The sequence below is a fragment of the Ruegeria intermedia genome, assembly GCF_900129345.1.
Taxonomy (GTDB): domain Bacteria; phylum Pseudomonadota; class Alphaproteobacteria; order Rhodobacterales; family Rhodobacteraceae; genus Ruegeria; species Ruegeria intermedia.
Genome location: NZ_FQVK01000004.1, coordinates 56,116 through 110,432, shown reverse-complemented (window position 1 = coordinate 110,432; position 54,317 = coordinate 56,116). Strand labels below are relative to the sequence as shown.

Here is a 54,317-nt window from a genome sequence, read left to right as displayed (position 1 = left end):
ATGCGCGTGTTGCGGATGTTCAGGTTCAGGTCAAAGTTGCCGGGCTCGGCCACCGGGTCCAGCTGGACCTGGAGCGTGCCGCCCTGCGCCTGCGTCAGCAACCCGGCCGACCGCAGCACGGCCCCGGCATCCACCGATTGCAGCCGGACTGCGCTGCGGCCATCGCTGCCGGGAAAGACCTGCCCCTGAACGGTGGCACCACCGTTCACCCGGGCGCTGAACCCGCCCTGCAGGCCGCCCGTCGTCTGGAAATTCCCGGTCAGGCCGGTCAGGGCCACCGTGTCGGTGACCTGCAGCCGGTCCAGCGTCACGTCCAGTTTCGGGCCCGCACCGCCGCCTCCGCCACCGCTGGCGAAGGTCGCCCTGGCCAGGTTCAGAACCCCACCCAGAACCCGGATATCCGGGGCCGCCGCACCCCGCCCGATCAGTTCCGCCGGAACCGCCAGCCAATCGCCCAGTTCGAACGTGCTGAACCGGATCCGGTCCAGCGCGCCGTCCCTGACCGAGATCGCGCCCACGGCCCGCAGCCCGGCGGCTTCGATCCGCAGCGTGTCGATGCTCAGCGGCTCGGAGACGGTGGCCTCGACCGTCAGAGCGCCCGTGTCGGACGGAGGCTTGCGCCAACCCAATTCGGGGATCGCCAGGGTCACCCCGGCAAGATCCGAACTGGCGCGCAGACGCGTGGGCTGCCCGCCCCCGATCCCCAGTTCGATCTGCGCCACGCTCTGCCCCGCCAGCATCTGCGGCGGCAATCCCGCCTTCAGCTCGTCCATCAACCGCGGCGACAGCTCGATCTGCCCGGTCAGGGTGCTGCGCTGCGGCTCGGTGCCGCCGATGGGCTGTCGCCAGCGGACCTGCATCGGAACCGCCCCGAAAGACCCGTCGCCGGCGATGGTGACCTCGTCCTGGGTGCCGCTCAGGGCCAGTTTCGCCGCGCTGACGCGGAAACCGGGCACAAGACGCTCGGTCTGCAGGTTCAGGATGTCCCCGGCAAAATGGAACCGGGTGTCTTCCAGCTTGACCCCCTTGATCAGCGGCAGGGCCAACGTGCCGCTCAACCGCACCTGCCCGTCGGCCAGATCAACCGGCAGTTTGGCCTTGGTCAGCACGGACAATGGCGGCCGGTCCAGCAGCGACAGCGCCGCGGTCACGCTGCCCCTGGCCTGAATGCGCGCGATGCCCGGCGTCGATTTCTTGATCCCGGTATCGGGGATGATGAACGAGGTGCCCGCGGCATCGACGACTCCGCCCTGATCGGCCTGCACGAATCCCTGATGGGCGGTGACGGCAAAGCGCCGCTCGATCAGGCTGGCCTCGCCGCGTGCGTTCTGCAACGGCGGCAGGGTCTTGGCAAACCGGACGGTCGCCCGGTCGAATTCGAAATCCGCATAAATCTGCGGTTTGCTCCCCGGGCGCAGGCGCAGGGCGAAATCCACGTCCGACATCTGCCCGCCGAACACGTTTTCCGTGACCCATTTGCGCGGCTTCGGCGCCAGCCGCGGCGGCCAGTACCGCAGTACGCGCCTGTGCGAGATCTGATTGATCCCGGCATCCAGATCCACGCTCCAACCGTCGGGCAGGCCCTGCACCGCACCGGATGCGTGCAGCCGCACGTCATCGTCCTCGACAACCGCCTGCCCCAGTTGCAGGCGGAACGGGTTCAGACTGACCTGGAAATCCAGCTGAGCCCGGTTCAGGCGCAGATCCTCCACGAACAGATCGGCCGGGTTCACCCCGATTCCCGTCAGGCGGACCTGAACCGCCATGCTCTGCAGCGCACCCGTCTCCACACCCTCCAGATAGGCCTCACCTTCACCCTGGACCGTTCCCCAGGCCGAGGCGATGGATACTTCGTTGAAATCCAGAGCCTGCCGGCCGGGGTCATAGGTGAAATAGGTGCGAGCCGTTTCAAACGGCACCGGCCGGGTTTCGGGGTTGGGCTGCACGGCGCCCGGGCCGAGGTTGAGCGTGGCAAAAACCGGCCCCAACGCCCCCTGCCCGTCGATGCTGCCGCGCAGGGCGCCCGAGATCGGCGTGTCCAGCACCTGCAGCCACGCCAGCGCCGGCGCCTGCGCGGCCACGTCCACGGCGGGCAGGTCCGTGATCGAGATTCCGAACTGTGCCTGAGGCGAGCCGAAGGTGCTGGTATAGTTGGCCTCGACCATGCTGACAAAGTCGCGCCCCGCCAGAACCGAGAACCCGGTGGCCAGCCGCAAGGCCCGGTCGTCGCGGGTGACCAGGATGTGCCCGCCATCCAGAACCCAGGACCGGCCAAGCCGCTGATCGCTGTAGTCCAGCGTGATCGCCTCCATCTCGACCGACGCCAGCGCGGACAGGGCCGGAGACTGGAAAACGGCATCGGCCTGCTCGATCAGTTCGGCCAGATTCGGCGCCTGCCGCACGGGGGCGCTGCCCGAGCCCACGGTCAGGGTCAGCATCCCGTCCGGCCCGCGGACCAGCGTGATCTGGGCCCCGTTCAGCACGATCCGCTTGGGCCGGACATGACCGCGCAGCAACGGGCGCATCGACAGGCTGGCCCGCAGATCCGACACATGCGCGATCTGCCGCCCTTCGGCATCAGTGATCGACACGTCGCTCAGCCGCAGGCGCGGACGCCAGCCCTCGTGGATGATGAAACTGGCATCGCCGAACCGGATTTTCACCCCGTCCAGCGCCTGATCCAGCCGCGTCTCGACCCGGTCGCGCAGCCAGGCCGGCGCATGCACCCGTTGCCCCAAAACCATCAACCCCGCGAACACGGCCAGAAACACCAGCACGAAAACCCCGCGCAAGGCCCACAGAACGGCCGTCCGGCGGCGGGACCGGCGGCGCGGCGCCCGGCCCTGTTCGTCCGATTTTTCGTCCTGCCGCTCAGCCAATTCGCCTACCAGCCTTCCAACCCGCTGACGCCGTTCTATTATCCGCGGCAGTTCATCACAACCACAACCGGAGACCTCCATGCCCGACCTGTCAGACATCGCCCCCGATTTCACCCTGCCCCGTGACGGCGGCGGTTCGGTCACCCTGTCGGCCCTGCGCGGCCGCCCCGTCGTTCTGTTCTTCTATCCCCGCGATGATACGCCGGGCTGCACGAAGGAATCCATCGGATTTTCCGAGGCTCTGCCCGCTTTCGCCGAGGCCGGCGCGCAGGTCTTCGGCATCTCGCGCGACAGCGTCGCCAAGCATGACAAGTTCGTCGCCAAGCACGGTCTGACCACGCCGCTTCTGTCCGACGAAGACGGATCCGTCTGCGAGGCCTACGGTGTCTGGGTGGAAAAGAACATGTACGGAAAGAAATCAATGGGGATCGAGCGTTCGACCTTTCTGCTCGACGCCGACGGCAAGATCGCCCGCGTCTGGCGCAAGGTGAAGGTCCCCGGTCACGTCGATGAGGTGCTGGAGGCCGTGCGCGCGCTTTGACGCCGCGCGCCATCCGGTCTAAGAGGCGGCAGTTTCATTCGACCCGAGGATCACCGTGGCCAAGACCCTAACCCAGATGGCAACCGAGGTACTGACCACCGCGGACGGGCGGGCCAAGACCGCCCTGTCGCGGCGCCATGCCGCCGACTGGGTCGCGTCCCGCAAGGGCGAGGCCCCGGCGATCGAGATCGGCACCGCCGAACCGCCGCTGCATCCCGCGCGCCCGGCCCGCCCCGAGCTGCTGTCGCCGCGCGACGTGCCGCGCCGCCGCCCCGGGTCCGAGGCCGGGCGCATCGCGCTGCTGCATGCCGTGGCCCATATCGAGCTGAACGCGGTGGACCTGCATTGGGACATCATCGCCCGGTTCGGACACGTACCGATGCCGATCGGGTTCTACGACGACTGGGTCAAATGCGCCGAGGAGGAATCGCGCCATTTCGAGATGGTCTGCGACTGTCTGGAAGCGATGGGCAGCCATTACGGCGCGCTGCCCGCCCATGCCGGCATGTGGCGCGCGGCCGAGGACACCGCCGAGGACCTGATGGGGCGGCTTGCGGTGGTGCCGATGGTGCTCGAGGCACGCGGCCTGGACGTGACGCCGGGCATGATCGAGATTTTCCGCAAGGCCAAGGCCGATCAGGCGGTGGCCGCGCTGGAAGTGATCTATGCCGAAGAGGTCGGCCACGTCGCCTATGGGTCGAAATGGTTCCACTTTCTGTGCGGTCGGGAAAACGCCGACCCCAAGGACGTGTTTCACGAATTGGTCCGCCGGTATTTCCACGGCGCCCTGAAGCCGCCCTTCAACGAAGAGAAGCGGGCCGAGGCCGGGTTGCCGCCCGATTTCTACTGGCCCCTGGCCGAAGATCTTCCCCCGCCCGGAACGGCGCGGAAATAGACCGGGCACAGCGCGCTTCGGCAAATTCCCGCCGATCCAGCGCCCCAAACTGCGCGATTTTTGCACCAATCGGTTAACAAACTTGCCCAATCGCTGACCGGCCATTAATCAGTCGTCCCAAGGGTCGGCAAGCCGCCACGGCAACCACTCATGACCGACCCGGACAATGGGGATGAGGAGTAAGGCGCGTGCGAACACGTCTGGCGATCAAACTGCACTCACTGCTCGAACGGCACTTTCCCGAACGCAGGGTCTTTCTGAAATCCGACAGGGACACGCGCTTTGTCCGGCTCAGTTCGGAAACCCAGGTGCTGGCGGTTCTGGGCGTGGCGGTCATGGTCGGCTGGACGTCGGTGGCCACTGCGCTGTTGCTGATGGACAGCATCGGGTCGGGCAATTTCCGCGAGCAGGCCAAACGCGATCAGGCGGTATATCAGGAACGTCTGAACATCCTGTCCGCCGAACGGGACGCCCGCGCCCAAGAGGCGCTGGCCGCGCATGAACGCTTCAATTCCGCGCTCGAGCGGATCTCGGCGATGCAGTCGGAACTGCTGGAATCCGAGAACCGCCGGCACGAGCTGGAAACGGGAATCGAAGTGATACAGGCCACCCTGCGCGCCACCATGAAACAGCGCGAAGAGGCGCGCGCCGAACTGGCCGCGCTGAAGCGGAAGGCCGACGATCCGGCCGCGGCCATGTTCGCATCGGCCGCCCCCGCTCAGCTGGAATTCCTGTCCGAGGCCCTGGCCCGAACGGCCCAGCAGCGCGACCGGATCGCATCCGATGCCCAGAGCGCGCTGGACCAGCGCGACGAGCTGGAACTTGAGATCCAGTTGATGCAGGAACGCAATGACGAGATCTTCCGCCAGCTGGAAGAGGCGATGCTGATCTCGGTCGAGCCGCTGGACAAGATGTTCCGGCAGGCCGGCATGCCGACCGACCGGATCCTCGACGAGGTGCGGCGCGGCTACAGCGGCATCGGCGGGCCGTTGACTCCGATCTCGTTCAGCACCCGCGGCGAGGAGCTGTCGCCGGATGAAATCCGCGCCAACCGCCTGCTGGAACAGATGGACCAGTTGAACCTGTATCGCATCGCCGCTGAAAAGGCCCCGTTTGCCACGCCGGTGAAGTCGGCCTTTCGGTTCACCAGCGGCTTTGGCTATCGCCGCGACCCCAAGACCGGTGGCCGCCGGATGCACAAGGGCACCGATTTCGCCGCCCCCAAGGGCACGAACATCTATGCGACCGCCGACGGCGTCGTGACCCATGCCGGATGGCAATCGGGTTTCGGCAAGCTGGTCAAGATCAAGCACGCCTTCGGGATCGAAACCTATTACGCCCATAATTCGAACATCCGCGTGAAGGTCGGCCAAAGGGTCTCGCGCGGGGATCACATTGCTGATATGGGTAACACCGGACGGTCGACCGGAACGCATCTGCACTATGAGGTGCGCGTGAACGGAAAACCCGTAAACCCCATGACCTACATCAAGGCTGCGAACAATGTTTTCTAAGAGCAAGATCAACGAGCCCGCACCCAAGGCCTCCGAAACGGCAAAGCCCGCCGCTCCGGCAGCTCAGGCGACCCCTGCCCCGACCCAGCAGAAAGCGGCCGCAACCCCGCCGAAACCCAAGCCGCCGGCATCGGTTCTGTCGTCCGATCTGCACATCACCGGCAACATCAAGACCACCGGCGACATCCAGGTCGAAGGCACCGTCGAGGGCGACATCCGCGCGCATCTGCTGACCATCGGCGAGACCGCGACGATCAAGGGCGAAGTGACCGCCGATGACGTGGTCATCAACGGCCGCATCGTGGGCCGCGTGCGCGGGCTGAAGGTGCGCCTGACCTCGACCGCGCGTGTCGAGGGCGACATCATCCACAAGACCATCGCCATCGAAAGCGGCGCGCATTTCGAGGGGTCGGTCCAGCGTCAGGACGACCCGCTGAACCCGGGCCGCAGCGGCAAGACCGGCGCCAACCCGGCCGCCGAAGTCAGCCAGTAAATCCGAAGAACCCAACGGTTCCGACCCAAGCGCCGCGGCCCCGCCGCGGCGTTTTTTCGTGCGCGATGCCCCCGAGAACGTAGCCAATGAGTCCCAATGCGGCGCGGCTATCGGTGCGGGATTCGAAATTTTCCCGATTTCGGATACACTTGCCCCCGTTGTATTTGGGAGATTTCACGATGCGAGCAAAATTGATGGCCGAATTCTTCGGCACGTTCTGGCTGGTTCTTGGCGGGTGCGGCAGTGCGGTTCTGGCCGCAGGCGTGGCGGATGTCGGCATCGGCTGGCTGGGCGTTTCCTTCGCCTTCGGTTTGACGGTGCTGACGATGGCCTTTGCGGTGGGCCATATCTCGGGCGGACATTTCAACCCGGCCGTCAGCCTGGGCCTGATGATCGGCGGACGCTTTCCGGCCAGAGACCTGCTGCCTTATTGGGCCGCGCAAGTGATCGGCGCCATCCTGGCCGCTGCGGTTCTTTACCTGATCGTCAGCGGCGCGCCCGGGTTTTCCGGTGTGGGCAGTTTTGCCTCGAACGGGTACGGCGAAGCCTCGCCCGAGGGCTATTCGATGATGTCCGCCCTGGTGATCGAGATCGTCCTGACCGCCTTTTTTCTGATCATCATTCTGGGCGCAACGTCCCAAAAGGCTCCGGCCGGGTTTGCGCCCATCGCCATCGGTTTGGGGCTGACCCTGATCCACCTGATCTCGATCCCGGTCACCAACACGTCGGTGAACCCGGCCCGCTCGACCGGCGTTGCGCTCTTCGCCGACGGGCCTGCGCTGGCCCAGCTGTGGCTGTTCTGGATCGCCCCGCTGATCGGCGGCGCGGTGGGCGCGCTGATCTGGAAGGCGATGGCGTCCGAGGACTGACGCCCGGCCTAGCGACCCGTCATCCAGATGCCGTCGGGCCAGAAGGCGTGGAAGGCAAAGGCGAACATCACGTCATGCACCACGTCCTGCCCGGCGGCATCGGTGACGCGGATCGAGCCGACGTCACGCCCCTTGGCGATGCGCCCGGCGTCCAGCGCCGAGGCCTGGCCGCTGCGCCACGAGATCGTCACGCCGGCCTCGGCCACCTGCCCTTCGCGGCGCAGGCGGGTCAGTGGCCAGGCCCGGTCGCCCACCCGCACCACACGTTCCAGCGGGTGAAGACCATGTGGCGGCGGCGCTCCGTCATACAGAAACGGTTGGCGCGATGTGTCATAGCCGCGATAGGGGTTGCGGCCATAGTCGCGGCTGTAATCCGGTTCGGCCATCACCAGCCCATCGGGGTTGCGCTGACGAAACTGCGCCCAACTTTCCATCCACGCCGGCAGCGCCCGCAGCCGGGTTCCGGTCAGCCGCCCGACGATGGCCTCGCCCGTGGCCTGCTGCCACCAGCTTTCGGTTTCACGGTCGTACATGACCATGTCCGAATGGCGCAGCTTGCCCGTGACGCCAAAACCAAGCACGCCGTGCGCGGTGCGCCGGTCGAACACCAGCGCCGAGTTGCACAAGGGGCAATAGGTGATCGCGACGGGCTGGTTGCCGATCCGGTCATTGACGATCTCGTGCCAGATCAGATAGCGGATCGGATAGGCCCTTGGCCGCGCGCCGGGTAGTTCGACCGAGATGACCGGCTCGACAGCGGCCAGTCCGGTATTCACGGACACCCCGACAAAACGCGGATCGCTGAGCGCCGGGATGCCATCTCTGGGCGGTCCGCCCGAACGGATCTGGCTCCAGTCCTGCACCGAGGTCATCGTGAAATCGGTCCGCGGCCACTCGCCACGCCACAGATCGGGGTTGGCGGAGGCAGCCGCCGCGCAAACCAGCAGAAGGGCAGATATAAGGGATCGCATGAGGCACCTCTGGCTGTCTGCCATGATGCGCGATGCGCGGGCGGCGGGCCAAGCCCCCCGCACGGGGACGTGAACGCCCGTGCGGCAAACCCGGCGCGGAAACCGCGCCGGGGGTCGAGGTCATTCGGTAACGGTGACCTTGGTCATCACGTCGGGCTGGCCGATCACGGCGCCGTTCGGGCCGGTGCCGCGCTTGATGGCGTCCACCACGTCCATCCCACCGGTCACCTTGCCGACCACCGTGTACTGGCCGTTCAGCGACGGGGCCCGCTCGAACATGATGAAGAACTGCGAGTTGGCGCTGTTCGGATCACGCGCGCGGGCCATGCCGACGATGCCACGCTCGTACGGGATGGCCGAGAATTCGGCCGGCAGGTCAGGACGATCGGACCCACCGGTGCCCGCGCGGCGCATGTCACTGCCCAGCTTGCCGTATTCGACATCGCCGGTCTGCGCCATGAAGCCTTCGATCACGCGGTGGAACACCACCCCGTCATACTTGCCCTGGGCAGCCAGAGCGGTGATCTGCTCGACATGTTTGGGCGCAACGTCTTCGAACAGGTCGATGGTGATCGTGCCGTTGGCCTCGCCCTCGACTTCGATCTGCAGGCCCGTGGCCAGCGCCGGGCTGGCCAGCAAGGCAAAGGCGGCGGCCAGCTTATACATCGGCGGCCACCTTGACGCTGATCATGCGGTCGGGGTTCGCGGGCGGCTCGCCGCGGGTGATGGCGTCGACATGCTCCATCCCCTCGATCACGCGGCCATAGACGGTGTATTGGCCGTTCAGGAAATGGTTGTCCTTGAAGTTGATGAAGAACTGCGAATTGGCCGAGTTCGGGTTGGCCGACCGGGCCGCGCCCAGCGTGCCGCGGTCATGCGGCAGTTTCGAGAATTCCGCCGGAAGGTTCGGCAGCGACGACCCGCCGGTGCCCGCCATGCGGATGTTGAAGCCGTCTTCCATGTCGCCGTGCTGTACGTCGCCCGTCTGCGCCATGAAGCCGTCGATCACCCGGTGAAAGGCCACGTTGTCATACTCGCCCGCGCGCGCCAGTTCCTTCATGCGCTCGCAATGCTGGGGCGCCACGTCGGGCAGCAGCTCGATGACGACCTTGCCGTCCTTCAGCTCGATTATGATGGTGTTTTCGGGATCCTTGATCTCGGCCATGGGGCTCTCTCCTGTGGAAATGGTTTGCGCAAATACCTATGCGCCGGACGCGGGAAAGCCAAGTGAAGCATTGACCTGTCGGCAAAATGCAGGAAAAGAACCGCTGACGCGTGGTGACAACGGCGAGGATGACACGATGGGCTGGAAAACGCTGGACGACATGGACCTGCAGGGCAAACGCGTGCTGGTGCGCGTGGACATCAACGTGCCGGTCGTGGATGGCGCGGTGACCGACGACACGCGCATCCAACGCATCGTGCCCACCGTGCGCGACATTCTGGCCAAGGGCGGCAAACCGATCCTGCTGGCCCATTTCGGGCGCCCCGGCGGTGAACGTCGGCAGAACCTGTCGCTGAAACAGCTGGTGCCCGCGCTGGAGTCGGCCTTTGGCACCAAGGTCCGCTTTGGCGAGGATTGCGTCGGATACGAGGCCGAGCTGGCCGTGGCCAACCAAGGCGAAGGCGAGGTCGTCCTGCTGGAGAACACGCGGTTTCACGACGGAGAAACCAAGAACAGCGCCAAACTGGCCGAAGGGATGGCCAAGCTGGGCGACGTCTATTGCAACGATGCCTTTTCCGCCGCGCACCGTGCCCATGCCTCGACCGAGGGGCTGGCGCGGCTGCTGCCGGCCTGCGCGGGGCGCCTGATGCAGGCCGAACTGAGCGCGCTCGAGGCCGCGTTGGGCAACCCTCAGCGTCCGGTCACCGCGGTGGTCGGCGGGGCCAAGGTCTCGACCAAGCTGGACCTGCTGGGCAACCTGATCGAGAAGGTCGACAACCTGATCATCGGCGGCGGCATGGCCAACACCTTCCTGCTGGCCAAAGGGTATGACGTGGGCAAATCGCTGGCCGAACACGCCATGACCGACACCGCGGCGCAGATCATGGCCAAGGCCGAGGAAACCGGCTGTCGCATCATCCTGCCCAGCGACGTGGTCGTGGCCGAAAAGTTCGAGACCCACGCCCCGCACCAGGTGGTGTCGGCCGATCAGTGCCCGGCCGATGCGATGATCCTGGACGCCGGGCCGGAAACCGTGGCCACGATCTGCAAGACCTTTGAAGACAGCAAGACCCTGATCTGGAACGGCCCGCTGGGTGCTTTCGAGATCGAACCCTTCGACGCGGCCACCAACGCCGCCGCGCTGAAGGCGGCCGAGCTGACCCGAGCGGGCAAGCTGGTCTCGGTCGCAGGCGGCGGCGATACGGTCGCCGCGCTGAACGCGTCGGGCGCGGCCAAGGATTTCTCGTACATCTCGACGGCGGGTGGCGCATTCCTGGAATGGATGGAAGGCAAAACCCTGCCCGGCGTTGCCGCGCTGGAGCAATAACGCAATTCTGGCTGGCAATCGGCATTCGTGGTATTCTGCCACAAGCCGAGAGATGGGCCATGAAAGCCGTTGCCACCCTTGCCGTTATCCTTCTGCCCACAGTTTCCGGCGCGCAGTCCCATTGCGCCGGCCAAACCCAGATCGACGCCACGTTCTGCGCCAAAGAGAGATGGGAGATCGCTGACAAAGAGCTGAACCGCCTCTGGAACGAAATCAAACCGGCGGCGGATAGGCGCGGAAACGGCCAGGCATTGTTGAACGAACAGCGCGCCTGGCTGAAACGCAGGGATGCGACCTGCGCCCCCGAACTCCAAAGCGATGGCAGCGCTGCGCAGATGTTCTATTGGTCCTGCATGGAAGAACAGACCCTGAAGCGAAATCAGGAACTGACCGCTTGGCGTTGAGGCGCTCCCCGCGCGGTCACGGCCTGCAAACGACAACTTTTTCCGTCGAACTCCAAAAAGTGCGAATCGGGGATTCACAAGCCGAATCACCTGTGACATAGTGCCGACAGATGCCCGGGAAACGGGCACGATTTCGAGGCAGCATTCATACGGCGGTAAACAGAGTGTCCCGTTCCAGTCGTCCCGGTTTGGGCGCAGTCCTGTTCTTTTCAGTGGCGTTTTTGCTGGGTGTGTATTTCACCTTCGCCGCCGTACAGGGCGACTACGGCCTGCTCAGGCGGGTCGAGATTGCGGCGGAACGGGATGCTCTGTCGCGCGACCTCGCCGCATTGAACGCCGAGATCGCGCGGATGGAAAACCTGACGCGCAGGCTCTCGGACACCTATCTTGACCTTGATCTTCTGGACGAACAGGCACGCTCGGTTCTGGGCATGATCCGCGCCGACGAAATCGTCATCCGCTGAACGCCCGCCCCGGTTTTGGCACAGCGCGCGCCGGGACGCTGCGTCACATTTCCACTCGCCAGACCGCGCGAAATGCACTAAAAGATAGTTTAACGCTAAACTATCTTGCCGGAAGGGAGAGGTCGCCACGATGGCTGCGCGAAAAACCACAAAGAAACCAAACGTTTCTGCGGAAGAACTCAAGACCTACTACCGCGAGATGCTGTTGATCCGCCGATTCGAGGAAAAGGCAGGACAACTGTACGGAATGGGTCTGATCGGCGGCTTCTGCCACCTCTACATCGGGCAAGAGGCGGTCGTCGTCGGGCTCGAGGCCGCGGCCGAGGAAGGCGACAAGCGCATCACCTCCTACCGCGACCACGGCCACATGCTGGCCTGCGGCATGGACCCGGGCGGCGTAATGGCCGAGCTTACCGGGCGCATCGGCGGCCTGTCCAAGGGCAAGGGCGGCTCGATGCACATGTTCTCGAAGGAAAAGCATTTCTATGGCGGCCACGGCATCGTGGGCGCGCAGGTGCCGCTGGGCGCCGGTCTGGCCTTTGCCGACAAGTACAAGGGAAATGGCCGCGTGACCTTCACCTATTTCGGCGATGGCGCGGCGAACCAGGGCCAGGTCTATGAAACCTTCAACATGGCCGCCCTGTGGCAGCTGCCGGTGGTCTTCGTGATCGAGAACAACCAGTACGCCATGGGCACGGCGCAGTCGCGCTCGACCTCCACCAAGGACATCTATCACCGCGGCGAGGCGTTCGGCATCCCCGGCGAGATCGTCAACGGCATGGACGTGCTGGCGGTGAAAGAGGCCGGCGAAAAGGCCGTGGCGCACTGCCGCGCGGGCAAGGGCCCCTACATCCTCGAGGTCAAGACCTACCGCTATCGCGGCCATTCGATGTCGGACCCGGCCAAGTACCGCACCCGTGAAGAGGTGCAGAAGGTGCGCGAACAGAGCGACCCGATCGAACATGTGCGCGAGCTGCTTCTGTCCGGCAAGCACGCATCCGAGGATGACCTCAAGGCGATCGACAAGGAGATCAAGGAGGTCGTCAACAAGGCCGCCGAATTCGCCAAGGAAAGCCCCGAGCCGCCCGTCGAAGAGCTCTGGACCGACATCTACGCCTGAGAGGACGAACAAGACATGGCAACCGAAATTCTCATGCCCGCCCTTTCGCCGACCATGGAGGAAGGCACCCTGGCCAAGTGGCTGGTCAAGGAAGGCGACACCGTAAGCTCCGGCGACATTCTGGCCGAGATCGAAACCGACAAGGCGACGATGGAGTTCGAAGCCGTCGATGAGGGCATCATCGGCAAGATCCTGATCCCCGAGGGCACCGAAGGGGTCAAGGTCAACACCCCCATCGCCGTGCTGGTCGAAGAGGGCGAAGACGTCTCCGCCCTGCCCGAGGCTGCCCCGGCAGCCGAGGCGGGCAACGAGGCCGCCGCCCCTGCGGCGGTTGAGGCGCCCGCACCCGCCCCTGCCGCGGCTCCGGCCGCGCCCGTGGTGGATCTCTCGCCCGACTGGCCGGCCGATGCGCCGATGAAACAGCAGACCGTCCGCGAAGCCCTGCGCGACGCGATGGCCGAGGAAATGCGCTCGGACGAAGACGTCTACCTGATGGGCGAGGAAGTCGGTGAATACCAGGGCGCCTACAAGGTCAGCCAAGGTCTGCTGGACGAGTTCGGCGCAAAACGCGTGATCGACACGCCGATCACCGAGCATGGCTTTACCGGCATCGCTGTAGGCTCGGCCTTTGGCGGGCTCAAGCCGATCGTCGAGTTCATGACGTTCAACTTCGCCATGCAGGCAATTGACCAGATCATCAACTCGGCCGCCAAGACGCTGTACATGTCGGGTGGTCAGATGGGTTGCCCGATCGTGTTCCGCGGCCCCAACGGCGCGGCGGCGCGCGTGGCAGCCCAGCACTCTCAGGATTATGCCGCCTGGTACATGCAGATCCCCGGCCTGAAGGTGGTGATGCCCTATTCGGCGGCCGACGCCAAGGGGCTGCTGAAATCGGCGATCCGAGACCCCAACCCGGTCGTGTTCCTGGAAAACGAAATCCTCTATGGCCGCTCCTTCGACGTGCCGCAGGTCGATGACCTGACCGTACCGCTGGGCAAGGCCCGCATCTGGCGCGAAGGCACCGACGTGACCATCGTCAGCTTCGGCATCGGCATGCAATACGCGCTGGAAGCCGCCGACAAACTGGCCGAGGACGGCATCAGCGCCGAGGTGATCGACCTGCGCACCCTGCGTCCGATGGACACCGGCACCATCATCAACTCGGTGATGAAGACCAACCGTCTGGTCACGGTCGAGGAAGGCTGGCCGCAGGGCTCCGTCGGCAGCTACATCAGCTCGGTGGTGATGCAGCAGGCGTTCGACTATCTCGACGCGCCCGTCATCAACTGCACCGGCAAGGACGTGCCCATGCCCTATGCCGCCAACCTGGAAAAACTGGCGCTGGTGACCACTGACGAGGTGATCGAAGCCGTCAAACAAGTGACCTATCGGTAAGGAGCGACTGACAGATGCCCACCGAAATCCTGATGCCCGCCCTTTCGCCGACCATGGAGGAAGGCACGCTCGCCAAATGGCTGGTCAAGGAAGGCGACACCGTCTCCTCGGGCGACCTGCTGGCCGAGATCGAGACCGACAAGGCCACGATGGAATTCGAAGCCGTTGACGAAGGCGTCGTCGGCAAGATCCTGATCCCCGAGGGCACCGAAGGGGTCAAGGTCAACACCCCCATCGCCGTGCTGCTGGAAGAAGGCGAAAGCGCCGACGACATCGCAGCCGCGCCGACCGAGGCGGCGGAGGCTGCACCCGCAGCCGACGCGGGCAACGAGGCTGCCGCCCCCGCGGCATCCGAGGCGCCCGCCCCTGCCCCGGCACCGGCGGCCCCGGTCAAAGCCGATGGCGGTCGTATCTTCGCCTCGCCCCTGGCCCGCCGTATCGCCGCGCAAAAAGGGCTGGACCTGGCGCAGATCAAGGGCTCGGGCCCGCATGGCCGCATCGTCAAGGCGGATGTCGAAGGCGCAACCGCTCCGGCCGCCGCTCCGGCCCCGGCAGCCGCACCCAGCGCAGCGCCTGCACCCGCGGCGGCTCCCGCCGGCCCCTCGGCCGACATGGTGGCCCGCATGTACGAAGGCCGCGAATACGAGGAGGTCAAGCTGGACGGCATGCGCAAGACCATCGCCGCCCGTCTGGCCGAGGCCAAGCAGACCATCCCGCATTTCTACCTGCGCCGCGACATCAAGCTGGACGCGCTGCTGAAATTCCGCAGCCAGTTGAACAAGCAGCTGGAGTCCCGCGGCGTGAAGCTGAGCGTCAACGACTTCATCATCAAGGCCGTCGCCAACGCGCTGCAGCAGGTGCCCGAATGCAACGCCGTCTGGGCGGGCGACCGGGTGCTGCAGTTGAAACCTTCGGACGTGGCCGTGGCGGTAGCGATCGAAGGCGGGCTGTTCACCCCGGTCCTGCAGGATGCCGACAGCAAGTCGCTGTCCGCGCTCTCGACCGAGATGAAAGACCTCGCCGCCCGCGCCCGCGAGCGCAAGCTGGCTCCGCATGAATACCAGGGCGGCACCTTCGCGATCTCGAACCTCGGCATGTATGGCATCGACAATTTCGACGCCATCGTGAACCCGCCGCACGCGGGCATCCTGGCCGTCGGCACCGGCGCAAAGAAGCCGGTCGTGGGCGAAGACGGGGAACTGACCGTGGCGACCGTGATGTCGGTTACCATGTCGGTCGATCACCGGGTGATCGACGGCGCGCTGGGAGCACAGCTCCTGCAGGCCATCGTGGACAACCTGGAAAACCCGGTGGTCATGCTGGCCTGATCCACGCCGCAAGAATCAAAAAGCCGCCTCGGACCCCGAGGCGGCTTTTTTCGTACCTGAGAACAGGCTTACCGATCCTTGCCCAGCATGTGATCCATCGAGATCGAGGGCTGGTCGCATCCGGCCTCGCCCACGATCTTGGCGGGGATGCCGGCCACGGTCTTGCAGGGGGGCACATCCTGCAGCACCACAGAACCGGCAGCGATACGGCTGCAATGACCCACCCGGATATTGCCCAGAACCTTGGCGCCGGCGCCGATCAGAACGCCATCCTCGATCTTGGGATGGCGGTCCTCTTCCTCCTTGCCGGTCCCGCCAAGGGTCACCGAATGCAGCATCGAGACGTTGTCGCCCACGACCGCGGTTTCACCGATCACGATGGAATGCGCATGGTCGATCATGATGCCCTTGCCGATCTTCGCGGCAGGGTGGATGTCGATTCCAAAAATCTCGGAACAGCGCATCTGCAGGAAATAGGCCAGATCGTGGCGGCCCTTGCGCCACAACCAATGCGCCACGCGATAGGCCTGCATGGCCTGGTAGCCCTTGAAATACAGGATCGGCTGCAGCAGACGATGGCAGGCCGGGTCACGCTCGTACACGGCCATCAGGTCAGCCCGGGCGGCGGTCAGCAGGCTTTTGTCGTCGGCGTAGGCCTCCTCCACGATTTCCCGCAGCACCATCATCGACATCTCGTTCGAGCACAGCTTGGCCGAGATCCGGTACGACAGGGCACGTTCCAGCGATTTGTGGTGCAGGATGCAGGCATGCACGAGCCCACCCATCAAGGGCTCTTTCTCGACGGCGGCTTGTGCCTCGGATGTGATCCGGTCCCAGACGGGATCGACCGGAGTGACTTGGGTGCGCGTTTCAAACATGGCTTTTGTTCCTTTTCTGCGCCTAGAATAGCCATCTAGGCCCATAAAGGCCAAACGCAAACCCTTGATCTACGGCACAACAAAAAATGAACCAGGCGGAACTGAAGGAATTCGAAACACGGATCCGCGCCCGGTTGGCCGAACTGGAACAGAATTCCGAAGCCGGGAAACAGGCCCAGTCGGTCGTCGAGCTTGACCAGCAGACGGTTGGGCGACTCAGCCGGATGGACGCGCTGCAGAACCAGGCCATGGCCAAGGCCCAACAGACTCGGCGCGATCTTGAAGCCCGCCGGCTGAATGCCGCGTTGGCGCGGATTTCCGAGGGTGAGTTCGGGTATTGCGAAGACTGCGGCGAGGCCATCGCGCGTGGGCGGATGGAACTGGATCCAGCCGCCGGGAAATGCGTCAGCTGCGCGTCCGGCTGATCTGAAACCGGACCAGATGGCGCAGAACCGTCTCGAAGCACTGGCAGTAATCCGTGTCGTCGAAACCCGGTTCATCCGCCAGGGGTCGGCCACGCGCCGCCGCCATCAACGACCCGTTGCCGAACTGCGGATGCAGCCGCCCGGTGGCCGCGACATGCCGATCGGCCAGCTCGGCCTCGGCGATCATGCGGGCACACAGGCGGTCCCTTTGTGGTGGCGGCGCGGTCAACAGGACCCGCGCCGCCGCGCTGACGTCTCCGTGCAGAACGGGGCGCATGACCGGCCTAACCCACGGTCAGCCGCGCCGCCAGGCCGGGGCCATAGCTGGCCGAAAGCTGTGCGACCTCGACATCATAGGTGCCGGTGACGCCATCGGCGGATTTCATCGCGGCCGTATAGGTCCAGCTCGGAGCAGAGACCACCTCTTCGCGCCGCATCGCGCCACCGGCGCTGATGCGGATCAGATAGGCCTCGGATTCCTCGCCCAGGGGCACCTCGAGAAAGCTCCAGTCGTCTCCGTCGATCCGGGTCCGGCGCACCCAGGTCAGATGGTCGTCGCCTGCCGATTGCTGTGCGCGCAGATGCACCGGCGCATAGGGGCGCAGCCCGTTGCCGTCGAAGGTTTCGACCCTGTGCGTATAAGACACGTCGTCGTAACCTCGCGTTGCCGGCCCGATCCGGAAATGCCGCTCGACCCGGCGCTCGCTGCGCGCGAGGCTGGCTTGGTGGATGCGCTCGTCCAGCAGGACGAAGACCGAACCCACCGGCCAGTAGTCGGGCATCAGGCCATCGGTGCCCAACTGGCCCCGCAACCGCCCGGACAGGTCGTAGACCCCGGGTTCCCGCAACTGCGCGTCCGCGAACTGGAACAGCTCCCAATTGCCGGCGGAGCCATCGCCGATGGCCGCCAGGTTCGCCCCGTTCAGCAAGGCAGCTCGCGATTGCGACTGCAGCACCCCGTCAATGAGCCTGACCCGCAACGGGGCGCCTTCGTCCCAGACCCCGGCCGCAGCCCTGGGCAGTTGGGTTTCGGCAAATCCGATCACGGCCTGCCCCGGCAGAACGTCGCGCAATTCGTACCCCTCGTCCCGGTCCGAGGCATAGACGGCCACGCTGCCCGGCCAGGGGTCGGCCGTCGCCGCAACATACGGAGCGTGCGGATTTTCCGCACCGGTGATCAGCGGCAGATCCAGGAAATAGGACAGAACCGGCACCGGCGCGGCATAGGCCTTGGCGCTGCCGCCGTCATCTTCCATGTCCGACCGGTCATAGACCGCCGGCTCGATCCGGACCGCATCCACCAGCTGCAGGTCGGCCTGCTCGACCCGGTCGATGCGATACAGGGCCTTGGACGCCGCATTCGCCGAAGGCAGACGCACCACGTCCCCGGCACCCAGGTGCATCAGGGATGGCGGCAGCGCAAACCGAACCGTGTCGCGCGACACGCGTGCCTCGGACAGCCAGCGTTCGACGGTCTGCCGTCCTTCGGCCCGGGTCATCGACAAGGGCATTTCATTCACGGCCACCGAGTGGGTCCGGTCATCGGGCATCACCGCCTCTTCCGACACCAGGTCGTGGTCGGAATCGGACTGCACGAACCGCAGACGCACGCGGCCCGCCATTTCCGCTTCGGCCTCGCGCTGGTACTGCACGCGCCCTTCGATCTCGGGGCTTTCCGCGATCTGGTCCAGTTCAAGGTCGTGTGGATGTCGACCCTCGCGCATACGGAACACCAGCATCCCGTCGCGCTCGACCGCGTCGAACCCATAGCGCAGCATGAGCGGTTGCAAGGCCGAGCGCGCGTCCGACACGTCTTCGACCGCATAGCCCCGCACGACGCCGTACAGGCCCGACACATCGATATCGGTCACCCCTGCGCCATGGCAGATTTCGGTCACGACCGAGGCCAGAGTGCGCGAACCGGACCGCCCGTTCAGCCAGTGACCGCGCGCATAGTTGGCCCCATCGCTCCATTGCGAGCGCAGATTCGGAAAGGTCGGATAGGGCCGCGCATCCCAGGCCCAGACAAAGGCATTCGACACATCCACCATCGGCCCGCCATAGATCTCGGAAACCGGATTCACCTGCGGGTCCGCCCAATAGCCCAGGGTGGCCTTGAGGTACTGAACCTGGATGAAGTCATCGCGCAGCCCGTTCGAGTATCTGGGCAGGTCCGATTCCGAGGATTTCGGATCGACGAACTTGTTGGGCTGGTTGGTTCCCTTGTCGATGGCCGCGCAGCCCAGTTCGGTGAACCAGATGGGCTTCGACCCGGGCACCCATGCGGTGGGCGCGGGCTGCCGTACCCCGCCGATGCGTTCGTGATGCGGGTTCGACCACCAATTGCGGATGTCCTTGTACCGCCAGACCCATGGCTCGGCATGTTCGGCATCCTCGATCGGGGTCCGGATCTGGGCGTCGCGCTCTTCCGGCGAGGCATAGTACCAGTCATAGCCCTCGCCGCCTTCGATATTGGCGCGCAGATACCCAAGGTCATAGATCGACCGCGCGCCGGATTTGGCGTCAAGATGGCCGTCGCCGTCGCGCCAGTCCGAGATCGGCATGTAGTTGTCGATCCCGACGAAGTCGATGTTGTCGTCGGCCCACAGGGGATCCAGGTGGAAATACCGGTCTCCGCTGCCGTCGTTCGGCTGATAGCCGAAATACTCGGACCAGTCGGCGGCATAGCCGATCCGGGTCTCCGGCCCCAGGATCTGGCGCACTTCGGCCGCCAGGGTCCGCAGGCGGTCCACGGCCGGAAATCCCGAGGCGCCGCGGATCTGGGTCAGGCCCCGCATCTCGGACCCGATGCAGAACGAGTCGACCCCCCCGGCCGCCTTGCACAGGGCGGCATAGTGCAGGATGAAGCGCGCAAGCCCCCATTCCTGCGGCCCCGAATAGGTGACGGTGCCTGCGCCGATCGCGAAATCCGACGCCCTGGCCGCGCCAAAGAAGCTGGCCACCTGCGCGTCGGCCTGGGCTGTTCCGTCCACAGACCCGTCCCGCCCCGGCGCAACGTCCAGCGTGATCCGCCCGCGCCAAGGCAGATGCGGCTGATCGCCCGCATCGGACCACGGATCCGGCAGGCCGTTCCCCGGCAGTTGATCCATCAGGACGAACGGATAGAACATGACCCGTTTACCCGTGGCCTTCAGGTGCGTGATGGCTTCGATGACCGACTCGTCCGCCGGGGTCCCGCCATAGACCGGCCGGCCGTCAATCTCCTCGATCACCGCGGCCGCGCTGCGTTTTACCCCAGCCACGTTCCACGGCATGTTCACGCCATCGACATCCCGTCGCAGAACCTTGGGCCGAATGCTGCACTGGCCGCACCGCAGATCATCCCCGAACCACGACACGACCAACGAGGTCGCCTCGCAGGCGGGCAACTCCCGGCTCAGCGCCCGCAGCGAGTCGACAAGATCCGGCTGGCCGGACGGCGCGTTGACATTCGCGGCCCAAGTCCGCCCCTGCCCTTTGCCATAGTTCACCTGGCGGCTGGCAAGGGTGTATTCGCCCGTGCCCGGAATCAGGGCCACGCCCTTCACGATCCGTTGCAGCTCGCTCTCGTGGTTCGGCATATCCTCCTGATCGGGGCGGATCACCTCGAACGAAAACTGCGGCACGCGGTTGCCGAACCTGCCGAGTTGCAGGTCCTCGATCACCACATAGGCCGTGCCGCGATAGGCCGGCACATTGCCGGTGCCTTCGATCGATTCGATCAACGGGTCGGGCAGCTGCGTGTCCGTACCCCGATAGATCCGCATGTTCACGCTGGTGCGTTCGATCTCCTCGCCATCGGCCCAAATGCGCGAAACGTCGGCGATTTCGCCCGCACCGACCGCAATCGCCAGCGACACCGAGTAGCTGTAGCTGTGCGTGGTCACTTCGGCGGATTTGGGCGTCCCCTTGCCGCCTCCCGCAGACTGCGTCGTGGTCGAGCGCGTTTCCAGGAAATCCGAAGCCCAGATGACCTGCCCGCCCACGCGCATCCGGCCGAAAACGGTGGCCACGGGCGCACCTTCGCCGGTCTCGGTCAGGCGAAAGCGGTCCAGCCGCCCGGTCTCGACCACTTCGCTGCCGCTGCCCATCACCGATTGGCTCATCAGCCGCTGGTCGATCACCCGGCCCAGCGTGGCGCCGACGGCACGACCGACGATCGCCGTGGACAGACCGGCCACCGTTCCGCCGATGGACCCGCCCAGCGCGGCCCCGGCCGCCGATAACAGAATGGTCGCCATCAGATGTCCTCCAAAGGAAAATCAAAACAGGCGACCACCCGGCGGCGCCAGGGATCGCTCAGAGCGTTTTCAACCACCCCATGCCCCGAATAGGCATGGATGAAGCGCGGTACCGGGCCGGTCTCGCTGACGATGCCCAGATGTTTGGCAACGCCCCGATCGCGCATACGGAACAGCAGCACAGCCCCGATGGCCAGGCTCAGGTCGGGGCGTTCGATCAGGTGGCGTTGGGCCGCCGCCCACATCCGCTCCTCGCCCTGTGGCTCGGACCAGTCCTGACTGTAGGCCGGCACGGCTTCGGGTTCGTCCCCGATTGCGGCGCGCCACACACCACGCAGCAACCCCAGGCAGTCGGTGCCCGCCCCCCTGACCGAGGCCTGGTGGACATACGGTGTCCCCAACCAGCGGCGGGCTTCGTTCACGATGTCATGTCGGGTTGGCATCACCGTCGGCTCCCCCCATTGTACTGGTTTCCCTGCTTGGGCACGGCCATCACCCAATCTTCGCCGGGCAAGTCGGGAAATCCCTGAAATTTCAGAAGATTGTTGAATTTCAACCGGCAGGTATCCATGCGTTTGTCGCAACCCGCCGTCAGCCGGACGCGATCACCGGCCGAAAGGCCCCCGCCGATCCCGGACCACAGCATAACCTCACGCCCGCCCGAAACCGGCCGATCCGTCTTGATCGTCGCCCACAGCCCTTGCGATGCGCCGCTCAACACATCCAGCCGGCCCCGGTCGAACCAGCCCGCGTCAATCTCCTCGGCCCCTTCCAGACGCAAGACCGGGCCGTCGCCGACTGCGGCAATCGTGACCTCTGCCCAATAGCCGGGCGTGCTCGTGTCGAACTTGCAGGCCTTGTCGCCCAGAACCGCGGTACAGGGTTTTTGGTAGATCCGCCCCAAGGGCCTGTTCAACCGGTCGGTCAGGCCCCGCAATTCGGCATGAAACGCGCCACCGGCCCGCCGCAACTCGCCGATCGAGCCGCGAAACTGCAGCATCCGCTGATCCGGCGCCGCCCAATTGACCAGCCAGGCCCGCACCTCGGCGCCGTCGAACCGGCCGGCCTCGATATCCTCGTCGCGCACGGCCGCATCGGATATGGCGCCCATGGCCTCGGAATTGTCGATCGACAAACCCGTCGCCTGTTCGATCGCCGAGGCCGTCAGCCCGGTGCTTGCCTTGAACACCAGTCCGTCGAAGGCCAGTTCGCGGTCATGGTCGGTGAACCCGAAGGACACGCCATCGGTTCGAGTGATCGCCCAACAGCGGCAGACCGTGGTCATGCCCGACTGAAGATGGGTCAGCAATGCCTGCTTTTCGCCGCTCATCAGACCCGCACCTCCACCACCGGAACATTGGGCACGTCACCAGCCTGAAAGCTGGCCACGCTGACCTGGATCCTGTCGGTGTCAAACCGCACCGGCACGTCGAATTCGAACCCGGCGGTCACCTCGACTCCCTCGGCTGGCGGGACCGCGAATTGGATCAGACCGAGATTGAGGTCCACCTCGAAATCGACGCCTTCTCGGGCCTCGTCCTGATCGAGCCCCACCTTGACCGTACCCAGCACCGGCTTGACGATCGGACGCACATAGCCGACCCCGCCCGAGGCATAGGTCTTGACCAGTTGAAACTCGGTCGTGACCCCGTCGCCTTGCCCGATCACCTGGTCGCCCTTGTCGACCTCGGCGGATGCTGCGCAGGACTTGTAGTCCGACCAGTCCTTCCAGCGGAACCCGTACATCTGCCCCTGGCGCGCCTCGAAAAAGGCGATCAACGTCTGGATATCGTCCAGCGACCGCATTCCCAATCCGGCGTCATAGCGCCGCCGTGAATGCGCCCAAGGCGTGTTGCGCTCCTCGAACCCGTTGGCCAGCGTCACGATATCCGTGCGCCGCTCGGGTCCGCCGACCGAGCCGAAACTCAGGCTGGCGGGAAATCTGACTTCGTGGAAATTCATGTCCTGCTCCCCAATCTAGCGGTTGCGATTGCCGCGCCCCAGGGCGCGGCTCATCTGGGCCGCGATCTGGCCTTGGCTGCGGCGGAAACCCTGCACGTCGGGCGTGGTGATATTCATCACCACGTTCACCGCCCCTCCGCCGCCCGAATTGCGTACGCCCAGCTTGCCGTCGGGTCCGCGCGCCAGCGGCATGATCGCCTCGGGGCCGGCCTCGCCCATCAACCCGGTCGCACCGCGCATCGGAAACATGGTGGGCCCGGTGACCACGCCGCCATTGGCAAAGGGCATGACGCGCCCTTGAGCGAAACTGCCGCCATCCGCAAAGGGCAGCAGCCCCTGCACCAGGCCGCCGACCGTATTGGCCAGCATGCCGCCGAAGTGATCCGTCACCGGCTTGATCGCCGCCGAATAGGCCGTGCGGATCATCGAGTTCTTCAGCACGTCCAGCGCATCCGACAGGTTCATGCCGTCCAGAACCACGCCGTCGAAGGCCTTGCGCAGGCCACTCGACATGCCGCGCTCCAGGGTGGCGACATCCTTCCCGGTCTCTTCAAAGGCGGCGCTGATCCGCTTCATCTGGGCGTCGAAGGCCGCCGCCATCGTGGCGGCATCGCCCAGGGCATCGCCCAGCGCCTCGCCGCGCTCCTGCAGGTCGTCAAACCCGTCCCGATCCGTCATCACGCTCTCCTTGTATCTTGTCGGGCCAGGCGGCCAGCAGCTTGTCCAGCCGTGCCCGGTTCATCGCCGGAATCCCGCGGCCCTGCCCCAGCATCAGCCGCAGTTCCGCCGGGGTCAGACACCAGAACTGATCCGGCGTCAGCCGCAGCCCGTGCAGGCCGGCCCGCATCAGGCCGGGCCAGTCAAAGCCGCTCATGACTCACCCGGCACCATGAAGGCCCGCGCCAGCAACTCGGCCGCCGCCCGCGCGGCGGCCATCGGTCCGCCCTCGATCTCGGCCCGCAGCATGTCGGCGCGGGTCACATCCGTGCCGCCTCCGCGCAGCCCCGCAACGATCAAGCCCATCACGTCGCGACTGGAATAGGCGCCGCTCTCGAACCGCTGCACCAGTTCCACCAGCGACCCTGCGCCCAGCTCCTGCTCCAGTTCGGCCAAGGCACCCAGCGTCAGCTTGAGCACCCGGCGCTGGCCATCGATCACCAGCGCCACCTCACCCGTCCACGGATTGACCATCACAGCGCCGTAAAGGTCAGGGCGCCGGCGCTGGCCAGGCTCATCTCATAAGTCGCCTCGCCATTGTGCGAGCCGGCATACTCGATCCCGGTCACCTGGAACGGGCCTTCGACGATGCCGAAATCGGGGATGATCACCTGGAAGGCGGGCGTTTCGCCGTCAAAGAACAGCTGCCGCGCGCGTTCGTCGGTTCCGGCGTCCTTGAACACGCCCGATCCCGAAATCGAGGCCGACTTGACCCCCGCCCCCGACAGCAGCTCGCGCCAGCCGCCCTGGCTTTCCAGCGTCGTGACATCCACGCTTTCCGCGTTGAAGCTGATCCGCGTGGCCCGCAGCCCCGCGATGGTCTGGAACAGACCCGTGCCGTTCATGTCCACCTTGACCAGCAGGTCCTTACCGTTCTGGGCACCCATATGCTCTCTCCATTGATTGCTTAGTTGTCTTCCACGCGGGCGCGGAATTTCAGGTCGATCTGCCGGATCGCGCCGCCGGTCCCGGTGCGCCGGGCCGAGGCCCGCTCGAACCACAGCCCCACCAGCCGCCCCCGATCCAGCGTCAGCGCGGCCCCGTCCAGCGCGTCGCAAACGGCCCCGGCCAGGGTCTTGGCCGCGCCGAACCCGGCCGCCTCGGACACCACCGACACCGTGAAGCGATGCAACGTGCCTTGCCCCGTCTTGTCCGAAGCTTCGCGCACCTCCTCGGGGCCAAGCGTCACGTAGGTCTGCGGAACCGTCCCCGAAGGCACCGCGTCATAGATCGCGCCGCCGCTCAGCGTGCCCACCTGGGCATCCGCCACCAATTGCTGGAACACCGCCGCCTGCAGCGCCGCCGAAACGCCATAGCTCATGCCGCCACCTCCTCATCCGAGAAACAGGTCAGATAGCACCCGGCCGCGTCGTATTCGGCCACGGCGCGGATCACGAAGCGACGATTGCCCTCGCGAAACCTCTGATCGGGTGCCGGGCGCATCGACGATCCCTCGGGCGCGCCGCGCACCACGATGCGGTAGCTCACGCGCGACACCGGAACACTCGCGACCGCACGTTCCGCCCCCGTGCGGGCCGTCACCTCGGCCCACAGCGTGCCCAGCGGCGTCCATGTCTCGGCATAGCCGCCCGCGCCATCGGCCACCCGTACCGGGGCCTCCAGCACCAGTTGCCGGTTCAGGCGGGGGGCGCTCATTGCAGCACCCCCGCGCCAAAGCGCACCATGCGATAGCGCTGGATCAGGCTGGTCACGCCGAAGGGCATGCAGCCGTCGCCCAGGCTGGTCTCGTCGCGATACTCATAGTAATGCGCCGCCAGCAGCAGCACCGCCTGCCCCAGATCCGCCGGCAGCCCGCCCCAGTCCGCCGCCATCCCGGCCGTCAGGGCAATGGTCACCTCTCCACCGGCGGGAATGGAGGGCAGGCAAGCCCCCATCGGCCTCAGGCAAGGGCGCTGGCTGTCCCGCTCCAGACGGTAGGTCTCGGGCGCCACTACCTGCTGGGCGCCCTGCGCGTCGGTCAGCGTCACCGCGTCGATGCGCGTCACCGGCGCGACCGGCAGAACCTCGCCCGCGTCGTTGCGCCACCGGCTCAGGGTCCAGGTGAAACTGCGCGATATCAGCACCTTGCCCGTGCGCGCCTCGATCGCGGCCATCGCCGCCCTCAGGAACCCTTTCAACACGTCATCCTGCAGGCTGGTCTCGGCAAACCCCCTGCCCAGCCGCAGATGCGCCTTGAACTGATCCACCGGCAGCGCCGTATCCGCGATGGCGGTTTCTTCGATCAACATCATCCATTCACTCCGCAATCTCGGACCCCTCCGGGGGCCGCATCCTTGGAAAATGGCGGGCACGTGCCGCCCCACGTTGCTCGGACGGAGGGGAGCAGCTAGACAACGCGGGGGATCTCACCCCGGCCCGCGCCCGCCGACCGAGGGACCGGCCCACCGGCCCCCCGGATCCGTCACCGCTTATGCGATGCCGAATTTCACCAGCTTGATCGCGGCAAAGTCGCTGATGTCGCCGCCCACGCGCTTGGTGGCATAGAACAGGACATGCGGCTTGGCGCTGAACGGATCGCGCAGCACGCGCAGGTCGGGGCGCTCGGCAATGGTATAGCCGGCCGAGAAGTCACCGAACGCGATCGAGAAACTGTCGGTGCCCGGATCGGGCATGTCCTCGGCGATCAGCACCGGGTACCCCATCAGACGCGCGGGCTCGCCGGCCGCCAGGCCGTCCGACCACAGGAAGCGGCCGTCGGCATCCTTCAGCTTGCGGATCACGCCCGCGGTTTTCGAATTCACCACGAAGGTGCCGTTCACGCGGTACTGCGCGCCCAGCGCATAGACCACGTCCACGATCGCATCCGCATCGATGCCGCCCGCAACACCGGTGGGCACATAGCCCAGGTTGCCCCAGGTCCAGACATCATTGTCCACCGCCGGATGGCTCAGGATGCCCTTGGGCTTGTCGATGCCATCACCGTCGATGAAAGCCGCCGCCTCGGCGCGGGCGAACTTGTCGGCGATGCGACCGGCCAGCCAGCCCTCGACGTCAAACGCGCTGTCATCCAGCAGCCGCTGCGACGCCTTGGGCAGTGCGCTCAGCTCGTGCAGCGGGATCGAGATGCGGTCGATCGACGGGGTGCCGGTCTCGGTGGTGGCGGCGGTTTCATCGGCCCAGCCCGCGCCCACATCGGTATGATCGATCAGCACGTCGAACGAATTCGCCTCGACATTCACGACCGACGCGATCGAGCGGATCGAGGCGGTGGATTTCAGCACCGACTTGATCATCTCGGCGGTCTGCGGATCGACCAGGTAGCCGCCATCGCTGTTGACGGCGGTCGACAGCGACTTGGCCTCCATCTCCAGCCCGCGCAGGGCGTCATCGTCGCCCGAACGCACATAGGCGTCAAAGGCCTTCTGGTGCGGCGCTTCCTCCAGGGTCGAGGCCGCAAGATGCGGGCGCGCCGCGATGGTTGATTTACGATCCAGCATGGTCAGTCGCTCTTCTGTCTGTTGCATTTTCTGTTGAACTTCAGCCTTCAGGCCCTTGAATTCACTTACGAAGCCAGCCATCGCCTGCTTCACCTCCTGAACCAGGGGCACACCCTCTCCGGTCAAGGCCGCGGTCTCGGTCTTGCTCATCAGCACTTCCTTTCTGGGTGGGGGGTTGAGGCGCGCTAGGGTCGCGCCAGCTCCTGCCGGGCGCTTTGAAACACCTCGGCAATACTGCGCCAGGTGTCTTCGGCATCGGGGTCCGTCCCCTTTGCCGCCACCCGCGCACTGGGCAGCATCGGGAAGGTCACCAGCGACACCTCCCACAGCTCCAGTTCCGTCAAGAGCCGCCGGCCCTTGTCATCCTTCACGGCCCGCTTGGTGCGATAGCCGATCGACAGCCCGTCCAGCGCACCCGCGCGGATCAGCTCGGCCGCTTCGCGCCCCTTCTGGGTGCTTTCCAGCAGCCGCCCCTTGACCCACAGGCCGCGCTCGTCCTCGCGCACCTCGTCCCACACGCCGATGGGCTGGGCCGGGTCGTGCTGCCACAACATCTTGACGCGCTGACCGGCCGCCTTCAGCCCGGCCAGCGATGCGGCATAGGCACCTTTCTGCACCACGTCGCGGCCCTGATCGACCTGGCCGAACAGGCTGGCATAGCCTTCGATCACCGCATCCTCGGTCACCGACAGCCCATCGCCGAACCGCGCGAACTTGCGTTCCAAATCCATGAACAACTCCTCGTAAGCCACTGAATTCATGGCGCCACCGTCAGGAATGACTGGAACGCCTGCGCCAGGATCACCGCCGCCACGCCATAGACCGTCAGCCACAACCGCCGCTCCAGCCGTTCCATCATTTCCTCGATCTGATCCAGCCGCCTGCACAGATGCGCATGCTGGATCTCGGCCACCCTCTCATGCGCGGCCAGACGCAGGCCCGGCGCGCAGTCAAAGGGCGGGTATCCCGGCGTGTCAGCCATCCGCCGTCTCCGCCAGCGCCGGCAGGCCCAGCAGAGCACGCTTTTCGGCCTCGGTCAGAAAATCGGCATTGGCCACCCGCGCCCATTGCGCATCGCGCTCCGCCGCCAGCGCCGGCACCTGGTCCAGATCGGGCTTCAGCACCAGATCTTCGCCGGTAAAGCCCGACAGCCAGTCCGACAACGCCGCCGCCACCCGCGTCACCAGGGGCAGAACGGTCAGGCGATAGAACGCCCGGTTGGCCTCCTGATAGTTCGAATAGGTCGCGTCACCCTGGATCCCCAGCAGCATCGGCGGGACACCGAAGGCCAGCGCGATCTCGCGGGCGGCGGCTTCCTTGGTCTTCTGAAACTCCATGTCCGAGGGCGAAAAGCCCATCGGCTTCCAATCCAGCCCCCCTTCCAGAACCATCGGACGCCCGGCATTGCGCGCCCCGCGATAGTTCGCCTCGATCTCATCGCTCAGGCGGCGGAACTGCTCTTCGGCCATCACGCCCTGCCCGTCGCCGCCCTTCCACACCAGCGCCCCCGAGGGCCGCGCGGCATTGTCCAACAGCGACTTCGACCAGCGCGAGGCGCTGTTGTGCACGTCGATCGCCATCGCCGCCGCCTGCATGGGCGAGAACCCGTAATGGTCATCCTGCGGGTGGAACGACTTGATGTGGCAGATGGCTTCAGCCGGGAACCGGTGCGTCTTGCCCCCGGCGGTATAGTCATAAGCCCTGGGCCAGCCATCCGCCCCCGGCACCACGCTCATCCGGTCCGAGCGCAGCACGTGCAGCTCGACCGGCAGCCCGCCCTCGGCCTGCACCGCCTCGACATAGGCGTTGCCCGACAGCAGCAGCTGCCCGAACAGCGCTTCCAGCAGTTCGGCCTTGCCCTGCGCCGCGTTCGGACGGCGCATCAGGCGCAAAACCGGGTGCGTCTCGTACCGCTGCGCATCGTCCTGCAGCACCAGCGGCAGCGCCGCCGCTGCCTCCGCAATCAGCTTGACCGACCGGAACCCCACCGGGTTGCCCGAAAACCCCGTGCGCGTCAGCGAGGCTGTGTCCCGCGGGCTCCAGGCCACGCGCCCACCGGTCTGCCAGGCCACCACCGGCCCGGCTGCGCTTGCTTTTGCCTCGGGGGCTTTCTCAGCCGATCCACGACGCAAGAAATCGAATACCATGTCCAGATGCTCCTTTCTGCCGCCGCTCTGCCCGGCTTGTTGAAAGGAGTTATGACGGAAAGATCTTTAGGCCTCGGGAATGGGGCGTACGGCGGTTGTGCAACGGCTTGGGAACGTGTGCCCGCAGGATAAACCTCGGCATCCGACAGAAATGCGCTACCCTCTGCATCTGAGCATCACGAGGGACCAGCCATGTATGAAAGCGCAGTGAAAACCGGCGGGATCGCCGTCGTGACCGGTGCCGCCAGCGGAGTCGGGCGCGTCGCGGCACAACGTTTTGCCCAGGCCGGGCTGGACGTCATACTCGCCGACCTTCCGGGACAAGCGCTCGACGAAACGACGCAAGACCTGAAGGCAGGCTTTGACGCGGCAAACATCACCGCGGTGCCGACGGATGTCACCTCGCAAGCCGACATCGAAAACCTCGCCGAAACAGCTTTCGCCGCCGGGCAGGTTGCCGTCTTGATGAACAATGCAGGGATCAGCCTGCCGACGAAAACATGGGAGTCATTCGACAACTGGCGGAAAATTCTCGACGTGAACTTTCTGGGGGTGCTGCGCGGCGTCCACGCCTTCCTGCCCCGCATGATCGAGGCCGATCGCCCGGCCGTGGTCATCAACACCGGGTCAAAGCAGGGGATAACATCTCCGCCGGGCAACCCCGGCTACAACGTGTCCAAGGCCGCCGTCAAAACGCTGACCGAGCAGCTCGCGCACGAGCTGCGCCAGGCCGGCGCGCCGATCACCGCGCATCTCTTTGTTCCGGGCTTTACCTATACCGGCATGATCGCGTCATTCCTGCCCGAAAAACCAGCCGCCGCCTGGACCAGCGAGCAGACCGTCGACTATTTCCTGGACCGCATGGCCCTGGGCGATTTCTACATCCTCTGCCCCGACAACGTCGTCGATGCCGAACGCGACCGCCGTCGCGTTCAATGGGCCGTCGAGGACATCATCCACAACCGCCCCGCCCTCTCGCGCTGGCACCCCGACTACGCCGAGGCCTTCGCAAAGTTCGAAAAGCCCGAGGGCTGATCACAAAACCCGCACCCTCGGCCGCCGGTAGGCCGCTGCCGGCCCCACCACCAGCTCATGCAGCGCCCAGACCAGCGCATCGACCCGGTCGGGCGAGCCCTGCCCCTCATACCCCCGCGCGGTCATCTGGCACATCTGCTCCTCCAGCGCCTCCAGCCCGGCAACATGGAACACCCGTCCCTGTTCATACAGCGCCGCCACAGGTTCGGCCCGCGCCACCTTCCCGCGCGAGGCCCGCACCGCCCGGAACGGGACCAGAGGGTCCACCTGCCGCACCACCTCTTCCACCAACTGCCCGCCCTGGTTGACCTCGGCCACCATCCGCTCGGCCCCGAACTCGTCCATCGCGTCAATCGCCGCCCGCGCCCAGCCCGCCGGGCCAACGCCCTGCACCGTCCGGTCGGCCAGCACATAGGCGCGCCAGTCCTCGGGCGGCCCCTGCAGCTGCGCGCCGACCACCACGATCCCGCAGGCATCGGCGCCCGACCCGCCCGTCACCGCCGGGTCCAGCGCCACCACCACACGGTCCAGCTCGGGCACCGCCTTGACCCGCGCCGCATCCAACATCGAGCCGGTCCACAACGCCCCCTCGGCATCGGCCAGCAGCACCCCGTCCAGTTCCTGCCGCCCCAGCCGTGTGCCCGCATAACGCGCCCGCACCTCCTCCAGAAATGACTCCGCCAGGTTGGCCCGGTTCGCTTCGGTCGGCGCATGGGTCACCACCGTGGACGGCGCCGCCAGCAGATCCTTCAAAACCTTCACGTTGCGCGGCGTCGTGGTCACACAGACCCGCGGCCGCTCGCCCAACCGCAGCGCGAATTGCAGCATGTCCCAGGTCTCGCCCGCCTTTTTCCACTTGGCCAGCTCATCCACCCAGGCCGCATCGAACTGCGGCCCCCGCAGCCCCTCGGGATCATGCGCCGAAAAGGCCTGCGCCTCGGCCCCGTTGGGCCAGACCAGCTTGCGTTCCGACGCCTTCCACTGCGGCCGCCGGTCAGGCGGAGAGCACTGCATGATCCCGCTGTCGCCAAAGATCATCACGTCGCGCACCTGGTCAAAGGTCTCGCCCACCAGAGCCACACGCCGGGCCTCACCCTCGTCGAAAGGTTTGCCCCCTTCGACCATGGATCGCACCCACTCGGCTCCGGCCCGCGTCTTGCCCGCGCCGCGCCCGCCCATGATCACCCATGACCGCCAGTCGCCCTCGGGCGGCAGCTGATGCGGCAGCGCCCAGAACTCGAACAGGAAAGGGAGGGCACACAGCCCCCCCTCCCCGATCTCACTCAGAAATCTGTCCCGCACCGCAGCAGGCGCGGAGGCGAGCCAATCGGCACCCGATCTCAGATCGGGCCCGCTCAAGGTCGAGCGCATAGCCCCCTTGGGCAATTCCCGCTTGTCTGTGACATTGTTCGACAAAGCTTGTCTCCACTTTCTGGCAACTTCGGATCAGCCCCTCTAGCTGCCCGAGTTGTCTGGCTGAACTCGCCAGGTCTGCATCCTCCCCGGCCTCGATCCGCCTGCGCAGGTCTTCCGCCGCTTGCCGCAAACCGCGAATGGACACCTCCAGCGACTGCAACAGCTCGGCCGTCCGGGACATCCGCTCTTCCGGGGTAATCAAAGTCATGTTTGCCTGTGACCTCATGCGTGAGTGATTTCCGCACGAGAGAAATGAAAAACGGCCGCCGGGTCGCCCCGGGGCCGCTGCCCACTTCTTCTAGCATGACACAACTTATACGCGAAACCGCGCGCCAAGTCAAGGTACCGCGCAACAGCGCGCAACAGCTAACGCACTGTCGGGGTTAACGAAATCTCAATTTTCACCCCTCACTCGGCCCGCCCCGGATACCAGACAAGCCACCGTTCCACACCAATCCGCCGACGCGGCTTGACATTCCGCGCCGCAGCCCTCATGTGTCCCCTCAGCGCTGCCGCGTGAGCACGCGGACCAGAACCAAGGTCCGACAGCGCCCCATATCTCCAGTTCCCATTCACGCAGGGTTCTCGACGCGTCGGCCGGATGCCGCAGGATTCGCCTGCTGATCCCGAGGCCACGCACAACCCCTGCCGGTCGCGCATCCCGCGCGATCAGTGACTCTCGTTCGCACATTGCAGATGCAGGCGCGGACCACAAAGGAAGACTACTTGTTCGATTTCGACATGCTTGGCCTTGCGCCAGCCCTGAACGATGCGCTTGAACGCGCCAAATTCACCCAACCGACCCCGATCCAGAACCAGGCCATCCCGCTGGCCCTGGAAGGTCATGACATCCTGGGCCTGGCCCAGACCGGCACCGGCAAGACGCTGGCCTTTGGCCTGCCGCTGATCGACCACCTGCTGGCCCAGCCCGGCAAACCGGCGCCGAAAACCGCCAAGGCTCTGATCCTCGCCCCCACCCGCGAACTGGTGAACCAGATCGCCGACAGCCTGCGCACACTCACCAAAAAGACGAAACTGCGCGTGGCCACCGTGGTCGGCGGGCAGTCGATCAACAAGCAGGTCATGTTCCTGTCGCGCGGCACCGACATCCTGGTGGCCACCCCCGGCCGCCTGATCGACCTGATGGAGCGTGGCGCGGTGGATCTCGGCCAGGTCCGGCACCTGGTGCTGGACGAGGCCGACCAGATGCTCGACATGGGCTTCATCCACGCCCTGCGCCGGATCGCGCCCGAACTGGGCACCCCGCGCCAGACCATGCTGTTCTCGGCCACCATGCCGAAACAGATGGAGGAGCTCAGCCGCGCCTACCTGACCAACCCGCAACGGGTGCAGGTCTCGCCCCCGGGCAAGGCGGCCGACAAGATCACTCAGTCGGTGCATTTCGTCAGCAAACCCGGCAAGCCCGAAAAGCTGCGCCAGATCCTGTCGCAGGACACCGACGCCCTGACACTGGTCTTTGCACGCACCAAGCACGGCGCGGAAAAGCTGATGAAGGGGTTGGTGGCCGACGGCTACAACGCCGCCTCGATCCACGGCAACAAAAGCCAGGGCCAGCGCGACCGCGCCATCAAGGCGTTCCGCGCGGGCGAGGTCACCGTGCTGGTCGCCACCGACGTGGCCGCCCGCGGCATCGACATTCCGGGCGTGGCCTATGTCATCAACTATGACCTGCCGGAGGTGCCCGACAACTATGTCCACCGCATCGGCCGCACCGCGCGTGCGGGCCGCGAAGGCGAAGCCATCGCCTTCTGCGCGCCGGACGAATACGATCTGCTGCGTCAGATCCAGAAGCTGATGAAGATCGAAATCCCCGTGGCCAGCGGAACCGCTCCGCTCGCCTCGGAGAAACCCGCCAAACCCGGCGGGCGTCAGCGCAACCGTCGCGGCGGACCAAAACCGCAAGGTGCGAATGGCGCCGCCAACCGCCGGCGCCGCCCGCGCCGCAAATCGGCAGCGTAACAAAAGACCGGCGCGCATTCCACATGCGCGCCGGTCTTCGAGTCCTGAATACTCGTCGAACGATCAAACCGGACAGATCGCCATATCGGCCTGATCACCCTTGCTCGGGTCCGCGCGGATCAATTCCCCGACCCGCTCCTTTCGGCCTCGATCTCACGCCACTTGGCGACGTTGCGGTTGTGCTCCTGCAGGGTTTCGGCAAAGGCATGGCCACCGGTGCCATCCGCAACGAAGAAGACATAATCGGTCTCGTCCGGCGCGACGGCGGCCCGCAAGCTGGCCAGTCCCGGGTTGGCAATCGGCGTGGGCGGCAATCCATCGATCAGATAGGTGTTCCAGGGGGTCGCCCGCCGCAACTCGCTGCGCCGCAGACCCCGGCCCAAAACGCCCTGCCCCTTGGTCACGCCATAGATCACCGTCGGATCGGTCTGCAGCTTCATGCCCTTGCGCAAACGGTTGATGAACACGCTGGCCACCTGGCCGCGCTCTTCCGGGATGCCGGTCTCCTTCTCGATGATCGAGGCCAGGATCAGCATCTCCTCCGGCGTCTCGATCGGCAGCCCCTCCTGACGGGTCTCCCAGACCTGGGCGATCCGGGCCTGCTGTTTGTCCTGCATCTGCTGCAGCAGCGCGGTGCGGTCGTCACCGGGCGAAATCTCATAGCTGTCGGGGGCCAGCATGCCTTCGGGCGGCAGCTCGGCCACCTCTCCGGTCAACGCGTCCACCGCCTTCAGCCCCTCGACCACCTGCCAACTGGTCACACCCTCGGCCACCGAGACACGGTACCGCGTGTCAGGATTGTTGCGCTTTTCCTGGTAGATCTCGGGCGCGTCCTCTTCGCCCACCACGAACGAGGCGATCTCGACGAACTCCAGCGTCGCCGGATCCAGTTCACGCACGCGGATCTGAGTCCGGGTGACACCGATGCGATACTCGATCTCGGTGCCACAGGTGCTGGCGCCGCTGCGGGTGATCTCGTCGATGATCTCGGCCATCGAGGCACCTTCGGGGATCAGAAAGCTGCCCGCCTTCAGCTGCTGCGCCTTGTCGGTATAATCGGCCGCCATGCGAAAGATCGTGGCGCTGCTGATCGCGCCCTGATCTTCCAACTGGCGGCTGACCCCGGTCATGTTGCTGCCGCTTTTTACCTGCAGGCAGATCGCGGTTTCCAGAGGGCCTTCCGCCTTGTACTGCGACTGCCCCCACAGGATCAGCCCGCCCAGCAAGAACATGCCGACCACCAGCAGGGTCAGCATGTTCGAGGCCAGCGCGCGCCACATTTATTTGACCTTTCCGAAGATCACGCTGGCATTGGTGCCGCCGAACCCGAACGAGTTGGACAGCGCCACGTTGATTTCCCGCTCGCGCTTGGCATTCGGCGCAAGGTCGATCGGCGTTTCCACCGCCGGGTTGTCCAGGTTGATCGTCGGCGGGGCCACCTGATCGCGGATCGCCAGGATCGAGAAGATCGCCTCGATCGCGCCAGCGGCCCCCAGCAGGTGCCCGGTCGCCGATTTGGTCGAGCTCATCGTCGCCTTGCCGGCATGTTCGCCCAGCAGCCGCTCAACGGCGCCCAGCTCGATCGTGTCGGCCATGGTCGAGGTGCCATGCGCGTTGATATAGTCCAGGTCCTTCGGCTCGAGCCCCGCGCTGCGCAGTGCGGCCTTCATCGAGCGTTCCGCCCCATCGCCATCCTCGGCCGGAGCCGTGATGTGATAGGCATCCCCTGACATGCCATAACCCAGAACCTCGGCATAGATCTTGGCACCACGGGCCACGGCATGCTCGTATTCCTCCAGAACCACGATGCCGGCGCCCTCGCCCATCACGAAACCGTCGCGGTCGACGTCATAGGGGCGGCTGGCGGCCTTGGGGTTGTCGGCATATTTGGTCGACAGCGCCTTGCAGGCGTTGAAACCGGCAATCCCGATCTCGCAGATGCAGCCCTCGCCGCCGCCGGCGATCATCACGTCGGCATCGCCCGACCGGATGATGCGGCTGGCATCGCCGATCGCGTGGGCACCGGTCGAACAGGCGGTCACCACCGAATGGTTCGGCCCTTTGAAGCCAAAGCGGATCGAAACCTGACCCGAGGCCAGGTTGATCAGCGCGCCCGGGATGAAGAACGGCGACACACGGCGCGGACCCTTGTCGCGGATCAGGTTGGCGGTTTCCGCGATCGAGCCCAGACCGCCGATGCCCGACCCGATCAGCACGCCGGTGCGCAGACGCTCTTCCTCGTCCTCGGGCAGCCAGTTCGCGTCCTTGCAGGCCATCTCGGCCGCGGCGATCGAATACAGGATGAAATCCTCGATCTTGCGCTGTTCCTTCGGCGGCATCCAGTCATCGGGGTTGAAGGTCCCGTTGGTCCCGTCGCCACGCGGCACTTCGCAGGCATAGGTCGTGGTGACCCCTGCGGCTTCGGCATCGAACAAGGTGATGGGGCCGGCACCCGACTCGCCGGCCAGCAGCCGCGACCAGGTTTCCTCGACCCCGCTGGCCAGTGGAGTGACCAATCCCAGACCGGTTACAACGACTCTGCGCATGAAATGCCTCTTGCCTGCTTGCTGTTTGAGAACCGCTCATACCCCGGCCAAGGGGCCGGGGGCAAGAGCAACAGCGTATTCCGCACCGGCAGCTTGCCGCCTGCCCGCGCGGCGCACACCGCGCACGGCCGGGGCAAACTACAGGAGCCGCCCCCGGCAACCTGTCGGGGCGGCCCGGACGGGTTTTGTTGCGTTACTGGAACTGCGCCACAGGTTCATGTGCGGTTTTTGCCACCGCCAACGCCTCGGACAGATCGATGCGCTTGCGAAACAATGCGCGCCCGACAAGGGCCCCCGAGATGTTCGGGATGTAAGCCAGCCGCGAGATATCGTCGGCGCTGCGCACGACACCGCTGGCGATCACCGGCGTGCGCGATTGCGCGGCCAACCCTGAAATCAGGCCCAACTGCGCCTCGACATCCTCCATGTCGCTGTCGATGTCGGTGACCAGAATCGCGGCAAGCGGGGCGTCTGCGAAGGCCTCGATGAAGGCCTCGGGGGTGAAGGCGCTCTGGCTGCGCCAGCCCTCGGTCATCACATGGCCCTGCCACACGTCCACCGCCAACACGATCTGGTCGGGATGCAGCTTGGCCAGTTCCTTGACCAGTTGCGGATCACGCGCCGCCAGGGTTCCGATCACGATGCGCCCGGCCCCCTTGTCGATCCAGTGCTCGACCTGCTCGCGCGAGCGCATGCCGCCGGCCAGTTGCACGGGAATTTCCGCGCTGCGGATAATGCGTTCGACCAGTTCCGCATTGGTGTCGCGGCCTTCGATCGCGTCGAAATCGGTCAGGTGCATCCATTCCGCCCCCGCCGCGGCCCAGCCCTGGGCGATTTCCACCGGATCGACATGCCAGATCAGCGCCTCGTCCAGGCGGCCCTTTTCCAGGGTGACGCACCGGCCATTCTGCAATTCCATCGTGGGATAGATCCTCATGAGCCAACTCCTCTGCCCAGTCATTCCGGATTTCCACGATAGCATAGGTCGCCGCCAACGGCCTCCGTTTCCCAGTTTCGGCAAACCGGGCGCCATTTGCGGCAACGGGCGGAAAGTTGCGTTTCAGAAACGCGCGGGCGGGCCATCCCGACGAAACAGTTTGACGGCCGTGTCGCGAAACCGGGTCTCGCGCAGTTCGACATAGCCCAGCCTGGCGGCCAGTCGCTGCGACGGCTGATGATCGGCATCTATCATCGCCACCAGCGGGCCCGGCATGATCCGGTCGAACCAGTCATGCGCGGCTTGCGCGGCCTCGAACCCATATCCCTGCCCATGCGCCTCGGGCGCCAGAACCCAGCCGGCTTCGGGGAAGGTGTCGAAATCCTCGCCCAGACAGCGGTTGCCGTAAAAGAACCCGGCCTGACCTATCAAAGTGCGATTCGATTGCAGCAGAACGCCCCATTGGCCGAACCCGGCCATCTGCCAATGGCCTGCATTGCGCAGAAAGGAATCCCAGGCCTCGCCGCGTGTACGCGGTTTGCCGCCGATATGACGCACGACATCCGGGTCGCGCCAGATCTCGGCGAACCGCTCGAAATCCTCGGGTCGCATCCCGCGCAGGGTCAGCCGCGCGGTATTGATCGTCGGGGTGGATCTTATCATGCCCTTGCCCGTTCAGAACCTGCCTGCATCCAGACCAGAGCAAATCCTGGCCGGGCGAGGCAAGCCGGAAATGGCCGGCGCAAAGAAAAACGGCGCCTCCGTTGCCCGGAAGCGCCGTTTTCCCGAAAATTCAAGCGATCAGGAAGCTTCGCTGATGAACTTCACGGCGTCGCCGAAGGTCTGGATGGTTTCGGCCGCATCATCGGGGATCTCGATGCCGAACTCTTCTTCGAAAGCCATGACCAGCTCAACGGTGTCCAGGCTGTCCGCGCCCAGATCGTCGATGAAGGACGCGTTCTCGGTGACTTTGTCCTCTTCAACACCCAGGTGCTCAACAACGATCTTTTTAACGCGATCTGCGACGTCGCTCATGTCTATTCCTCATTCCGTTTCAGGGCGGTCTGCCCGGTTCTGCCCTTGCCCGCTCGGGGTGGCCTTGATGTGCCCGATCCGGGCGGTTTGGGTCCCGGGTCTCCGGGAAAGTAGAAGGCCGACCTGAACGACCGGCCCCTGATTGCATGCGCCGCCTATAGCACAGACGACGCAAGAGGCAAACGCTTTCGCACCTGCCCCGCGATGCGCCTACAACATGGCCATGCCGCCGTTCACATGCAAGGTGGTTCCGGTAACATAGCCCGCCTCGGGGCTTGCCAGATACAGCACGGCCGCCGCGATTTCCGACGGCTCGCCCATCCGACCGGCGGGCACCTGCGCCAGGATGCCGGCCTTCTGGTCGTCGGTCAGCTTTTCGGTCATGGCGGTGGTGATGAAACCCGGCGCTACCGCATTTGCGGTGATGCCCCGGCTGGCAACCTCGTAGGCCAGCGACTTGGTCATGCCGACCATGCCCGCCTTGGACGCGGCATAGTTCACCTGACCCGGGTTGCCTGTTGCGCCGACAACGGACGAGATGTTGATGATGCGGCCCCAGCGCGCCTTCATCATGCCCCGCAGAACGCCCTTGCACAGCTTGGCCGTCGCGGTCAGGTTCACGTCGATCACGCTCTGCCATTCCTCGTCGGACATGCGCATGAAGATGTTGTCGCGGGTGATGCCTGCGTTGTTGACCAGAATGTCAACCGCACCCATCGCCTCGGCCGCCTGTTTCGGCAACGCGGCCACGGCCTCTGGGTCGCTGAGGTTGCAAGGCAGAACATGCGCGCGCTCGCCCAGTTCATCCGCCAGCTTCTGCAGCGGCTCGACGCGCGTGCCCGACAGGCCCACAGTGGCCCCAGCGGCGTGCAAGGTGCGGGCGATCTCTCCCCCGATCCCGCCCGAAGCCCCGGTGATCAGGGCGCATTTTCCAGTCAAATCAAACATACCTGTATCCTCTTGGATTGTGCTGCGGGCGGTCGTCACGCCTCCGCCTGAATGGCTTTCTGTACGTCCTCGGGGGATCCGACGGCGGTACAGGCCACGGCCCGGTCGATCTTGCGGATCATGCCGGACAAGGCCTTGCCCGCGCCGATCTCCCACGCTTCGTTCACGCCTTGGGCCACCATGAACTGAACGGATTCGCGCCAACGGACCGAGCCGGTAACCTGTTCGACCAGCAATTGCCGGATCAGGTCGGGATCGGTGACCGCCTCGGCGCGGACATTGGCCACCAGAGGAACCGCAGGCGCCTTGATTTCGACGCTTGCCAGCGCTTCGGCCATCACCTCGGCGGCGGGTTGCATCAGCGCGCAATGGAACGGAGCGCTGACCGGCAGCATCACGGCGCGCTTGGCGCCCTTCGCCTTGGCGATCTCGGCCGCGCGTTCAACGGCGGCCTTGGCCCCAGACACCACGACCTGCGTTGGATCGTTGTCGTTGGCGGCTTGGCACACATCGCCTTGTGCCGCTTCCTCGGCCACGGCACGCACCGCATCCAGGTCCAGCCCCAGGATCGCGGCCATCGCGCCCTCGCCCACCGGCACGGCGCTCTGCATGGCCTGACCGCGGGTGCGCAGCAGGCGGGCCGTATCGGCCACGCTCAGCGCGCCGGCCGCGGCCAGCGCCGAATATTCACCCAGGGAATGGCCCGCAACGAAAGCCGCCCGAGTCACCTGAACGCCTTCGGACTCCAGCGCGCGCATCGCCGCCATCGACGTGGCCATCAGCGCCGGCTGCGCGTTCTGCGTCAGGGTCAGGGTCTCGATGTCGCCATCCCAGATCAGGCTGCTGAGGCTTTCGCCCAGCGCTTCGTCCACCTCGTCGAACACGGCCTTGGCGGCCGGATATGCGTCGGCCAGCGCCTTGCCCATGCCGATGGTCTGGGCACCCTGCCCCGGAAAAACAAACGCGATTGTCATTGCAACCTCTTGGATGACGTCAGGTTGCGCGGGGTGTAAACCGAGTGGCGGTCCGGCACAAGCATTGCCTGCACTCTGCATTATGGCACCCCGCCTGTGCGCAGCACGCTATTGTGTCGCCCCGCCGGGCCGCTACCTTGGCGCAAAAGCCAAATCCGGAGCGTACCACCCATGCCCCTGACCAACACCCCTGCCAGCTATGGCAGCGTGACCAAGACCTTCCACTGGCTGACCGCCCTGCTGATCCTTACCGCATTGCCGCTGGGCTGGATCGCCAATGACCTCGCGCATGCGATCTCTGACCCGGCGATCCCCACGACCGAGGCCGACATCGCCCGCGCTGCCCGCCTGTTTTCGCTGCACAAGACCGTCGGGATCACGGTGTTCTTCGTGGCGCTGGCGCGCATCCTTTGGGCGCTCAGCCAACCCAAGCCGGGCCTTCTGAACGCCGACAACAAGCCCGAGGCCTTCGCCGCCGAGACGGTGCATTGGCTGCTGTACGGATCCCTGGTGCTGGTTCCGCTGTCAGGCTGGATCGACCATGCCGCGACCGAGGGCTTTGCGCCCATCCTGTGGCCCTTCGGCCAGAACCTGCCGCTGGTACCGAAATCTCCGCAGCTGGCCGAATTGATGGCGGCGCTGCACTGGCTGTTCATGCTGGTGCTGGTGGTCGCCCTGGTTCTGCACGTCGCGGGCACGCTCAAGCACCACGTCATCGACGGGGATTCGACCCTGCGCCGGATGCTGCCGGGGCAGTCCGACGCGCCGACCCCGCCCGACCAGACCCATTCCGCGGCGCCCGCTGCCGCGGCAGCGATTGTCTGGATCGCGGTACTGGCGGGCGGCTGGGCGACCGGCATGCTTGGCGCCGGGACACGGGCCGATGCCGGCTCTGCCGAATTGGCAGAGGTTCAATCGGACTGGCAGGTGCAGGACGGCGAACTGGCGATCACGATCACCCAGTTGGGCAACCCGGTGACCGGCCGGTTCGCCGATTGGACGGCCGCCATCACCTTCGACGACCCCGGAACGCCGGGGCCGGCGGGGACAGTGGACGTGACGGTGTCGATCGGTTCGCTGACCCTGGGCAGCGTGACGGATCAGGCCATGGGCCCCGATTTCTTCGATGCCGCCCAATTCCCGACCGCCCGGTTCCAGGCCGATCTGGTCAAGACCGAAACCGGCTACGAGGCGCGCGGCCCTCTGACCATCCGGGGCCAGTCCGTCGACATCGTGCTGCCCTTCATCCTTGACCTGCGGGGCGACACAGCGCGGATGGCAGGATCGGTCGATCTGAACCGGCTGGATTTCGGCATCGGCAAAACCTTGCCGCAAGAGGATTCGCTCGCCTTCGGCGTTACCGTCTCGGTCAATCTGACGGCCACGCGCAGCGCCGAATAAGCGCGCCGCAAGCATGAAAAAAACCGCCGGGGCGCAGGCCGCCGGCGGTTTTCTCTTTCACATCCCGGATCGGATCAGTCGGCCTTCTGCGCCTCGATCGAGATCCGGATGGCAACCTCGTCGCTGACAAATGGCGCGAACTTGCCCAGCCCGAAATCGCTGCGCACCAGTGTCGTGGTCGCGTCAAAGCCTGCCCAGGGCTTGCCGGCCATCGGGTGCTCGCCCACCTGGTTCAGCTTGGCATCCAGAACGACCGGCTTGGTCACGCCGTTCAGAGTCAGGTCGCCGGTGATCTTGGCGGTGGTCTCGCCGGTCACCTCGATGCCGGTCGAGGTGAACGTCACCATCTCGTCCTCGGTTGCTGCAAAGAAGTCTTCGGACATGAAGTGATCTTCGCGCGGCTTCCAGCCGGTGATCATCGACATGACCGGCATCGACACCGTCACGCTGGACGCGGCGGGGTTTTCCTGGTCGAACATGATCTCGCCCTCAAAACCCGAGAACATGCCGGTGGTGGTCGAAAAGCCCAGGTGGTTGTAGCTGAAGATCACCTGGCTGTGGCTTGGGTCCAGAACGTATTTCTCGGGCGCGGCGAAGGCAGCGGTGGCAGTGGTGGCAAGCGCGGCTGCAAGAAGGGTGGTTTTCATGTCGATCTCCGAAAATGATGTGACCGCAAACCCAGTGGGTTGCTTGCCACAGAAAATGTGCCGCCCAAGGGCGGCACACAATCCATTTAAATCTCACAAGTTCTGTTCTTTTTTGAACAGACGGAATTTCAGGCGAAAATCGTTACGTTTCCGCTGAGTTGCCCCTTGAGCGCCCGGCTGACATCCGCCGATTGCAGGGGCAGCTTCATCAACAGGCTGCCATCCACTTCGAACAGTTCGACCTGATCGTCGACAAAGCGGGCACCGCCCAGACTTTCGTAGGACCGGCGCAGAACGGTTTGCGGGCGACCGTTTTCATTTTTCTGCAACACCCGCACCTCGCGGCGGATCGGATCGAAATAGGCGTCGGGACGCGGGTCCAGCACCTCGATCGTCAGCAGGCTGACACCCAAAAGAAGGAACAGCATCGAAACGATCAGCTTGAACCCCCAGACCTCTGCGCCGGCAATCGACCCCGGCATCAGCCACATCGAGAATGCCGCAATGATCAGCGCTGCGCCGACCACGCGAAACAGCACCAGCCGCGCCTTCCAGTTGGGGGCGAAGGTAATCAGCACCGGAACCGATTTGTCATAGGCCTTGCCGGTCTGTGCCTGCTGGAACGTGTTGGTGTTCGTGACCGCCATCTTCTTTACCCTGTCCATGTCCGAATTCTGTGGCCCCGATGGGTGCCGGATTTGTCGGAAGGGTCGGCTCGAAAAACGTCAGGAATTGGGCGGCGGGGTGTCAATCGGGTGGAAAAACCACGACCCCGACCGCAAGCCCGGACAGGTCTTGCCCCCGTGCCAGAAACGTGTATACGGGGCCATCCTTCGCAAATCGCATGAATCGCGCAGCCTCTCGTGGCAGGGTCGCGGAGGGTTCTGACCCCGCCTATGAAATGCGCCTTGATACAAACAGGAGTGAACATGCCACTGTATGAGCATGTAATGATCGCGCGTCAGGACCTGTCCAACGCGCAGGCCGAGGGCCTGATCGAACACTTTGGCACTGTACTGGCCGACAACGGCGGCAAGCTCGTCGACAGCGAGTACTGGGGCGTCAAGACGATGGCCTACAAGATCAACAAGAACCGCAAGGGCCACTATGCCTTTCTGAAAACCGACGCCCCCGCCGGCGCCGTTCAGGAAATGGAGCGCCTGATGCGCCTGCATGACGACGTGATGCGCGTTCTGACCATCAAGGTCGATGAACACGAAGAAGGCCCGTCGGTTCAGATGCAGAAGCGCGACGAGCGCGAAGGCCGCCGCGAGCGCCGTTGATCAACGCCTGAGGAAAGGACACCAAACCATGGCCGCAAAACCGTTTTTCCGCCGCCGCAAGGTCTGCCCGTTCTCGGGCGACAACGCGCCCAAGATCGACTACAAGGACACCCGTCTGCTGCAGCGCTACATTTCCGAGCGCGGCAAGATCGTTCCGTCGCGCATCACCGCCGTTTCGGCCAAGAAGCAGCGTGAACTGGCCCGCGCCATCAAGCGCGCCCGCTTCCTCGCCCTGCTGCCCTACGCCGTGAAGTAAGGAGAGACTGACATGCAAGTTATCCTTCTGGAACGCGTCGCGAAACTGGGTCAGATGGGCGATGTCGTCGATGTCAAGCCCGGCTACGCGCGCAACTACCTGCTGCCCCAGGGCAAGGCCCTGAGCGCATCGGAAGCCAACATCGCGTCGTTCGAAGCCCAGAAAGCGCAGCTGGAAGCACGCAACCTGGAAACCAAGAAAGAAGCCGAGGCTCTGGCCGAAAAGCTGGACGGTCAGCAGTTCATCGTGATTCGCTCGGCATCGGATGCGGGCGCGCTGTACGGCTCGGTCACCCCGCGTGACGCGGCCGAAGCCGCAACCGCTGCCGGTTTCAGCGTCGACAAGAAGCAGGTCGCGCTGGTTGCCCCGATCAAGGAACTGGGCCTGCACACCGTTGCAGTGCGCCTGCACCCCGAGGTCGAGGTCGAGATCAAGCTGAACGTCGCCCGTTCGGAAGAAGAAGCCGAACTGCAGGCCTCGGGCAAATCGATCCAGGAACTGGCAGCCGAGGAAGAGGCAGCTGCCGATTTCGAGATTGCCGAACTGTTCGACGACATCGGCTCGGCCGCGTCCGAGGACGACGACCTGGCCGCCGAGGCCCCGGCCGAAGGCGACGAAGCCAAGGCCTGAGTTCTCGACGAACGCGTTTTCGGGAAAGGCCGCGCGGACGCGCGGCCTTTTTCATTTGCTGGCCGATCGGGCAGCATTCAGCCGACGCCTGGCCCTATGCTTGCAGCGTAGTGTTGCAATCTTATCATGGTCGCGAAATGACAGGAGAGCCCGATGCCCGACAAATATCGCCGCGGTATTCTGAAATTGTTCCTGGCCGCGCCTTTGGCTGCGTGCGGCACCTCGCGCCCGGAGGTGGTATCGCAGACCACCACATTCGACCCGCCGCTCTACCCGAACGAAACACCCCAATTGCGGGCCTCGATCAACAAATGGGCCGACCACTACGGTCTGCCTCGGGAATTGGTGCACAAATTGGCCATCCGCGAGAGCACCCACCGCCCGTGGGCCGTGAACCGACCGTATTACGGCCTGCTGCAGATCCTTCCTGCGACTGCAAGATCAATGGGTTACAAGGGCAAACCCGAGGGGCTGCTGGATGCCGACACCAATCTCGAGTTTGCCGGAAAATACCTCCGTGGCGCTTGGATGCTGTCGGACGGCGACATCGATCGGGCCATATATCTTTATGCCAAGGGCTACTACCCCGAGGCCAAGGCACGCGGCATGTTGGTGGAAACAGGGCTGCAGACCGAATGATAGGGCCGCCGCACTGCGGCGCAAGATCGGAGCATGACGATCCGCGATGCGGTGATCGCGCTCGACGGTCTCAAAAAAATTCGCCGCGGCCGTTGGCAATGGCGCCCAAAACAACAATATGATATGCACAAAAAGCTTGCGTCTTGCTCAACACTTGACGCAACGTCGATACAGCAAAGGACAGAACCGGCATTTCGGGGGAAAATGCCAACGGGACAAAGGTTGAACTGGTGAAGCTCATCGACTTGGCCGCGATTGACCATGGGGAACGGTCGGCCTACGACATTATTGATTCATTGATTCCGTCTGTAACGAACTCGGCTTCGACTATGCGTCCTATGCGACCACGCACCCCGTGAAGGGTGACGTTCAAGGCTATGCCAACTATCCGGAAGAATGGAAGATACATTATGGGACGCAGGGTTATCACCACCTTGATCCCACTCTGTACCAGTCGGCCCTAAGCATCGCGCCGGTCGATTGGAGCCGTTTCAACCACGATGACAAGTTCAATGCGGTCTTCCGCGATGCACATGATTTTGGAATCACCGACCGGGGCCTGACCGTCCCCGTCCGCGGTCCTTACGGCGAGTGTGGGCTGCTGAGCGTCACCATGGACTGCTCGGATTCGGAATGGAAAAAGCTCAAGCGCCACGTCATGGGCGATCTGCAGATGGCGGCGGTTCAGGCGCATGACACGGTGATGCAATCCGGGGTTCTGGCCAAGGCCTTGTACCTGCCGACACTGTCGTCGCGCGAAAAAGAGATTCTGCAGTGGGTTGCCGAGGGCAAGTCACAGCAGGATATCGGAGATATTCTGTGCATTTCCCATCGCACGGTCGAAGTCCATTTGCGGTCCGGGCGCGAGAAGCTTGGCGCTTTGACCACCGCGCAGGCGATCGGACGCGCCATCGGACTGGGCTTGATCTATCCCGGTTAACCGAATTAAGGCAGAAAATTACGGGAAATCCCCAATAGTCACGTTTCCGAAGTTGGTTAATCTCAACCTTACGGTAACCAGACTGTAGGGGGATGGAATGATCATCGTAATTGATGGTATCAACCAGCACAAATTCAAAGACGTCCTGGACGAAATGTTCAAGCTGCGCGCCCGCGTTTTCGGGGATCGCCTGGGCTGGGAAGTGAACATCGAAGATGGTCGGGAACGTGACCAGTTCGACGACCTCAACCCCGCCCATGTGGTCAGCATCAGTGACGAGGGTGATGTCGTCGGCTGCATGCGCCTCTTGCAGACGACCGGCCCGCACATGCTGGCGGACGTATTCAACTCGATCCTGGATGGTGAACCACCGATCCGCAGCTCCCAGGTATGGGAAGCGACACGCTTCTGTGTCGACACCAAGAAACTTGGCCGCGGACGGGGCAAGAATTCAGTGTCCTACGTCACCAGCGAGGTCATGATCGGCTCCTTCGAATATGCGATGGAAGCCGGCGTCAAGGACGCCGTGGCCGTCATCGACCCGGTCATGAACCGCGTCCTGCAACGTTCGGGCAATGCGCCGTACGACTATGTCGGAACAGCCAAACCGATGGGCAAGGTCGTGGCCATGGCCGCCCTGATGGATTGCTCGGAAGAGCGGATCTCGTCCATCCGGAACTACGCGGGAATCGACCATGACGTGTTCCTGAGCGACGAGCAGGCCCGCAACCTTTTCGACAAGATCGAAACGGCACAAATGTCGCCGGCGAACCGCGACCACAAACCGCTGACCGAGCTTGAAACCTATTTCGTCGAGCAGATGGCCGCGGCCAAGACCGAACCCGAACGCCAGGCCGTGCTGAACCTTATCGAGGCGCTGTCGGACAAGTTCACGCCCGAACAGAAGACAGCCCTTCTTCAGACCCCCCGTGCTTTTGCTCATGAGGCCTGACCCCCTCACCTCATAAGAACAAAAGCCACCCATGCGGAGCCGTCTCATTTCAGGCGGCTCCGCTTTTTTTTTGAAGGACGTCTCAGACATGGGGCGGACAAAAGAAAAGGCCCCCTGCGCGGGGGCCTTTGAACATTCCGGTCAGCCGGCTTCCGGCTGACAGAGGTTATTCCTCTTCCAGCGCTTCGACGGCTTTCTGCAGGTCGTCCTTGCTGACTTCCTTCTCGGTCACATCGGCCAGTTCGACCACATAGTCGACGACCTTGTCTTCGAAGATCGGCGCGCGCAGCTGCTGCTGCATCTGTGCATTCTGCTGAACGAATTCGAAGAACTGGCGCTCCTGACCCGGGTACTGGCGGGCCTGGTTCATGATCGCCTGGGTCATCTCGGCGTCGGTGACTTCCACCTCGGCCTTCTGGCCCAGCTCGGCCAGCAGCAGGCCCAGGCGCACGCGGCGCTCGGCCAGCTTGGTGTGCTCCTCGGTGGGCTCGATCTCGTCGTGGTCATGGCCCTGGACGTCGGGATTTTCTTCGTGCCACAGCTGATGGGCGATCTGCTTGGCCTCGGCCTCGACCAGCGACGGCGGCAGTTCGAACGACACCATCTTGTCCAGCTCGTCCAGCAGGGCGCGCTTCATCACGGCACGCGAGGCACCGGCATATTCGGCCTCCAGCCGCTCGGCGATCTGCTTTTTCAGCGCGTCCAGATCCTCGGCACCGAATTTCTGGGCCAGTTCGTCGTTGATCTCGGCGGCAACCGGCTCTTTCACCTCTTTCACGGTGCAGGTGAACACGGCCTCCTTGCCGGCCAGATGCTCGGCACCGTATTCCTCGGGGAAGGACACGGTCACGTCCTTGACCTCTTCGGCCTTCACACCGACCAGCTGATCCTCGAACCCGGGGATGAAGCTGTTCGACCCCAGAACCAGCGGATAGTCTTCGGCCGAACCGCCTTCGAAAGGCTCACCATCGATCTTGCCGACAAAATCGATGACAACCTGATCGCCCTCTTTCGCCTTCGAACCCTTGCGGCGGGCTTTGAAGTCCTGCGCGGTCTCGGCCAGGTTCTTCAGCGCCTCGTCCACGGCGGCGTCATCGGCCTTGACCACCAGCTTTTCCAGCTTGATCGACTTCAGATCGACCTCGGGAACCTCCGGCAGCGCCTCATAGGTCATTTCGACATGGACGTCGTCGCCCTCTTTCCAGTCCTCGTTGGTCATCTTGACCTGGGGCTGCAGGGCAGGACGGTCGCCGCTCTCTTCGAAATGCTTGTTCATGGCGCCGTCGATGGTTTCCTGCATGGCCTCGCCAAGCAGACGCTGGCCGAACTGCTTTTTCAGCAGCGCCATCGGCACCTTGCCTTTGCGGAAACCTTTCATCTCGATTTCCGGCTGGGCTTCGGCCAGCTTTTCGTTGACCTTCTCGTCCAGCTCGGCGGCGGTGACAACGATGTTGTAGCCGCGTTTCAGACCTTCGTTCAGCGTCTCGGTAACCTGCATTCTGGTAGTCCCCATAGGATTCGGGGCGCGCAAAGCGGCGCGCCGGGCAAATTTGACGCCTTCTATTTGCCCAGCCGCCGAAGGGCAAGGGGCAAGGTGCCAGTTCCGCCCCGATTTGCCGCCCTGCCCCATAAAAAAAACCCCGGACTGGGCCGGGGCGCTTGGATTGACGGGATGGCGCGATCAGAACTTCCAGCGCGCGCCCAGAACCCAGGCTTCGTTCTTGTCGAACGAAGTGCCGTCGTCGAAGTCGTGGTTGCGGTATTTCAGGTAGGCATCGGTGTTGATGCTGTCGATCCGCTGGACCACGGCGATGCCCCAGGATTCGGTGCTGGAGCCATCGGTGTCAAAGTCCGAGCCGTCATAATAGTCGATGCCGACGCCCGTCTTGCCCCAAGACACCCAGTCGCCTTCATAAGCGATCTTGGTGTACCAGAAGCTCGGGTCGCTCTGGCCTGCGACGTTGTCACGGGTGCCCGCCGCCGCGGCAAAGCTGAAACCGCTGGGCAACAGCACCGAGGCCGACCCCACGGCATCATTGCGCTCGCCCGACCCATTGTCGAAGTCGCGCACGGCATAGGCGACGCTGGCCGCAAACTCGACACCACCGGCGAAGGTGTTGTTGTAGTTCACCGCCACGTCGTAATAGTCGTCGTCATCGCTGCTGGACAGGATGTTTTGGCCATAGGCGAAGCTGGCCGAGAATCCGCTGAAGTCAGGGGTGTCATACCGCACGCGGCCACGGCGCGCACCGTCAAAGTTGCTGGTGGTATCGCCCACGGTAATGCCGCTCAGGGCCCCGTTGGTTCCACGGTAGAAGAAGCCCGAGTTTTCGTCGGCCGTATAGGAATACAGCGCTGTCCCCACATAGGACAGGTCGGTTTCCGCCGCCCCGTCCGAGGCCATGCTGCCCTGACCGGCCGAGAATTTACCCCAGCTGCCCTTCAGCCCGAAATCGACATGGCGGATGTCTTCACGGGTCCAGCCGCTGAAATCGGTGCCGTTCTGGTTCCACTCGGTCGAGTTCGGCAGACCCAGCGCGGTCTCGAAGCGGAAGGTGAACTCGTTCTGCCCGAAGGGCTGCATCAGGCTCAGGCCGACGCGGCTGTTGGACAGGTCGTTGTCCAGCAGGCGGGTGTCGGACTCCTGCCCATCATCCACCGAGATGATTGCCGGGTTCAGTTGCCCATACAGCAGGACATATCCGCCCGAGTTGTTTTCGTATTTCATTTCAGCTGCGGCGGGGATCGCCGTGGTGGCCGCCAGCAGCGCTGCGGCCGAGGGAAGTCTGAGATTGAATGTCATGTCGTTCACCATGAATGGTTCAGGTTTCGGATACTGCTCAGATGTTCAGTCGAACCTCGCGTTTCCAGTGGCCTTCATCCCACAGAGGCCCGGCATTGCAAATTCGCCACATTCAATGACTCACTGACAGGAAATAGCGAAATGTTTTCAATGCATTAAATGTTTTCGGCAAGCAACGTTTCCGCTCCCGCAAAGGAATTCTGCCATTTCGTCATGCGCATGGCAAACATCGGCTATGCTGACATGCGGACTTGACGGCGGAATTCCGCCGGGATTTCCGCAGCCCACGGTGGAAACGGCGCGGAAAGATCATAGATTCAACAGTTTGAGCACCGTCGGTAGCTGTTCGGGCAGATCCTCGGCGATCAGGCCGGGCCCGAAACTGCGGGCGCACTCGACATGCAGCCATGCGGCCATCTCGGCCGCCGTCGATGCGGGCAACCCGCGCGCCAGCAGCCCGGCCATGAACCCCGACAACACATCCCCGGCCCCGGCCGTCGCCAGCCAGGGAACGGCACGGTCGTGATGGGCCGAGTTGATGGAACAGCCGCCATCCGGCGCGGCGATGACCGTATCTGCGCCCTTGAACAGAACCGTGCAACCCGCCCGCCTTGCAGCGTCGCGCGCGGCATCAACCTTGGAATAGGCCGGCCCTTTGACCGGAACTTCGGTCAGCCGGACAGCAAGATCCGGGAACAGACGGGCGAACTCACCGCCATGGGGGGTCAGAACGCAATCCTCGTGAAGACGCGCGAACAGGGTGTCCGGGTCTTCGGCAAAGGCGGTCAGAGCGTCGGCATCCAGAACGGTCGGCCGAGGTTTCACGCCACCGCCCAGAACCGCGGGTACCAGCTGTCTCGCGCGGTCGATCCCCAGTCCGGGGCCAAGGCAGAGGGCGTTCAGACGCTCATCCGCCAAAAGCGCGACCAGGCTCTCCGCTCCGTCGACGCGCCGCAACATCAGGGCGGTGATCTGGCCGGCCACCTCCAACTGGGCAGACGGCGGCACCCCCAAAGTCACCAGCCCCGCCCCGATCCGCAACGCCGCGCGCGCGGCCAGCCGCGCCGCTCCGGTCCTGCCCGAGCCACCGGTCAGGACCAAGGCATGACCATGCGCATATTTGTGCCCGGCACCGGCCTTGGACAGCAGATGCGGCAGCACCCGGCAGTCCCGCGCGATCGGGGTCTTGCTGTCGTACAGCGCGCCGCCGTCGCGGTGCCGGATCCCCAGCGGCTTGACCGCTACCTTGCCCGAAACGGCCGCCGCTTCGGCCAACCGATGCCCCAGCCGGGGGCGTTCGAAGGTCACCGTCAGGTCGGCGCCCGGATTGGCCTGCACTTCGAACAACGGGCGACCGCTGTCTGCGCAGTATCCCGACGGCATGTCCACCGCGACCACCCGAACCACTAAGGGCCCCTGACGCATCGCACCCAGCACCCCCAGCGCCCGCGTGACCACTGTGTCCAGCCTGCGGGACAACCCTGTTCCGAACAGAGCATCGACCGCCACCGAGGGACGCTCCGGCAGCGCACCAGTAAACGCCTCGATGGACTGAACGGTCCCGCCCAGCGCCGTCCACCTGTCAAAGTTCGCCCTGGCGTCCGGCGGCAGGTTTCGAGGGTCGCCGTATAGATAGACGCCGACCTCCCACCCCCAGTCCCGCATCAGACGCGCAACGACGAATCCGTCGCCGCCATTGTTGCCCGGTCCGCACAGGACAACCGCACGCTGGGGCTCTTTGGCGAGATCGGGCCATTCTTCCAAAATCGCCTCGAAAATGCCGCGCCCGGCCGTCTCCATCAGGTCCAGCCCGGTGGCCTGACCGGACTCGATTGCCTCCTGCTCGATCGTCCGCATCTGCGCCGCCGTCAGCAATTCCGCCATGTCATGCCTCCTGTCGATTCAGTTTCGTCCATTTTTTGTGCAAGTCGCCCATTTTTTGAACTGCCCTTCGTTTTGCGCCGCCCGGCCGGCCCGCAAACCCGCATTCGGATTGCCCGACGATCTTAGACGTGGTGATTGCGGTCCTGACAACCATGCGAGGTGAGCCGGGATGAAAAAGATCGAAGCGATCATCAAGCCGTTCAAGCTGGATGAAGTGAAAGAAGCGCTCCAGGACGTGGGCGTGCAAGGCCTCAGCGTCATCGAGGTCAAGGGTTTCGGGCGTCAGAAAGGGCACACCGAACTGTACCGCGGCGCCGAATACGTCGTCGACTTTCTGCCCAAGGTGAAGGTCGAGGTCGTTCTGGAAGACGATCAGGTCGATGCCGCCATCGAGGCCATCGTCGCGGCCGCCAAGACCGACAAGATCGGCGACGGCAAGATCTTCGTTTCGCCCGTCGAACAAGCCATTCGCATCCGCACCGGCGAAACCGGCCCGGACGCGCTGTAATCGCAATTCTGCAAATCTAGAGGAACAGGATAATGAGCAAGGACGCAGTTCTTCAGCTGATCAAGGAAGAGGGTGCCGAATATGTCGACATCCGCTTCACCGACCCGCGCGGCAAACTGCAGCACGTGACCGTGATGGCCGACCAGGTCGATGAGGACTTCCTGGAGGAAGGCTTCATGTTCGACGGCTCGTCGATCGCAGGTTGGAAGTCGATCGAAGCATCGGACATGAAACTGATGCCCGACACCGAAAGCGCCTATGTCGATCCGTTCTATGCGGAAAAGACCATCTGCCTGCACTGCTCGGTCGTCGAGCCCGACACCGGTGAACCCTACGAGCGTGACCCGCGCGGAACCGCACAGAAGGCCGAAGCCTACCTGAAAGCGTCGGGCATCGGCGACGTTGCCTACATGGGCCCCGAGGCCGAGTTCTTCCTGTTCGACGACGTTCGTTTCTCGAACAGCATCAACAAGGTATCCTACGAAGTTGATGCAACCGACGCGTCGTGGAACACCGACACCGAATACGAGATGGGCAACATGGGCCATCGTCCGGGCGTCAAGGGTGGCTATTTCCCCGTGAACCCGATCGACGAGGCGCAGGACCTGCGTTCGGAAATGCTGTCGACCATGAAGCGTCTGGGCATGAAGGTCGACAAGCACCACCACGAAGTCGCCTCGTGCCAGCACGAGCTGGGCCTGATCTTCGACAGCCTGACCAAGCAGGCGGACGAGCTGCAGAAATACAAGTACGTCATCCACAACGTCGCGCACGCCTACGGCAAGTCGGCCACCTTCATGCCGAAACCGATCGCAGGCGACAACGGCACCGGCATGCACGTGAACATGTCGATCTGGAAGGACGGCAAGCCGCTGTTTGCCGGCGACAAATATGCCGACCTGTCGGACGAGGCCCTGTGGTTCATCGGCGGCATCCTCAAGCACGCCAAGACCCTGAACGCCTTCACCAACCCGTCGACCAACAGCTACAAGCGCCTGATCCCGGGCTTCGAAGCCCCCGTTCTGCGCGCCTACTCGGCCCGCAACCGTTCGGGTTGCGTCCGTATTCCGTGGACGGAATCGCCGAAGGCCAAGCGCGTCGAGGCCCGCTTCCCCGATCCGTCGGCAAACCCCTACCTGTGCTTTGCGGCGCTGCTGATGGCCGGTCTGGACGGCATCAAGAACAAGATCGATCCGGGCGAGGCGATGGACAAGAACCTCTATGACCTGCCCGCCGAGGAACTGGCCGGCATCCCGACCGTCTGCGGTTCGCTGCGCGAGGCGCTCGAGGCCCTGGCCGCCGACCACGACTTCCTGCTGCAGGGCGACGTGTTCACCAAGGACCAGATCGACGGCTACATCGCGCTGAAGATGGAAGAGGTCGAAACCTACGAACACACCCCGCACCCGGTCGAGTACGGCATGTACTACAGCTGCTGATCGCAGCCGGTTGACGCATCCTTTTCAGGGGCGCCTTGCGGGGCCCCCCTTTTTTTATTTCGGCCCTCCGGGTTCAGCAAAGCGCTTTATGGTGTTGCCGACAGGCTGTAATCTTGGCCTCAGTCATTTTTTGAACGGATTGATGCGATGATCTGCGCAGCCCTGCTTTTTTTCGCGCTGTCCCTTGCGGCGACGGCCGCCCTCGCGGCCCCTTGCGGCAATGACGGCAGCGGTTTCGAAACCTGGAAAACCAGTTTCGCCCAACAGGCCCGCAGGGCTGGCGTCCGGAAGAAGGGGCTGCAGGCATTGGCCGAAACCCGGTATGCAACCGGCACGATCGCGGCCGACCGCAATCAAAAAAGCTTCAGATATCCGCTGGGCAAATTCATGCAGATCCGTGGTGCCGACACGATCGTGGCGCAGGGCCGCAAACGCAAGGCGCGCAACCCGCAGTTCTATGCCGCGCTCGAACGCCAATACGGCGTGCCGGCCGGTGTTCTGATCGCCATTCACGGCATGGAAACCGGGTTTGGCCGCTTCATGGGAGACAGCCAGGTCGTTTCCGCAATCACAACACTGGCCTATGATTGTCGCCGATCCGAGTTCTTCATTCCCCACGCCATCGGCGCCCTGAAACTGGTCGATCAAGGCAGTATTTCGATGGCAACAAAAGGGGCAAAACATGGCGAGCTGGGCCACACACAGTTTCTGCCCGGGAACGCCCTGCGCTATGGCGTGGACGTCACCGGAGACGGCAGGGTCGATTTCTACAACCCGACCGACGCGCTGGCCTCGACCGCAAATTTCCTGCGCAAGAAAGGGTGGAAGCCCGGCCGTGGCTATCAACCGGGAGAGCCGAATTTCGCGGTGT

The 54,317-nt window shown here is 64.6% G+C and carries 60 protein-coding genes (2 of these 60 only partly in view); 24 read left to right on the top strand and 36 right to left on the bottom strand.

What is annotated here, in order from left to right; translation table 11 throughout:
• Nucleotides 1-2,879 carry the 5' portion of a YhdP family protein gene (locus tag F3H26_RS04525; protein ID WP_223162427.1) on the bottom strand. The gene continues 484 nt to the left of window position 1, outside the view, so 2,879 of the gene's 3,363 nt are visible here — the first part of the coding sequence; its start codon is at nt 2,877-2,879; its stop codon lies off the left edge, out of view.
• Nucleotides 2,880-2,958: 79 nt separating this feature from the next.
• Here F3H26_RS04525 and F3H26_RS04520 point away from each other — a divergent pair, with 79 nt between their 5' ends.
• From F3H26_RS04520 to aqpZ, 5 genes are all read left to right on the top strand, one after another.
• Nucleotides 2,959-3,420, top strand: a complete 462-nt coding sequence (locus F3H26_RS04520) for a peroxiredoxin (protein ID WP_149774878.1) — start codon at nt 2,959-2,961, stop codon at nt 3,418-3,420.
• Between the two features lie 76 nt (nt 3,421-3,496).
• The gene (locus F3H26_RS04515; RefSeq protein WP_149774944.1) at nt 3,497-4,315 is read left to right on the top strand and encodes a ferritin-like domain-containing protein; all 819 of its coding nucleotides are present in this window, start codon (nt 3,497-3,499) and stop codon (nt 4,313-4,315) included.
• 188 nt (nt 4,316-4,503) lie between these two features.
• Entirely contained in the window at nt 4,504-5,829 is a 1,326-nt protein-coding gene (locus F3H26_RS04510; RefSeq protein ID WP_149774877.1) for a M23 family metallopeptidase, read from the top strand.
• Nucleotides 5,819-6,322 carry a bactofilin family protein gene (locus tag F3H26_RS04505; RefSeq protein WP_149774876.1) on the top strand — a complete coding sequence of 168 codons (504 nt, stop codon included), beginning with the start codon at nt 5,819-5,821 and terminating at the stop codon, nt 6,320-6,322. Before F3H26_RS04510 ends, F3H26_RS04505 begins: the two co-directional genes overlap by 11 nt.
• A gap of 179 nt (nt 6,323-6,501) precedes the next feature.
• Nucleotides 6,502-7,191, top strand: coding sequence for an aquaporin Z (gene aqpZ / locus F3H26_RS04500; RefSeq protein WP_149774875.1), 690 nt, complete (start codon nt 6,502-6,504; stop codon nt 7,189-7,191).
• A gap of 8 nt (nt 7,192-7,199) precedes the next feature.
• Here the strand turns inward: aqpZ and F3H26_RS04495 are convergent, their stop codons facing one another.
• The 3 genes from F3H26_RS04495 to F3H26_RS04485 form a co-directional block, all read right to left on the bottom strand.
• Nucleotides 7,200-8,162 carry a DUF3179 domain-containing protein gene (locus F3H26_RS04495; RefSeq protein WP_149774874.1) on the bottom strand — a complete coding sequence of 321 codons (963 nt, stop codon included), beginning with the start codon at nt 8,160-8,162 and terminating at the stop codon, nt 7,200-7,202.
• Nucleotides 8,163-8,282: 120 nt separating this feature from the next.
• Entirely contained in the window at nt 8,283-8,828 is a 546-nt protein-coding gene (locus F3H26_RS04490; protein ID WP_149774873.1) for a peptidylprolyl isomerase, read from the bottom strand.
• Complete coding sequence (locus tag F3H26_RS04485; protein ID WP_149774872.1) at nt 8,821-9,327, bottom strand: peptidylprolyl isomerase; 507 nt, start codon at nt 9,325-9,327, stop codon at nt 8,821-8,823. Before F3H26_RS04485 ends, F3H26_RS04490 begins: the two co-directional genes overlap by 8 nt.
• A 136-nt stretch (nt 9,328-9,463) precedes the next feature.
• Here F3H26_RS04485 and F3H26_RS04480 point away from each other — a divergent pair, with 136 nt between their 5' ends.
• From F3H26_RS04480 to F3H26_RS04455, 6 genes are all read left to right on the top strand, one after another.
• A complete protein-coding gene (locus tag F3H26_RS04480; RefSeq protein ID WP_149774871.1) occupies nt 9,464-10,654 on the top strand; it encodes a phosphoglycerate kinase in 1,191 nt (396 codons plus the stop codon).
• A 59-nt stretch (nt 10,655-10,713) separates the two neighbouring features.
• Nucleotides 10,714-11,058, top strand: coding sequence for a lysozyme inhibitor LprI family protein (locus tag F3H26_RS04475; RefSeq protein WP_223162426.1), 345 nt, complete (start codon nt 10,714-10,716; stop codon nt 11,056-11,058).
• A gap of 164 nt (nt 11,059-11,222) precedes the next feature.
• Nucleotides 11,223-11,522: an FtsB family cell division protein gene (locus tag F3H26_RS04470; RefSeq protein ID WP_149774869.1), complete on the top strand. Its 300-nt coding sequence runs from the start codon at nt 11,223-11,225 to the stop codon at nt 11,520-11,522.
• Between the two features lie 130 nt (nt 11,523-11,652).
• Nucleotides 11,653-12,642, top strand: a complete 990-nt coding sequence (gene pdhA, locus F3H26_RS04465) for a pyruvate dehydrogenase (acetyl-transferring) E1 component subunit alpha (protein WP_149774868.1) — start codon at nt 11,653-11,655, stop codon at nt 12,640-12,642.
• A gap of 15 nt (nt 12,643-12,657) precedes the next feature.
• The gene (locus F3H26_RS04460) at nt 12,658-14,037 is read left to right on the top strand and encodes a pyruvate dehydrogenase complex E1 component subunit beta (RefSeq protein WP_149774867.1); all 1,380 of its coding nucleotides are present in this window, start codon (nt 12,658-12,660) and stop codon (nt 14,035-14,037) included.
• Nucleotides 14,038-14,051: 14 nt separating this feature from the next.
• Nucleotides 14,052-15,365 carry a pyruvate dehydrogenase complex dihydrolipoamide acetyltransferase gene (locus F3H26_RS04455; RefSeq protein WP_149774866.1) on the top strand — a complete coding sequence of 438 codons (1,314 nt, stop codon included), beginning with the start codon at nt 14,052-14,054 and terminating at the stop codon, nt 15,363-15,365.
• 68 nt (nt 15,366-15,433) lie between these two features.
• On the opposite strand, the gene cysE is transcribed toward F3H26_RS04455, so the two are convergent.
• Nucleotides 15,434-16,243, bottom strand: a complete 810-nt coding sequence (cysE, locus tag F3H26_RS04450; protein ID WP_149774865.1) for a serine O-acetyltransferase — start codon at nt 16,241-16,243, stop codon at nt 15,434-15,436.
• Nucleotides 16,244-16,329: 86 nt separating this feature from the next.
• Here cysE and F3H26_RS04445 point away from each other — a divergent pair, with 86 nt between their 5' ends.
• The gene (locus tag F3H26_RS04445) at nt 16,330-16,668 is read left to right on the top strand and encodes a TraR/DksA family transcriptional regulator (protein ID WP_149774864.1); all 339 of its coding nucleotides are present in this window, start codon (nt 16,330-16,332) and stop codon (nt 16,666-16,668) included.
• Here the strand turns inward: F3H26_RS04445 and F3H26_RS04440 are convergent.
• The 16 genes from F3H26_RS04440 to F3H26_RS04365 all read right to left on the bottom strand — a co-directional run bounded on the left by F3H26_RS04440 (nt 16,649) and on the right by F3H26_RS04365 (nt 29,193).
• Nucleotides 16,649-16,945: a DUF7742 family protein gene (locus F3H26_RS04440; protein WP_149774863.1), complete on the bottom strand. Its 297-nt coding sequence runs from the start codon at nt 16,943-16,945 to the stop codon at nt 16,649-16,651. The genes F3H26_RS04445 and F3H26_RS04440 overlap by 20 nt on opposite strands.
• A gap of 7 nt (nt 16,946-16,952) precedes the next feature.
• Nucleotides 16,953-20,909, bottom strand: a complete 3,957-nt coding sequence (locus F3H26_RS04435; protein ID WP_149774862.1) for a baseplate multidomain protein megatron — start codon at nt 20,907-20,909, stop codon at nt 16,953-16,955.
• Complete coding sequence (locus tag F3H26_RS04430) at nt 20,909-21,352, bottom strand: C40 family peptidase (RefSeq protein ID WP_149774861.1); 444 nt, start codon at nt 21,350-21,352, stop codon at nt 20,909-20,911. The genes F3H26_RS04435 and F3H26_RS04430 overlap by 1 nt, the downstream gene beginning before the upstream one ends.
• A complete protein-coding gene (locus F3H26_RS04425) occupies nt 21,352-22,239 on the bottom strand; it encodes a DUF2163 domain-containing protein (RefSeq protein ID WP_149774860.1) in 888 nt (295 codons plus the stop codon). The genes F3H26_RS04430 and F3H26_RS04425 overlap by 1 nt, the downstream gene beginning before the upstream one ends.
• Nucleotides 22,239-22,871, bottom strand: coding sequence for a DUF2460 domain-containing protein (locus F3H26_RS04420; RefSeq protein ID WP_149774859.1), 633 nt, complete (start codon nt 22,869-22,871; stop codon nt 22,239-22,241). The genes F3H26_RS04425 and F3H26_RS04420 overlap by 1 nt, the downstream gene beginning before the upstream one ends.
• A 15-nt stretch (nt 22,872-22,886) precedes the next feature.
• Nucleotides 22,887-23,549: a phage tail tape measure protein gene (locus F3H26_RS04415; protein ID WP_149774858.1), complete on the bottom strand. Its 663-nt coding sequence runs from the start codon at nt 23,547-23,549 to the stop codon at nt 22,887-22,889.
• Nucleotides 23,527-23,745, bottom strand: a complete 219-nt coding sequence (locus tag F3H26_RS04410) for a rcc01693 family protein (RefSeq protein WP_149774857.1) — start codon at nt 23,743-23,745, stop codon at nt 23,527-23,529. Before F3H26_RS04410 ends, F3H26_RS04415 begins: the two co-directional genes overlap by 23 nt.
• A complete protein-coding gene (locus F3H26_RS04405) occupies nt 23,742-24,062 on the bottom strand; it encodes a gene transfer agent family protein (protein ID WP_149774856.1) in 321 nt (106 codons plus the stop codon). The genes F3H26_RS04410 and F3H26_RS04405 overlap by 4 nt, the downstream gene beginning before the upstream one ends.
• Entirely contained in the window at nt 24,062-24,475 is a 414-nt protein-coding gene (locus F3H26_RS04400; RefSeq protein ID WP_149774855.1) for a phage major tail protein, TP901-1 family, read from the bottom strand. The genes F3H26_RS04405 and F3H26_RS04400 overlap by 1 nt, the downstream gene beginning before the upstream one ends.
• A 20-nt stretch (nt 24,476-24,495) precedes the next feature.
• Nucleotides 24,496-24,909: a DUF3168 domain-containing protein gene (locus F3H26_RS04395; protein ID WP_149774854.1), complete on the bottom strand. Its 414-nt coding sequence runs from the start codon at nt 24,907-24,909 to the stop codon at nt 24,496-24,498.
• Nucleotides 24,906-25,244 (bottom strand): phage head closure protein, encoded by a 339-nt coding sequence (locus F3H26_RS04390; protein WP_149774853.1) that lies wholly within the window; start codon nt 25,242-25,244, stop codon nt 24,906-24,908. The genes F3H26_RS04395 and F3H26_RS04390 overlap by 4 nt, the downstream gene beginning before the upstream one ends.
• Nucleotides 25,241-25,840 (bottom strand): head-tail connector protein, encoded by a 600-nt coding sequence (locus F3H26_RS04385; protein ID WP_149774852.1) that lies wholly within the window; start codon nt 25,838-25,840, stop codon nt 25,241-25,243. Before F3H26_RS04385 ends, F3H26_RS04390 begins: the two co-directional genes overlap by 4 nt.
• Nucleotides 25,841-26,017: 177 nt before the next feature.
• A complete protein-coding gene (locus F3H26_RS04380) occupies nt 26,018-27,196 on the bottom strand; it encodes a phage major capsid protein (protein ID WP_149774851.1) in 1,179 nt (392 codons plus the stop codon).
• Nucleotides 27,197-27,231: 35 nt separating this feature from the next.
• Nucleotides 27,232-27,777, bottom strand: coding sequence for an HK97 family phage prohead protease (locus F3H26_RS04375; protein WP_149774850.1), 546 nt, complete (start codon nt 27,775-27,777; stop codon nt 27,232-27,234).
• Between the two features lie 26 nt (nt 27,778-27,803).
• Nucleotides 27,804-28,028: a GTA head formation protein, RCAP_rcc01685 family gene (locus tag F3H26_RS04370; RefSeq protein ID WP_093962401.1), complete on the bottom strand. Its 225-nt coding sequence runs from the start codon at nt 28,026-28,028 to the stop codon at nt 27,804-27,806.
• The gene (locus F3H26_RS04365) at nt 28,021-29,193 is read right to left on the bottom strand and encodes a phage portal protein (protein ID WP_149774849.1); all 1,173 of its coding nucleotides are present in this window, start codon (nt 29,191-29,193) and stop codon (nt 28,021-28,023) included. Before F3H26_RS04365 ends, F3H26_RS04370 begins: the two co-directional genes overlap by 8 nt.
• Before the next feature lie 192 nt (nt 29,194-29,385).
• On the opposite strand from F3H26_RS04365, the gene F3H26_RS04360 reads away from it, so the two are divergent.
• Nucleotides 29,386-30,228, top strand: a complete 843-nt coding sequence (locus F3H26_RS04360; RefSeq protein ID WP_149774848.1) for an SDR family NAD(P)-dependent oxidoreductase — start codon at nt 29,386-29,388, stop codon at nt 30,226-30,228.
• Here the strand turns inward: F3H26_RS04360 and F3H26_RS04355 are convergent, their stop codons facing one another.
• Together F3H26_RS04355 and F3H26_RS04350 are read right to left on the bottom strand one after the other, a co-directional pair.
• Nucleotides 30,229-31,599 carry a DNA-packaging protein gene (locus F3H26_RS04355; RefSeq protein WP_449421232.1) on the bottom strand — a complete coding sequence of 457 codons (1,371 nt, stop codon included), beginning with the start codon at nt 31,597-31,599 and terminating at the stop codon, nt 30,229-30,231. It lies immediately after the preceding gene.
• The gene (locus F3H26_RS04350; protein WP_149774847.1) at nt 31,508-31,852 is read right to left on the bottom strand and encodes a hypothetical protein; all 345 of its coding nucleotides are present in this window, start codon (nt 31,850-31,852) and stop codon (nt 31,508-31,510) included. Before F3H26_RS04350 ends, F3H26_RS04355 begins: the two co-directional genes overlap by 92 nt.
• A 518-nt stretch (nt 31,853-32,370) precedes the next feature.
• Here F3H26_RS04350 and F3H26_RS04345 point away from each other — a divergent pair.
• Nucleotides 32,371-33,624, top strand: a complete 1,254-nt coding sequence (locus F3H26_RS04345; RefSeq protein ID WP_149774846.1) for a DEAD/DEAH box helicase — start codon at nt 32,371-32,373, stop codon at nt 33,622-33,624.
• Between the two features lie 119 nt (nt 33,625-33,743).
• Here the strand turns inward: F3H26_RS04345 and mltG are convergent, their stop codons facing one another.
• From mltG to fabD, 7 genes are all read right to left on the bottom strand, one after another.
• Nucleotides 33,744-34,904: an endolytic transglycosylase MltG gene (gene mltG / locus F3H26_RS04340; RefSeq protein ID WP_149774845.1), complete on the bottom strand. Its 1,161-nt coding sequence runs from the start codon at nt 34,902-34,904 to the stop codon at nt 33,744-33,746.
• Complete coding sequence (fabF, locus tag F3H26_RS04335; protein WP_149774844.1) at nt 34,905-36,170, bottom strand: beta-ketoacyl-ACP synthase II; 1,266 nt, start codon at nt 36,168-36,170, stop codon at nt 34,905-34,907.
• A 193-nt stretch (nt 36,171-36,363) separates the two neighbouring features.
• The gene (locus F3H26_RS04330) at nt 36,364-37,107 is read right to left on the bottom strand and encodes a 1-(5-phosphoribosyl)-5-[(5-phosphoribosylamino)methylideneamino]imidazole-4-carboxamide isomerase (RefSeq protein WP_149774843.1); all 744 of its coding nucleotides are present in this window, start codon (nt 37,105-37,107) and stop codon (nt 36,364-36,366) included.
• A gap of 123 nt (nt 37,108-37,230) precedes the next feature.
• Nucleotides 37,231-37,770: a GNAT family N-acetyltransferase gene (locus F3H26_RS04325; protein ID WP_149774842.1), complete on the bottom strand. Its 540-nt coding sequence runs from the start codon at nt 37,768-37,770 to the stop codon at nt 37,231-37,233.
• 138 nt (nt 37,771-37,908) lie between these two features.
• Nucleotides 37,909-38,142: an acyl carrier protein gene (locus F3H26_RS04320; protein ID WP_005982462.1), complete on the bottom strand. Its 234-nt coding sequence runs from the start codon at nt 38,140-38,142 to the stop codon at nt 37,909-37,911.
• 210 nt (nt 38,143-38,352) lie between these two features.
• Nucleotides 38,353-39,090, bottom strand: a complete 738-nt coding sequence (gene fabG / locus F3H26_RS04315; RefSeq protein ID WP_149774841.1) for a 3-oxoacyl-[acyl-carrier-protein] reductase — start codon at nt 39,088-39,090, stop codon at nt 38,353-38,355.
• Nucleotides 39,091-39,125: 35 nt separating this feature from the next.
• Nucleotides 39,126-40,064, bottom strand: a complete 939-nt coding sequence (gene fabD, locus F3H26_RS04310; RefSeq protein ID WP_149774840.1) for an ACP S-malonyltransferase — start codon at nt 40,062-40,064, stop codon at nt 39,126-39,128.
• A gap of 171 nt (nt 40,065-40,235) precedes the next feature.
• Between fabD and F3H26_RS04305 the strand changes: the two genes are divergently transcribed.
• Complete coding sequence (locus tag F3H26_RS04305) at nt 40,236-41,465, top strand: cytochrome b/b6 domain-containing protein (RefSeq protein ID WP_149774839.1); 1,230 nt, start codon at nt 40,236-40,238, stop codon at nt 41,463-41,465.
• A gap of 74 nt (nt 41,466-41,539) precedes the next feature.
• Here F3H26_RS04305 and F3H26_RS04300 read toward each other — a convergent pair whose 3' ends face one another.
• A complete protein-coding gene (locus F3H26_RS04300) occupies nt 41,540-42,112 on the bottom strand; it encodes a YceI family protein (RefSeq protein ID WP_149774838.1) in 573 nt (190 codons plus the stop codon).
• A gap of 128 nt (nt 42,113-42,240) precedes the next feature.
• Entirely contained in the window at nt 42,241-42,759 is a 519-nt protein-coding gene (locus F3H26_RS04295; RefSeq protein WP_149774837.1) for a hypothetical protein, read from the bottom strand.
• Nucleotides 42,760-43,041: 282 nt separating this feature from the next.
• Here F3H26_RS04295 and rpsF point away from each other — a divergent pair, with 282 nt between their 5' ends.
• From rpsF to F3H26_RS04275, 4 genes are all read left to right on the top strand, one after another.
• The gene (gene rpsF / locus F3H26_RS04290; protein WP_149774836.1) at nt 43,042-43,395 is read left to right on the top strand and encodes a 30S ribosomal protein S6; all 354 of its coding nucleotides are present in this window, start codon (nt 43,042-43,044) and stop codon (nt 43,393-43,395) included.
• Between the two features lie 28 nt (nt 43,396-43,423).
• On the top strand, nt 43,424-43,651 hold the full coding sequence (gene rpsR, locus F3H26_RS04285) for a 30S ribosomal protein S18 (RefSeq protein ID WP_005982441.1): 228 nt from the start codon (nt 43,424-43,426) through the stop codon (nt 43,649-43,651).
• Between the two features lie 12 nt (nt 43,652-43,663).
• Entirely contained in the window at nt 43,664-44,281 is a 618-nt protein-coding gene (gene rplI / locus F3H26_RS04280) for a 50S ribosomal protein L9 (protein ID WP_149774835.1), read from the top strand.
• A gap of 153 nt (nt 44,282-44,434) precedes the next feature.
• Complete coding sequence (locus F3H26_RS04275) at nt 44,435-44,920, top strand: lytic transglycosylase domain-containing protein (protein WP_149774834.1); 486 nt, start codon at nt 44,435-44,437, stop codon at nt 44,918-44,920.
• A gap of 70 nt (nt 44,921-44,990) precedes the next feature.
• Here the strand turns inward: F3H26_RS04275 and F3H26_RS19370 are convergent, their stop codons facing one another.
• Entirely contained in the window at nt 44,991-45,161 is a 171-nt protein-coding gene (locus F3H26_RS19370) for a hypothetical protein (RefSeq protein ID WP_188127687.1), read from the bottom strand.
• Nucleotides 45,162-45,215: 54 nt separating this feature from the next.
• Between F3H26_RS19370 and F3H26_RS04270 the strand changes: the two genes are divergently transcribed.
• Together F3H26_RS04270 and F3H26_RS04265 are read left to right on the top strand one after the other, a co-directional pair.
• Nucleotides 45,216-45,860, top strand: a complete 645-nt coding sequence (locus tag F3H26_RS04270; RefSeq protein WP_149774833.1) for a helix-turn-helix transcriptional regulator — start codon at nt 45,216-45,218, stop codon at nt 45,858-45,860.
• 97 nt (nt 45,861-45,957) lie between these two features.
• On the top strand, nt 45,958-46,812 hold the full coding sequence (locus tag F3H26_RS04265; RefSeq protein ID WP_149774832.1) for an acyl-homoserine-lactone synthase: 855 nt from the start codon (nt 45,958-45,960) through the stop codon (nt 46,810-46,812).
• Between the two features lie 166 nt (nt 46,813-46,978).
• Here the strand turns inward: F3H26_RS04265 and tig are convergent, their stop codons facing one another.
• The 3 genes from tig to F3H26_RS04250 form a co-directional block, all read right to left on the bottom strand.
• Nucleotides 46,979-48,310, bottom strand: a complete 1,332-nt coding sequence (gene tig / locus F3H26_RS04260) for a trigger factor (RefSeq protein WP_149774831.1) — start codon at nt 48,308-48,310, stop codon at nt 46,979-46,981.
• A 183-nt stretch (nt 48,311-48,493) separates the two neighbouring features.
• A complete protein-coding gene (locus tag F3H26_RS04255; RefSeq protein WP_149774830.1) occupies nt 48,494-49,615 on the bottom strand; it encodes a porin in 1,122 nt (373 codons plus the stop codon).
• Between the two features lie 309 nt (nt 49,616-49,924).
• Complete coding sequence (locus tag F3H26_RS04250; RefSeq protein ID WP_149774829.1) at nt 49,925-51,499, bottom strand: NAD(P)H-hydrate dehydratase; 1,575 nt, start codon at nt 51,497-51,499, stop codon at nt 49,925-49,927.
• Nucleotides 51,500-51,668: 169 nt separating this feature from the next.
• Between F3H26_RS04250 and F3H26_RS04245 the strand changes: the two genes are divergently transcribed.
• From F3H26_RS04245 to F3H26_RS04235, 3 genes are all read left to right on the top strand, one after another.
• Nucleotides 51,669-52,007, top strand: a complete 339-nt coding sequence (locus F3H26_RS04245; protein ID WP_005982402.1) for a P-II family nitrogen regulator — start codon at nt 51,669-51,671, stop codon at nt 52,005-52,007.
• A 32-nt stretch (nt 52,008-52,039) separates the two neighbouring features.
• Entirely contained in the window at nt 52,040-53,446 is a 1,407-nt protein-coding gene (gene glnA, locus F3H26_RS04240) for a type I glutamate--ammonia ligase (protein ID WP_149774828.1), read from the top strand.
• Between the two features lie 147 nt (nt 53,447-53,593).
• Nucleotides 53,594-54,317 carry the 5' portion of a lytic murein transglycosylase gene (locus F3H26_RS04235; protein WP_149774827.1) on the top strand. It continues 71 nt past the right edge of the window, so 724 of the gene's 795 nt are visible here — the first part of the coding sequence; it begins with the start codon at nt 53,594-53,596; the stop codon falls past the right edge of the window.

Coding starts and splice junctions, on each gene's coding strand:
- rpsR (WP_005982441.1), top strand. CDS start 43,424: ATGGCCGCAAAACCGTTTTTCCGCCGCCGCAAGGTCTGCCCGTTCTCG.
- F3H26_RS04440 (WP_149774863.1), bottom strand. CDS start 16,945: ATGCGCCCCGTTCTGCACGGAGACGTCAGCGCGGCGGCGCGGGTCCTG.
- fabF (WP_149774844.1), bottom strand. CDS start 36,170: ATGCGCAGAGTCGTTGTAACCGGTCTGGGATTGGTCACTCCACTGGCC.
- F3H26_RS04490 (WP_149774873.1), bottom strand. CDS start 8,828: ATGTATAAGCTGGCCGCCGCCTTTGCCTTGCTGGCCAGCCCGGCGCTG.
- F3H26_RS04385 (WP_149774852.1), bottom strand. CDS start 25,840: ATGATGTTGATCGAAGAAACCGCCATCGCGGATACGGCGCTGCCGGTG.
- F3H26_RS04325 (WP_149774842.1), bottom strand. CDS start 37,770: ATGATAAGATCCACCCCGACGATCAATACCGCGCGGCTGACCCTGCGC.
- F3H26_RS04410 (WP_149774857.1), bottom strand. CDS start 23,745: ATGAGCGGCTTTGACTGGCCCGGCCTGATGCGGGCCGGCCTGCACGGG.
- F3H26_RS04255 (WP_149774830.1), bottom strand. CDS start 49,615: ATGACATTCAATCTCAGACTTCCCTCGGCCGCAGCGCTGCTGGCGGCC.
- F3H26_RS04485 (WP_149774872.1), bottom strand. CDS start 9,327: ATGGCCGAGATCAAGGATCCCGAAAACACCATCATAATCGAGCTGAAG.
- F3H26_RS04330 (WP_149774843.1), bottom strand. CDS start 37,107: ATGAGGATCTATCCCACGATGGAATTGCAGAATGGCCGGTGCGTCACC.
- F3H26_RS04425 (WP_149774860.1), bottom strand. CDS start 22,239: ATGAGCGGCGAAAAGCAGGCATTGCTGACCCATCTTCAGTCGGGCATG.
- mltG (WP_149774845.1), bottom strand. CDS start 34,904: ATGTGGCGCGCGCTGGCCTCGAACATGCTGACCCTGCTGGTGGTCGGC.
- F3H26_RS04390 (WP_149774853.1), bottom strand. CDS start 25,244: ATGAGCGCCCCCCGCCTGAACCGGCAACTGGTGCTGGAGGCCCCGGTA.
- F3H26_RS04405 (WP_149774856.1), bottom strand. CDS start 24,062: ATGGTCAATCCGTGGACGGGTGAGGTGGCGCTGGTGATCGATGGCCAG.
- F3H26_RS04415 (WP_149774858.1), bottom strand. CDS start 23,549: ATGACGGATCGGGACGGGTTTGACGACCTGCAGGAGCGCGGCGAGGCG.
- aqpZ (WP_149774875.1), top strand. CDS start 6,502: ATGCGAGCAAAATTGATGGCCGAATTCTTCGGCACGTTCTGGCTGGTT.
- F3H26_RS04295 (WP_149774837.1), bottom strand. CDS start 42,759: ATGGCGGTCACGAACACCAACACGTTCCAGCAGGCACAGACCGGCAAG.
- fabD (WP_149774840.1), bottom strand. CDS start 40,064: ATGACAATCGCGTTTGTTTTTCCGGGGCAGGGTGCCCAGACCATCGGC.
- F3H26_RS04520 (WP_149774878.1), top strand. CDS start 2,959: ATGCCCGACCTGTCAGACATCGCCCCCGATTTCACCCTGCCCCGTGAC.
- F3H26_RS04265 (WP_149774832.1), top strand. CDS start 45,958: ATGATCATCGTAATTGATGGTATCAACCAGCACAAATTCAAAGACGTC.
- F3H26_RS04475 (WP_223162426.1), top strand. CDS start 10,714: ATGAAAGCCGTTGCCACCCTTGCCGTTATCCTTCTGCCCACAGTTTCC.
- F3H26_RS04360 (WP_149774848.1), top strand. CDS start 29,386: ATGTATGAAAGCGCAGTGAAAACCGGCGGGATCGCCGTCGTGACCGGT.
- pdhA (WP_149774868.1), top strand. CDS start 11,653: ATGGCTGCGCGAAAAACCACAAAGAAACCAAACGTTTCTGCGGAAGAA.
- F3H26_RS04250 (WP_149774829.1), bottom strand. CDS start 51,499: ATGGCGGAATTGCTGACGGCGGCGCAGATGCGGACGATCGAGCAGGAG.
- tig (WP_149774831.1), bottom strand. CDS start 48,310: ATGCAGGTTACCGAGACGCTGAACGAAGGTCTGAAACGCGGCTACAAC.
- F3H26_RS04395 (WP_149774854.1), bottom strand. CDS start 24,909: ATGAGCTATGGCGTTTCGGCGGCGCTGCAGGCGGCGGTGTTCCAGCAA.
- F3H26_RS04245 (WP_005982402.1), top strand. CDS start 51,669: ATGAAAAAGATCGAAGCGATCATCAAGCCGTTCAAGCTGGATGAAGTG.
- F3H26_RS04300 (WP_149774838.1), bottom strand. CDS start 42,112: ATGAAAACCACCCTTCTTGCAGCCGCGCTTGCCACCACTGCCACCGCT.
- F3H26_RS04305 (WP_149774839.1), top strand. CDS start 40,236: ATGCCCCTGACCAACACCCCTGCCAGCTATGGCAGCGTGACCAAGACC.
- F3H26_RS04505 (WP_149774876.1), top strand. CDS start 5,819: ATGTTTTCTAAGAGCAAGATCAACGAGCCCGCACCCAAGGCCTCCGAA.
- F3H26_RS04460 (WP_149774867.1), top strand. CDS start 12,658: ATGGCAACCGAAATTCTCATGCCCGCCCTTTCGCCGACCATGGAGGAA.
- F3H26_RS04375 (WP_149774850.1), bottom strand. CDS start 27,777: ATGGATTTGGAACGCAAGTTCGCGCGGTTCGGCGATGGGCTGTCGGTG.
- F3H26_RS04515 (WP_149774944.1), top strand. CDS start 3,497: ATGGCAACCGAGGTACTGACCACCGCGGACGGGCGGGCCAAGACCGCC.
- F3H26_RS04400 (WP_149774855.1), bottom strand. CDS start 24,475: ATGGGTGCCCAGAACGGTAAGGACCTGCTGGTCAAGGTGGACATGAAC.
- F3H26_RS04430 (WP_149774861.1), bottom strand. CDS start 21,352: ATGCCAACCCGACATGACATCGTGAACGAAGCCCGCCGCTGGTTGGGG.
- F3H26_RS04355 (WP_449421232.1), bottom strand. CDS start 31,599: ATGCGCTCGACCTTGAGCGGGCCCGATCTGAGATCGGGTGCCGATTGG.
- F3H26_RS19370 (WP_188127687.1), bottom strand. CDS start 45,161: ATGAGCTTCACCAGTTCAACCTTTGTCCCGTTGGCATTTTCCCCCGAA.
- rpsF (WP_149774836.1), top strand. CDS start 43,042: ATGCCACTGTATGAGCATGTAATGATCGCGCGTCAGGACCTGTCCAAC.
- F3H26_RS04495 (WP_149774874.1), bottom strand. CDS start 8,162: ATGCGATCCCTTATATCTGCCCTTCTGCTGGTTTGCGCGGCGGCTGCC.
- F3H26_RS04480 (WP_149774871.1), top strand. CDS start 9,464: ATGGGCTGGAAAACGCTGGACGACATGGACCTGCAGGGCAAACGCGTG.
- F3H26_RS04365 (WP_149774849.1), bottom strand. CDS start 29,193: ATGGTATTCGATTTCTTGCGTCGTGGATCGGCTGAGAAAGCCCCCGAG.
- F3H26_RS04275 (WP_149774834.1), top strand. CDS start 44,435: ATGCCCGACAAATATCGCCGCGGTATTCTGAAATTGTTCCTGGCCGCG.
- glnA (WP_149774828.1), top strand. CDS start 52,040: ATGAGCAAGGACGCAGTTCTTCAGCTGATCAAGGAAGAGGGTGCCGAA.
- F3H26_RS04320 (WP_005982462.1), bottom strand. CDS start 38,142: ATGAGCGACGTCGCAGATCGCGTTAAAAAGATCGTTGTTGAGCACCTG.
- F3H26_RS04350 (WP_149774847.1), bottom strand. CDS start 31,852: ATGACTTTGATTACCCCGGAAGAGCGGATGTCCCGGACGGCCGAGCTG.
- F3H26_RS04445 (WP_149774864.1), top strand. CDS start 16,330: ATGAACCAGGCGGAACTGAAGGAATTCGAAACACGGATCCGCGCCCGG.
- F3H26_RS04435 (WP_149774862.1), bottom strand. CDS start 20,909: ATGGCGACCATTCTGTTATCGGCGGCCGGGGCCGCGCTGGGCGGGTCC.
- cysE (WP_149774865.1), bottom strand. CDS start 16,243: ATGTTTGAAACGCGCACCCAAGTCACTCCGGTCGATCCCGTCTGGGAC.
- F3H26_RS04370 (WP_093962401.1), bottom strand. CDS start 28,028: ATGGCTGACACGCCGGGATACCCGCCCTTTGACTGCGCGCCGGGCCTG.
- rplI (WP_149774835.1), top strand. CDS start 43,664: ATGCAAGTTATCCTTCTGGAACGCGTCGCGAAACTGGGTCAGATGGGC.
- F3H26_RS04380 (WP_149774851.1), bottom strand. CDS start 27,196: ATGAGCAAGACCGAGACCGCGGCCTTGACCGGAGAGGGTGTGCCCCTG.
- fabG (WP_149774841.1), bottom strand. CDS start 39,090: ATGTTTGATTTGACTGGAAAATGCGCCCTGATCACCGGGGCTTCGGGC.
- F3H26_RS04455 (WP_149774866.1), top strand. CDS start 14,052: ATGCCCACCGAAATCCTGATGCCCGCCCTTTCGCCGACCATGGAGGAA.
- F3H26_RS04420 (WP_149774859.1), bottom strand. CDS start 22,871: ATGAATTTCCACGAAGTCAGATTTCCCGCCAGCCTGAGTTTCGGCTCG.